Genomic DNA, 42,392 nt, shown 5'->3' with positions numbered 1-42,392 from the left:
CTCTGCTTTGAGTTATGTTTCCAAGGACACGGCAGATTTCACTGCATTTTAAGTTGCAAAGGCTTCTCATTAAAAGTACAGCCAGTGCCTTTGCTTCAACTATTTCTCTGCAGTGTTTTGTATGGAGTTTTATTTCTTTAATTCCAAGTTTTGATGCGATAAATTCTAATATTTCTTTGGTTTTAATGTTTCTTATTAAAATCTTTCTTTCGCTTCTGTATTCTGTTCCTTCATTTAAAAATTCTACTTCTTCTTTAAAAACTTTATCAGAGCATTTATATACTAATTTCATATAGCTTTCTCTAGCCTTTTTAGAATTTTTACTGAACATGCCCATAATAAAACCGTCATCAACTAGTTCATAGGGGTCGTGTCTAAGTCCTAGATATATTGAAAGACTTGAAAATTCATATTTCTCTGGGCAGTTTTCATAACCCTTTATTTCACATGGGTTGTTGTGAACATATGCCGATAAGGCATAGAGATATATCTCACTCTTTATCATTTTACTTTTAAATCTGTCTTGGAATAGATGTCCATGTCTTTTATGTCTGTGGTTAAAATATTGAGCGTAGGAGAAATTTATGCTGTGCATAATCCTTGATATATCTGCTCCGTTGGCGTCTATTATCAGATGTAAATGATTATCCATAAGGCAGTAGCCATAAACTCTGAATTCATAGGTTTTTTGATATTTTTTAACCAAAGCTAAATAATTAAGCTTATCCGTATCATCTTTAAATAAATCAACTTCACTGATACTCCTTGCCATTACATGAAAAATGGCGTCTTCCTTCTTTTGCCTTGCAATCCTTGGCATAAGAAAACATCTCCCTTCAAGGTTTACTTTGTAGTTAGTATTTCCTTTGAAGGAAGATGTTATTCATTGGTTCGAAACAACACTTATCTGTCCCATATAAACAAAATGACCCTTTGATACTTCAACTAATTTACCTTTTTCTTCTGAAAAGATACGGTCATCAATATTATGAGTCATAGAAAATAAGTTTTTATTTTTATCTGGCTCTGGCATAAGCATTGATGAAAACAGGGTCCTTGTGTAAGGATGAATTGGATTTTTATATAACTCCTTTGTTTCAGCTACTTCAACAATCTTTCCTCTGTACATAACAGCTGTTCTATTACATATATGCCTGACCATTGCCAAATCATGAGAAATAAATAAACATGTCAAGCCTGTTTCTTTTTGAAGTTTTTTAAACAAATTAACAATCTGTGCCTGTATAGAGGCATCTAGTGAAGCAATTGGTTCATCAGCTATAATAAACTTGGGATTCAGACTGAGAGCTCGTGCAATACCAACTCGCTGCCGCTGACCTCCTGAACACTCATATGGATATCTGTTAATCAAATTTTTATCCAGTCCCACCAGATCCATTAACTCATAAACTTTAGATAATCGCTGTTCTTTATTCATATAAAGTTTTTGAATTACAAACGGTTCTTCAATAATTTCCTTAATTTTCATGCGAGGATTCAATGAGGATGTTGAATCCTGAAATATAATCTGCATGTTCATTTTAATAAACTTTTCATCAGCTTTATAAACTTTCGAATCTGAAATACACTTTCCCTTAAAAAAAATTTCTCCAGCTGTAGGCTTATAAATATTAATTATACTTCTGCCTGTAGTTGATTTACCACTTCCAGATTCACCTATTAAACCAAATATTTCTCCCTTATATATATCAAAGGATATATCATCAACTGCTTTTATTACAGTATTTCTATCTAACTGAAAATATTTTTTTAAATTTTTAACTTCTAATATTTTTTCATTATTCATCTTATCACTCTACATTCTTTAAACTTAATAGGAGATTCTATTTTTGGAGCATCCTTGTGTAAAAGCCAGGTTGCTGCACTATGGGTTTCAGTAATTTTAAACATAGGCGGCTCTTTGTAATAATCTATCCTTAAAGCATATTTGTTTCTTGGTGCAAAAGCATCACCCTCTGGCGGGTTTATTAAATTTGGAGGCATTCCTGGAATATAACTCAAAAATTCATTATCACAATCTACATCTGGTAAAGATGACAGCAGACCCCATGTATAGGGATGTCGTGCATCGTAGAAAATTTCCTCAGTTGTCCCTGTCTCAACAAATTTTCCTGCATACATTACTACAATCCTCTGGGCTAAATTAGCTACTACCCCTAAATCATGTGTAATAAAAATAATTGATATCCCAAACTTTACTTGTAATTCTCGAATAAGGTCTAATATTTGTCTTTGTATAGAAACATCCAAGGCAGTAGTGGGCTCATCAGCAATTAACACTTTAGGTTTGCATGCAATAGCTATAGCAATTGCAATTCGCTGCCTCATACCACCTGAAAATTGAAATGGAAATTGATAAAATCTTTTTTCTGGATAATCAATTCCAACCGTCATCAATAACTCTATACTTCTCTTTTTAGCCTCCAGCTTACTCATTTTTTCGTGGGTCAATACTGCCTCCATTATCTGCTGTCCAACAGGAATAATCGGATTTAATACTGTCATAGGATCTTGAAATATCATTGATATTTCTTTTCCCCTTATCTTATTCATGGATTTTTCAGGTAATCTTGTAAGCTCTCTGCCTTCAAGGTAAATTTCTCCATTTTTTATAAATCCATTCTTTGGCAGTATTTGCAATAAACTTTTGCATAAAATTGATTTGCCACTTCCTGATTCACCAAGTATAGCTAAAACTTCCCCTTTCTTAAGAGAAAAAGAAACATTTCTCACTGCCTGTAATTCACCTTCTTTTGTATTTATGCTTACAAACAAATTTTTTACCTCTAATAAATTGCCCATAGTTACACCTGCCTGTTAAAAATTACAAAGGCATTAAAACATGCCTTTGTAATTTTTATTTACATTTTTACTCTATCGTCCAATCAGCTACATTCCAGAATATACCAACACCATGATGTCCTAGTACTGTTTCTTTTGTTATACCCTTTAGATTAGGCTTAGCAACGTATTCTGCATTGATATATACAATAAAGGTATATGGCATATCCTTAGTTAATTCTACTTGAAACTCGTTATAATATTTTTTTCTATCAGCCTTTACATCAGTTGATCTTGCTTTCTTTAACAACTCATCAACTTTAGAATTTGAATAATAGCTATAATTATTTCCTTTACCAGTTGCAAATACTTTATAAGTATGATCATCAGGATCAAATGGGCTTCCCCATCCTATCAGAAACGCATCCTGATTTTCCCAATCAATCTTAGATTGAACAGCAACCTTCATATCTACACCAATTTTTTTAAACTGTTGAGAACAAATATTTGCTATATCAACCCTTACCTGGTCTCCTTCTTTACAGTTTACAGTAAAGGATAATTTTTCACCATCTTTTTCATAAATTCCATCCTTTGAAAGTTTCCATCCTGCTTTTTCAAGGAGTTCTTTTGCTTTATCTGGATTATAATCAAATTTTTCTATATCAGGATTGTTATACTCTCCAGCCTGAAGTGGTGAATAAGCTACCATACCACGACCTAATACAACACTGTCAAGTATAGCTTTTCTATCAACAGCATAGCTTAAAGCATTGGGCAGTTCTCTATGCTTTTTAAAGAAAGGGTTATTAAAATTATACATTATACCTCTATAATCAGAAGTTTTCATATCATAACAAACAAAATCTTTATTATTTTCAAACTGTGGCATATCGCTTGGTGTAATCTGAGCCAAGTCTAACTCTCCAGACTTTAATTGCAATGCCCTTGCTTTTGTATCCTCCACAATTTTAAATACTATCTTATCAATTTTTGGTTCTCCCTCATAGAAGTCTTTATTTTTTACAAGGGTAATGCTTTGTCCCTTGTCCCAGCTCTCCATTTTAAAGGGACCAGTTCCTATTGGAAACTGATTAAATTTATCTGTTGCAATATCCTTCCCTTCTAAAAGATGCTTTGGCAAAATTCCTATTGTCAGATAATCCAGCATCGCTACATTTGGTGCCTGTAAAGTTATTTTTATAGTAGTTTTATCTACAACTTCAATTTTCGTAATATCCTCATAATTAGATGCAATTTCTGAAGCATTTTCAGGATTCATTATAGTGTCTAAAGTAAACTTAACATCTTCTGCGGAAAAAGCTTCTCCATCATGCCACTTAACATCATCTCTTAATTTAAAAGTATACGTGTTTGTAGCCTTATCATATTCCCAACTTTTTGCCAGACTTGGAACAACATTATTATCTTTGTCGTGTTTAGTAAGTCCAGTAAAAATCAAAGAGTTAATTTCTCCATGCTCATATAATGCTGGATTGATACTTGAATAATCTCCACTTCCGTAAACTAAAACCTTTTCCTTAGAATTTACATCCTTTTGTTTACCGCATCCAGACAGTAAACTAATACTCATAATTACTGCTAATCCTAAAATCAGCCACTTTTTTAATCTCATACTTATCCTCCTCATAAGGTTTATTAAATAATGCATTAATTTATTATAATTTTGCAATTATTTTTCAAAGCTAATGTTCTATAGATTACTGAATTCTTGATTATTTTTCTTTCTAATATAATTTCCTATATTAGTTATACATACCAATGTAGTAACTAAGAAAATTCCAGGAATAATAATAATCCACCAATAGTTTGAAAGCAGTGCCTTTTCTGATAAAGAGAGCATACTTCCCCAGGAAATAATTTCAATTGGAAGACCAATTCCTAAAAAACTTAAAGTTGACTCAATTCCTATTGCAGTTCCAACATTTGTTACTACCATAAACATTATTGATGAAATAAAATTGGGGAATAGATGTCTTCTCAAAATATATAAGAAATTTCCTCCAGCACACCTGGCTGCCCAAATATAATTATTATTTCTAATTTGTCTGACTTCACTTCGTACAATCTTTGAAATGTTCATCCAGCCGGTTATACCAATTACAATTGATATAGATATGGGATTGGGTTTTCCTATCATTGCCTGAATAAAAATTATAATCAATATAGATGGTATACTAAGGACAATTTCAGTAAATCTCATCATAACATCATCTATAAATTCAGATGCAATACCGCTTATGCTCCCATAGATAACTGCAATAGTAGTGGATATAGCTGTTGCCATTACACCAATAATCAGGGAAACTCTGCCTCCATACCAAATCATTATAAAAATATCTCTGCCTAAGGAATCAGTTCCAAAAATAAACATACTGTTAGGGGCAGTATTAATGTTAGCTAAATCCATATGAGCAGGCTCTTGTTTGGTTATAATTTCCGGGAAAGCACATCCAAGAACTATTACCAATAAAACTAATACAGATATATAAGGTATTTCCTTAAAGGTTTCTTTAAAACTTTTTTCTTTTTTTACTTCTATATTTTCTGTAATAAAGTTTTCCCCCACTATTTCAAAGTCCCTGGAGCTGTATTGTTGTTCCAATCCTTTTCACCTCTATCATGCTTCATTCTAGGATCTATCCTTTCATTAATAGCTTGCGCCGCCATATTAGCAATAACAACCAATATTCCTGTAATCAGACAAAGTACCATTAACATATTGTAATCATGATATTTAGCACTTTCAAAGCAAAGCGTACCAAGTCCAGGATAAGAAAAAACTTTTTCTACAACATAAGTCCCGCCTAATATGTGAGGAACTGAAAGTGCCATAATGGTAATGTAAGAGGGCATAATATTTCTCAAACAGTGCTTATAAATAATTCTCTTTTTATCCAGCCCTTTAACTTTACATAACAAAACATAGTCCTGCCTCATCTCTTCCACCATTTTGTTTCTAATCATATAAGCATAGTACCAAAGATGATTTAATATCAAAACGGTTAAAGGAAGTATTAGATGTTTTATTCTGCTGGCAATACTTTTTGACTGTCCTATGGCATATGCACCACTAGATGGAAGAAGGCCTAAATTTATACTGAAAATCAAAATCAGTAGCAGTGATACCCAAAATGCTGGTACACAGGTGGTTATCGTTCCAATTTTGCATATAGCCTTATCTATAAGCTTGTCTTCATTTTCTGCACAAAAAATCCCCAGCAGCAGGGCAAACAAAAATGTTAAAACAAAACTCAGTCCACCTAAGATAATAGTATTTATATATACATCTTTAATTACACTCAGTACATCCTGCTTATATTTATATGATATCCCAAATTTTCCATGAAAAGCATTGGATAACCAACTAAAATATTGTTCATATATTGGCCTGTTAAGCCCAAGTTTTTCTATTGCCTCTAGTTTTTGTGCAGTGCCCATTCTTTCAACACCTTCACCAAAATAAGATACAAGAGGATCACCTGGAGCCAGTCTAGCCATGTAAAAGACAATAATAGACAATAAAAATGTTACAAAAATCAACTGTATTACTTTTTTTGAAATACCAATTATTTTGTCCACCAATATACTATCCTCTCCTTAATTGCAAAAACATAAAAACCACGAAAATTAGGCCTCTTCTTCTGAAGAAAAAGATGCATAAACCTTCGTGGTTTGATTTAGTCTTTTCAGTTGTATTTTTTCAATAACATTTAATTTTTATTGTAAAAAAACTGTTTTCTTATTTTGCAAGGTTCGTCCCGCAATATTCAAATTGATTATAAATTAAATTAATATTTTTGTCAATATGACAAAAACTTAAAATTTAATTTATGTTAATCTTATTCCATTATCTAGTATTTCAATTTTCTTTTCCTTATAAAGCATACCGATTGCTTTTTTAAAAGATTTTTTGCTCATTTGAAGTTCACTTTCTATAATCTCCGGTGAACTCTTATCTGTTAATGCTAAAAATCCATGATTTTCTATAAGCTTATTTAAGATTATATCCTTTGAATCTAAAACCTTCTTAAAGCCAAAACTTCTTATTGTTACATCTATTTTTTTATCCTCTCTGATTTTTGAAATATATCCCTTTAATTTATCACCTGTCTTAATTGGCTTATATATGTCACTATTATATATTATACCTGCATATTTATTATTAATAATTACACCTGCACCTAATTCAACAACCTTATAGACCAAAAGATCTACCTCATCTCCTTCCTTTATTTCATCATCAGCCTGAGTTTCCAGATAATTATTTATTTTAGATGTTGCAATAATTCTGTCAGTAGCTTCATCAATTAAAACCCTGACTACATAGCTCTTTCCTTTTTCCATCTTCACTTTCTGCCTATTATGTGGAACCAATAAATCCTTATCTAAACCCCAGTCTAAAAATGCTCCTACTTTATTAACATCCTTTACAGTCAGATAAGCAAATTCCCCAACCTTTGCCTTTGGTGATAAAGTTGTTGCTATAAGTCTGTCCTCAGAGTCCCTGTAAACAAAAACCCTTACCACATCTCCTGCCTTTGTTCCTTCCTTAACATATTTTTTTGGCATAAGAATTTCTTCTTCATTAAATTTTAAATACACTCCAAAGTCCACTTCTTTTACAACTTCCAATTCATTAAAATCTCCTAATTTATGCATATGTACTCCTCTTTTCCAAAAATTTATATAGCAATTCTATCATTATTTATTATTATACTCAAGAATTACAGCTATATCACATATAATAATATCAGATTATTGACAAACCTAATTGTTAGTTAAAGTATGAAAAAGCCCCATGAAATCCTCCATGGGGTTAATTAATATATAACTTTTTTAACAGCCTCATATAATTATATGTTATATATGATATGGCTGACACTTTTTAATGCCTCTTTATCCAGTTAAGTAAGTCCTTCATAACTTCATCACGATTAACTTCATTTAGCATTTCATGTCTTCCATCCTTATAAAACTTATACTCAACATCCTCTATTCCTAATTTTTTATATTCTTCTATCAGCCACTTAATTGTCTTACACTTATTTCCTACAGGGTCTTTATCCCCTGCAAAAATATATATTGGTAGTTTTTTAGGAATTCTCGCCATATTCTGTTGTTGATGAATATACCTGAAACCCTTTAAAAAGTCATAAAAGAAGCTTGATGTAAAAACAGTTCCGCAGAATGGGTCTTTTATGTATTTTTCTACCTCCATTTCATCACTGCTTAACCAATCAAACTCAGTTTTTGTTGGCTTAAATGAATTATTATAACTTCCGAAGGATAATTTATTGAGCAGACTGCTTTGCCATTTCTCTCCCTTGTTTTTCATTTCTAACTTTGCTATCAAAACTCCAAGTTCCAGCAAAAAACCCTGTTTTCCTGCTGTGCCAGATAATATTACTCCTTTTATACTATCACCATATTTTGTAATGTAGCCTTGGGAAAGCATTGAACCCATACTATGTCCTAAAAGAAACACTGGCTTATCTGGGTTTTCTTTTTTTATTATATCGTTAAGCTGCTTCATATCCTCAATCATCCAGTTAAACCCATCTTTGCCGATATACCCAAGGTTCTCAACAGCCTTTGCTGTTTTGCCATGTCCTCTATGATCATTTGCATAAACCATATAACCTTCATTTGTTAGAAATTCTGCTAATCTTTCGTATCTTGCAGCTGTCTCCGCCATTCCGTGGGCAATTTGAACTACAGCTTTAATCTCCTGTCCTTCCTCTGGACTCCATTTATAAGTAAATATTTCTACGCCTTCCCCATCCTTAAAGGTAAAATCTTCTTTCTTCATACAACCCCTCCATTCCTGTTTAATTATATTATACCAGTAATAACATTAATTTCTATTAATAAAACAAATTAAATATTACATGTTTATTTAAAAAAAACAAAAGTGATACCAATAAAGTACCACTTTTGTATATTTATTATTAAAAATCATTTATTTAGTAATAACTGTCCCTGTTTTACCTGCAAGAGCTTCCCTTGCCTTTTCAAGGGAGGTTATTATCGCCTTTCTTCCTTCCTTTGACTCAGCAAACATCAATGCTGCTTTAACTTTAGGAAGCATTGAACCTGGAGCAAAGTGTCCTTCTTCAATGTATCTTTTCGCTTCCATAGAATTCAATGTTGCCAAGTTTAATTGATCTGGTTTATTGAAGTTTATTGCTACCTGTTCAACAGCTGTTAATATAACAAGCTCATCAGCATTTAACAGCTCAGCTATCTTTTCTGATGCCAAGTCCTTATCTATAACGGCAGCAACTCCCTCTAAACTTCCATCTTCCCTTTGAATTACAGGAATTCCGCCTCCACCAACTGTTATTACCACATGGCCAGCTTCAACAAGTGTTCTTACAATGCCTTCCTCTACAACAGCCTTTGGCATTGGGGATGCAACAACTCTTCTCCATCCTCTACCTGCATCTTCCTTCATTACATATCCTTTTTCAGCCATAAGCTTTTTAGCTTGTTCTTCAGTAAAGAAAGAACCAACAGGTTTTGTTGGGTTTTTAAACCCTGGGTCATCCTTGTCTACAATAACCTGAGTAACAACAGCAGCTATTTCCTTATTAATATCCCTTCTTCTCATTTCTTCCCTTATTACCTGCTGGAGATGATAACCAATATAACCCTGACTCATTGCTCCACATTCTGGGAATGGCATTACTGGTTTTGATTCATCAACTGCATTTGCTGCCTCATAGGTTGCAACTATCTGTCCTACCTGTGGACCATTTCCATGGGCTATTATAACTTCATGTCCATCTTCTATTAAATCCACAATTGCTTTTGCAGTTTCGTGACATGTTATCAGCTGTGCCTCTGCTGATGTATCCTTTGGATTAGCCTGAAGGGCATTACCTCCTAAAGCCACTACTATTCTTGCCATAAAATTCTCCCCCAAATTCTTTAAATTATAATGTTGCTACCATAACAGCCTTTATTGTATGCATTCTGTTTTCTGCTTCATCAAAAACTATTGAATGTCTGCTTCTGAAAACTTCATCTGTAACTTCTCTTACATCAAGACCTCTGTTGTGAGCTTCCTTTGCTACCTTAGTTTCTAAATCATGGAATGAAGGTAAGCAGTGCATGAATTTAACTTCTGGATTTCCAGTTGCCTTTAACGTATCCATTGTTACTCTGTAATCAGTAAGAAGCCTTACTCTTTCTTCCATTTGAGCCTCTTCTCCCATTGATACCCAAACATCAGTATAGATTACATCAGCACCCTTAACTGCTTCAATGCTATCTGAAACTTCAATTACTGCACCTGTTTCAGCTGCAACCTTCTTAACTGCTTCCATCTTATCCTCTGATGGCCATAATTCCTTTGGACCATATGCAACAAAATGCATTCCCATTTTTGCACATCCATACATCCAAGCATATGCCATATTATTTCTTGTATCTCCAACAAATACAACCTTAACCTTATTTAATGGCTTTGCAACATGTTCCTCAATTGTTAATAAATCTGCTAGTATCTGAGTTGGGTGATCAACGTCTGTTAATCCATTCCATACTGGAACACCTGAATATTTTGCAAGGTCTTCAACTACTTTTTGATCAAAGCCTCTATATTCAATACCATCATAATATCTTCCAAGAACCTTAGCACTATCCTCTAATGATTCCTTTTTGCCCATCTGTGAACTTCCTGAATCAAGGAAAGTTACATGAGCTCCTTCATCAAGAGCTGCAACCTCAAAGGCACATCTTGTTCTTGTTGAAGTCTTTTCAAATAGAAGAACAATGTTTTTTCCTGCTAAAACGTTATTTCTTATTCCTGCTCTTTTCTTTGCCTTTAAATCATGTGATAAATCAAGTAAATATCTGATTTCCTCTGGTGTAAAATCCATAAGTGTTAAAAAACTTCTTCCCTTTAAATTAACTGGCATTTTAATTCCCCCTCGTATTTATTTAGATATTTTAATTTATTATTTTAAAACCTCTCTCTCAAGAGGCATGCTCATACATCTTGGGCCTCCTCTTCCCCTTGAAAGCTCTGAACTAGGTATTGCTAATACCTTTATTCCCTTCTTTTCCAAGAGTTCATTTGAAACATAGTTCCTTTCGTAAGTTACAACAACCCCCGGTGCAATTGCCAGGGTATTAGAGCCATCATTCCATTGTTCTCTGCCCGCAATTATTGGGTCTCCTCCACCGCATTTAATTAATTCAACTGATGAAAGTTTCAGGGCATCCTTTAAAATTTCTTCTAATGGACTGGTATTATGTCTATAATTCAGATATCCCTTTTCACCCCTTGTTATTTCATAAACACTCAATGGCCCCTGTATTCCTGGATGAATAGTGAATTTATCATAATCAACCATGGTAAATACCGTATCTAAATGCATAAATGCTCTACACTTTGGTATTTCAAAAACTAAGATTTTTTCAAAGGATGTGCCGCCATCAAATAAATTTTTTGCCACTATCTCGATTGCTTCTGAGGAAGTTCTTTCACTACAACCTATTGCAACAACCTTATCTGATAAAACCAACTCATCTCCGCCTTCAAGGGAAAATGGCATTGTTCTATTGTACCAAAGGGGTACATCTGCTTTGTTAAATCTATTGTTATATTTGTGAATATACTTTAAAAAAAGAGTTTCTCTTCTTCTAGCCTCAGTTTTCATTCTGTTTAATGTAAGTCCATTTCCTATGGATGCACCTGGATCCCTTGTAAAATACAAATTTGGCATAGGATCAAGATAGAATGGGTAATCATCCATCATTAATTCTGAAAGTGATTTTCGGAGATTTAGCTGAATTTCTTCTTTTCTGATGCCTGAAATTATTGAGTCAATCATTTCTCTTGTAGACATGGATAATAAATACTGCGTAATAGCTTCTTTTAATGCTGGAGATGTAATTGAACTTTCTTCTAAAAACTCTGCTACAAATTCTAACTTTATATTTTCATCTGATATTGATTCTTCCATAAGTTCTTCTAAATAAAGTACTTCTACGCCGTTATTTCTTAATACTTCTGCAAATTTATCATGCTCTTGCTGAGCTATTTTAAGATAGGGTATATCATCAAACAAAAGTCTACCGAGATACTCAGGAACTAAATTTTCAACTTCCCTGCCTGGCCTATGTAGCATAACTTTCTTTAGTTTTCCAATCTCGGAGGTAACGTTAATAAATGAATCCATCTGGTTCCCCCCCCACATATAAATGCTGTAATATTTTGAAATTTCTATATATTCATTATACATTAAATGCATAAACCTTCAAAACTGTAAAATTATATTAAATATTGCCATTTATTTTTAATTAATTGAATTATATCCCTTATTTTTAGTTATCTTTCATTTTACTCATTTATTCTATAATCATCTAATTATATCCATTTTATTATTGTATATGCATTAATTTTTATACATAATCCTATGCATTAGTTATTCACAAACATGTTATTATTTTCTATTTTTGTCCTGAATCTTCTATATCAGCATATAAAAATACATGAGAATATAATTTTTTATTCACTAAAAAATAAAAAAACAGCTTTCTAATTTAAAATTTGTATTAAAATTAGATTTGCTGTCTTTTTATTTAAATTATATTTTAAATTTGTTGATTTTAGTTCCTAATTCCCTCATATTGTTGTTTATCTTTTCTATTGACACAACAACCTCTTCAACTGCTGCTGTCTGTTCCTCTGTGGAGGCACTTACTTCTTCTGTTGAAGCAGCTGATTCTTCTGCAATAACTGCTATCTTTTCCATCGTCTCCGCAACATCATTCTTAGCTGAATTTATATCCTGAAGGTTGATTTTTAGATTTTGCAATTCATTGGATAAATTAATAGTAGATTCACTAATTGCCCCAAATGAACCTATTACATCTTCAAGGGAAGCATTAGCTTCATCCAGCATTCTTTCCCCGATAAGCATATCCTCCTGTGTTCTTTTTATACTGTCTTTTATGCCATAAATTATCTTACTGATTTCAGATACAGATTCTGAGGATTCCTCTGCTAATTTTCTTACTTCATCTGCTACAACCGCAAATCCTCTTCCTGCCTCACCAGCCCTTGATGCTTCTATTGCCGCATTCAATGCAAGTAAATTTGTTTGTTTAGAAATACTTTCAATTGTCATTAATATTTGTCCTATCGTTTCTGATTTTTCAGTTAAACTTTTAATTCCATCCACAGCTTCATAAATTGCATCTGAGTTGTTTTTAAATTTTTCCTTTAAAGTATCGACTGATTTTATACCGATTTTAGATGCATTATCCATGTTATCCATATTTTTAGATACCATCTGTGAATTTGTCATTATGTTATTTATTTTTTCTGATAAAATGTTGGTCAAGGTATTTACCCTATCAGTTTCTCCTGCCTGCAGAGCTGCACCTGAAGCTAACTCCTGAACAGTTGTTGAAATCTCTTCACTTGCCGCTCCTACCTGTCTTGAAGAAGCCTCTATCTCCTCCAATGCTGATGCAATATTATTTGAAGCAGTAATTATTTCTCCAACAAGCCCTCCTATATTTTTTACCATACTATTTAATTTTCTTGAAATATCACCAATCTCATCAGATGAATTAACATCACAATTAACAGTTAAATCTCCACTCTCTACTTTTTCTATTGTCTCTAATATTTTTTTTACTCTATTTATTATTCTATTTATAAATAAAACAATAGAAAGTGAAATAATTACAATTAGTGATAGCACAAGGATAAAGATTTTAATTTTAGTTCTTAATACATCCTTTAGAACCTGTGTTTTTTCTGCCCCAACGAAAAACATTCCAATAATTTTTCCATCCTGATTTTTTATTGGAGTGTAATATGCCTGAAATTTAGTTCCGTTTACATCTGCAACTCCAGTATATTCTTTTCCATCAATAAGTACTTGTGAAACAACATTTTCTGCAGCTTTGGTATTAACTTTTCTTATTCCATTTTCATCCTTAACATTTGTAGATACTCTGACATCATTCAAAAATATTGTTGCTATAGCTCCTGTACTGTTTTGGATGTCATCTACAATTTCGGTATCACCGTTTATTAATTTATCACCTTTATATAATTTTTCACCTTCGCTTCTCCATTCTCCTGGATATTTGACATTGATAAGATTTATGCTTAGATTTGCATATGATTTTAACTTTTCAGCATAATCCCGATAAATGACATGGTTCAAAGAATAGTCTGTAATAAAAATCATGATAAGACCAAAAATCAAAAGACTTGGAAGTAAAATTAAAAGTAATCTGCTCTTCAGTGTAAATTTCCTTATTTTTTTTCCGTCAAAATTTCTTTCTGTCACAAACAGCCCCCCGATCCCATTAATAAAGATTTTTAAAATAAATTTAAATATAATTTAATTTATTATATATATTCAACACTTCTTATGAAAATCCTTCTGTTAATATCTTTTTTTACTTATTTTTTACATAAAAATGTAAAAATGCTGTTATTTTTTCTTTTAAGCTATAAGATTGATTTAATTTATTGTAATGGAAACCAGGTCAATTGTGATGTATAATATATTTACGATACAGAAAGGATGATGGTCAATGGAAGAAATTCTTAAACAGATATTAGGAGAAATTAAAACGGTTAACACTCGCCTTGATGGCTTTGAGTCTGAACTCAAAACCGTTAACTCCAGACTTGATGGCTTTGAGTCTGAACTGAAAACTGTTAATTCAAGACTTGATGGCTTTGAATCTGAGCTGAAAACTGTTAACTCCAGACTTGATGGCTTTGAATCTGAGCTGAAAACCGTTAATTCAAGACTTGATGGCTTTGAGTCTGAACTGAAAACTGTTAATTCAAGACTTGATGGCTTTGAATCTGAGCTGAAAACCGTTAATTCAAGACTTGATGGCTTTGAGTCTGAACTGAAAACTGTTAATTCAAGACTCGATGGCTTTGAGTCTCAATTCAAAACTGTTAACTCAAGACTTGACAATATTGATGTGGAAATTATTGGGCTTAAATCCCAAGTATCAGAAAACACGCTGATTCTCAAGGCTCTTGAACATAAATCAGATGTTCATAAAGCAGACATTGACAACCTTACTCATAACGTAGCTACATTATCCGGGGATGTTAAAACAATTAAATCTGCTGTTACAAAAGGTGAAGAAGCTTATAATTTTATGCAGGGAATTAAAAATTTATCTTTTAAAGGCTAAACAGGACTTTTCTTTTTGCCTAATAAAATTCTATAATTATATACTAAGCTTTAATACAAAAACTGGAATAAATGCCATTAATCAATCCTTTCAATTCCAATATGGTTAGATTAAAACAATCAGTTGTAAGAATGTTAATGTTTGCAGCAGCAGCCTTTCAATTCCAATATGGTTAGATTAAAACTGTGGCGACATGAAAATGTCGCCAGTGCATTTATTTTCTTTCAATTCCAATATGGTTAGATTAAAACAATTATCTCCATTTACAACCATAAAATTGTATTGATACTTTCAATTCCAATATGGTTAGATTAAAACTTGCTTCTCTTATTTCATTCTCACTAAACCATTCATCCTTTCAATTCCAATATGGTTAGATTAAAACCGAGAAAAATGAAAGAGGTTGTATTTTATTTTGTTAACTTTCAATTCCAATATGGTTAGATTAAAACGAATAATTCATTAATCGTTTTGTTCGTAACTTTATTCTTTCAATTCCAATATGGTTAGATTAAAACCAACAGCAGGAAATTCAAATACATCATCAGCTGATATCTTTCAATTCCAATATGGTTAGATTAAAACGCCAATTCGTATGATAGGTAGTGCAATAGAAAGTATCTTTCAATTCCAATATGGTTAGATTAAAACTATCAAAATTTCGGTTTTATTATGTCATTAGTTAACCTTTCAATTCCAATATGGTTAGATTAAAACTTCAGCTAATTCAATACATACCTGTTGAACCTCCTCCTTTCAATTCCAATATGGTTAGATTAAAACCCTTATCCACTTCTATGGACATTCTTCTTGATATACCTTTCAATTCCAATATGGTTAGATTAAAACTCGCCCCATTGACTAAAATATCATAGTCTTTATATATCTTTCAATTCCAATATGGTTAGATTAAAACGGAACAACATAAAGTCAACAACAGATAGTGTATTCAACTTTCAATTCCAATATGGTTAGATTAAAACTTCTTGTTTTTTTGATGAATAAGTTATAAAATTAACTTTCAATTCCAATATGGTTAGATTAAAACTTAGAAGATTTAGATGAGAAAGATTTAGTAGTTTTACTTTCAATTCCAATATGGTTAGATTAAAACTGCTCCAACTTCTATGTTTTCTACTTATATAACCATCCTTTCAATTCCAATATGGTTAGATTAAAACATTTCTGACATATGACGACACATAATTTGCAAATACCTTTCAATTCCAATATGGTTAGATTAAAACTAGTCTAATTCCTCAATCATAATACTGTCCTTAATCTTTCAATTCCAATATGGTTAGATTAAAACTCGATTATACATCTATAAGCTAATTTAACTACCTCCTTTCAATTCCAATATGGTTAGATTAAAACCTGTTAAAACTGTTCTTTTTTGACACCTTATTAGGTTCTTTCAATTCCAATATGGTTAGATTAAAACTGATTATTGTCAGTTTTACCCATACTGATATAATCAACTTTCAATTCCAATATGGTTAGATTAAAACGGGAAAAATTAAAAACACCACAACTGCATGACTTAGCTTTCAATTCCAATATGGTTAGATTAAAACTCTATTCTCTTCTTCTTCTTTTCTATTCTCTTCTATTCTTTCAATTCCAATATGGTTAGATTAAACTACGTTTATCTCTTGCATTATTACCAAATTTCCGTTCTTTCAATTCCAATATGGTTAGATTAAAACAAATTGAGTCATGGAATGATATAGTGCAAATAAGAAACTTTCAATTCCAATATGGTTAGATTAAAACTATAAAAGTTTCATACTCCCATATGCTCATATTTAGCTTTCAATTCCAATATGGTTAGATTAAAACATTAATTCTGTATACTTTGTAATAAGAAGAACTAACCTTTCAATTCCAATATGGTTAGATTAAAACTTACAACCAATCGTAACAGCTATCAATTCAAATCTCTTTCAATTCCAATATGGTTAGATTAAAACTAGCACTCCCAAATTTGAATTAATAGCAGTAATTATCTTTCAATTCCAATATGGTTAGATTAAAACAAAGAAATAGCTCAAAGCAGATGGGAAAGTTATAAAACTTTCAATTCCAATATGGTTAGATTAAAACCAAGAAATTCAATATATGTTAGTGGAAATACATTTATCTTTCAATTCCAATATGGTTAGATTAAAACAGGTTTTCTCTTCCCCTCTTCTTTCGGTTTATTTATACTTTCAATTCCAATATGGTTAGATTAAAACCAATCATCAAACTCAAGCAAGTCGTATTCTAAATACTTTCAATTCCAATATGGTTAGATTAAAACAAAATTGTTTTAGAGAGTATGGTTTAACTCTATATACCTTTTAATTCCAATATGGTTAGATTAAAACAGAAAAGAAAGGCAACTGGTATAGAACAAAAGATGGTCTTTCAATTCCAATATGGTTAGATTAAAACTTGTATTTTGATGATAATAAAGTTGTTGCATTAGACTTTCAATTCCAATATGGTTAGATTAAAACTTGTTAATAGAAAGGAGGTATTTATGGCGAAAAATTTCTTTCAATTCCAATATGGTTAGATTAAAACTGTTATTTTTTAGTAAGGGTAGCTTACTTGATGACAACTTTCAATTCCAATATGGTTAGATTAAAACCTGCACCCCCAAAGCCTTCTACATACATCTTATGTTCCTTTCAATTCCAATATGGTTAGATTAAAACAACCAGTTCGCCGTACTATAGAATTATTTGATTTTATCTTTCAATTCCAATATGGTTAGATTAAAACCCGTTGCGGAAGCCTTATTTTCCAATGGTTTCAAATATTCATTTTATGTATAACATTCACAAACCTTTAGTTATTAAAAAAGCTTAGGAGGTTCATAATTTTAATTGATTTTAATACCATTTTATACTTATTGTTTCTTATTTTCAAGTTTTTATAAACCCAAGTTATATTGGTAAAAAACAATAACTTGGGTTTATAATTGTAATTATACAAAATTATCTATAGGATTCTTTTCCCGTCCTATTATATTTTTAGATAACCATCTTTTTTCCCTTGAACTAAATATTATCACAGAATCTTCATATGGATTTATAATTTTATTTAATCCATTTTTTACTTTTAAAATTTGGGATTCAGTTAATTCTCCTTCTAGTACTGAATTTTGAATCCAATTCAAGTATGTTCTTAAAAATTTTAAAGTCTTAGCAACTCTTTTTTCACCTACATCATAAACAACTAAAACGTACATAACAATTACCACCACATCTTAAATCCTTCATATTTATCCATTTCAGTCAAATGCTTTATTAATCTATATAATTCAAGCCTTATTAAAGTTTTATAACTTACATCTTTATCTAATTTTTTGTGAGAAATTGTTGAACTCATTCTACTATCAAATTCTTTTAAAAAAATTTTTCTTCCATCATCGTTTAAATAGCAATAATTTAAATCTTTCAAAAAATGTTCTTCTCTAATCATATTTTCATTTATTAACTTAAATATTATTCTATCCACCACAATTGGCTTAAATATCTCTGCAATATCTAGTGATAAAGAAAATCTTCTCTCACCTGGTTGATGTAGATAGCTAATAGTTGGATTAAGCTGCGTATTATAAATCTCACCTAAAACCGCTGTATACATAAGTGAATTACCAAAAGAAATCATTGCATTCATTGGATTATCAGGAGGTCTTTTTACCCTTTCCTTAAACTCAAATTTATCCTGTGTTATTGTAGGAAAAGCATCATAATATATACTTCTAATATTCCCTTCAATACCCATAATTTCTGGAATATCATGTGCTATCAAAAGTTTATCTCTTAGTCTTTGGATCTTTTCTATATGTTTTTCAAGTTCGTCATGCTTAGATACATAATGCTTTAAATTTTTAATAATATTATAACTTGCTGAATAAAGTATTTCTCTGGCAATATATGCTCTTTTTTCATCATCAAGATAATGCTCTGCTTGCTTTATTATCATAAATCCTGAATTAAGCTTTTCTCTAGGATAAAATGTTCCTGAATAAAAACCATAATAATTAAAAACATGTGCCATTATCTTATTTTGAGCTAAAAAATTTAGTGCCTTTGTATTTATATCAATTTCACCATATAACATTAAATTTTCAACGTCGTTTACAGGAATAATTTTTCTATTTTCTTCTCCTTCAAAACATAATGTATTATCTTTCCTTTTAAGTCTACCGTTATTAAGTAAATAATAATCTCTTTTCACAATTTCACCACCTAACAAAAGCAAAGTTCGTAGTAACTGCACTTTTTACATTTTTTATTTTCTTCTACACAAGGAGGCATCTTTAATTTTTTAACATCTTGTATTTCAAGTATAATATCCCTTATCTTTTTCTCCATTTCCTCACTGTAAAGAATTGTTTGAGTTTTGTTACTTTGTGGAAAATGAATGATTCCTCTGTTGCATTCAATTCCTTTGTTTCTAAGATAGTAAATATAATAAAGTATCTGATACTTACTTGCTTCATCCTCAGCTTTACTCATCTTAATTTCATGTACTGTAAGATCTTTATCTATATAGTCTATCCTTATTGTTTCATCGATTAATAGTTCACTTCTTTTACTATCTAGACTTGTATCATGTACTTCTTTTCCTACTTCTACCCTTTCAGAATTATGCTCCATTGTTATTCCCCTTGTGTAAAACCATAATTTACGTTTGCAAACAAATAAATAATTTATCTCTACTCCTGTTGTTCTTAATTCTTTAGCTGGTATTTCCATAATTTCACCCCTTTCATATGTGATTATGGACAAGTTATGTTGTTTTTATTCAAAAAAATTAAAAAGGCAGTTTAATTTGCTGCCTTTAATTTAACAATCATATTTCAATTATAATGGTTGTTAACTATTCTATATTTCTTCTATATAAGGTAAAATTTTTATTTGCTTTAATTTGTTGATAATTAAAACAAAAATATTTTTGTATCTCTCATCGCCTTGCTTTCCGAATAATTACTAATATTTTCAAATTTTGCTTCATGTGAAAAATCATCCATTTTTATTAATATTTTTTTCTTATTATCATCTATTGATTCTTTTGTAAACAGATAACAATATCCATCTGGTAATTCATCAGTATATGAATTATAACAAGAATATTGAAAAAAGCTTCCTCTCTTACCAAAATAGTTTATCCTCATTAACAATAACTTTAAGAATTTCTCTTCGCTTTCATTATTAGTTTTAAAAGCTATTTTTACTGTGTCATTGTAATATATATACTCCCTAAATGCAACTGTAGGTTGAAAAGCTTTCCCATTTTCTTTTACTTTAGGTTCTTTTTGAATTTTTACAAAGCTATTATTTATACAAAAATATTGTGGTAAATTAAATAATATTTCTAAATCTCTAATTAATTCAAATTTTTCTAACGCCAAGTCTAATGAAAAAAATGTAATGCAAGCATTTATTAGAGCCATTTTTACTGAATAAGGTGAAGGAGAAATAAGAGTTTTAGCTGCTGGATTAGTGGCTTCACTTTTTCTTAAAGAAAATAATGATGTAGGTCTATATACTACTTCAAGCCACATGTTTACCCCCTCCTTTCATATCAATCATAACTTAACTTACTTCAATTTATATGGCTCATAATTATTTATAAGCTCAGCCATAATCTGTGTGAATTCTGACATATTATTAAATTGTTTAATCTCAATTATTTCTTTATTAATTAAATTTATGTTCTCGGCAACTTCTGTAATCTGTTCTATATAATTAGAATTTATCGGGCTTATTGTTGGTGCTGGTACAGTACTGGTTGAAATAGAAATAATACCTTTAAATGAAGTAATATGTGGATTTTGTGTATTTCTCAATGCACCTTCAGGTTTAACAAAAGTATATAATAAGGACTCCATAAAGGCCTTGTATCTATTTTTCCTTTCCTCATCACCGATAGGATATTCTCGAGTAATTTCATTATATCCTATTCTGTATATATCAAAATTGGATACTAAAGCATATATCCCAGAATTTGCAGGTCTATAAATTACATTTTGTCCCTGATTAGATGATTCATCACCAATCTGTTCTCCGGCATTGGGAACAAGTTTTACATGAAAATAAGTCTCAGTCTTTACTTTGTTGGGTAACCCAACTAGCCATCCAAACTCTGCACAGGATTTTCTAGGAAGGTTTTTATTATTATTTGTGATTAAAATCCCTTCCATGTCATCAATAATACATTTCTCAATAAGCATGTCTAATATTTCTTCATTTTTCTTATCTATTGTTATTTTCGTAAACTCATCATCTCCGCTTATTCTGTTAGCATTAAAAACCTTACATTTTTCACAAAGTGGAAGTCCTTTTTCTTTAGCAATATTATATAAATGTCTAGCTTGTATATGCTTCACCATATCTCCACTTACGGCATTAACAGTATATATTTTCCCATTTTCATCAACTATAGTCACTTGCCTTGTTAATGTTTGGTTTCCTTCACCACCTTCATTATTTAATGAATGAAGATTTAACCCTAACTCACCATTAATCGAAATTGAAGCTATTGTTTTTTGAACCATATAATTAACCTCCCCACATAAATCATTCATTTGATACATCCTCTATTTCACTATCTTCTTTACCGTCCTTTTTTCTGTCTAAGGAATAACCATATGCACACAACATTTTTCCGATAAGTGATGAATCTTCAAATTCATCAATCAATTTTACTATGTCTTCTAAATCTTGCTGCTTTATTGTTGTTCTGCGTATTCCTTTATTTTTCTCTGCATATCTAGCAGTTTCTTGATTATACGAAACAATAAATTCAGATAGATATGTAATTAATTCATCCTTATATGCTGATTTTCTTATTAGATTTTGAGCTAATCCATATTTTATATCAAAATTCTGTTTACCATGAGATTTAGCATATTGTTCTGATATGGTTGAAGCTCTTATTGCCTTAGCAATATTTTTAAAACCTTCATTTTCAAAAATATCACTAAATTTTTTATCATATTTCATTAGAAACACCTCCATATTCTTTTGAGTAAAAGGTTTAACAAAATAATTTTCCTTTGATATCTGCTGCATTAAAAATGATGAATAAGCTGAAACATAGTTAAAGAAATAGTTTATGTCAGCTGTTGTTAAAAACATTCTGTAATCCTGAAGCAGTGGTATAATACTTCCTGTCTCATCCTGTTTGTTTAAGGAAATTTTTATATTGTTTATTATATTTAAATGTTCATCAATAATACTTAACCAATCATCCGCATCCTTAGAAGATTCTAACTCGATAAAGCCAGGTAACTCTAAATATGAGATATTTACTGGCGAACTGGCATTACCCATATTTTTAAAATAAACTGAATAAAGACCTTTTACCTCGTCTTTTGGTCTATATTTTCTCCTGTAAGCACTTGCTTTTTCCACTACAGAGCTATGGTATTTTATTAATTGCTTTGTTATAAGTAGTATTGAATTAATATCTAGTTTTATTGATGTATATCCTTTTAGATTAGTTTTGAATTCATTAAATATTGCTTTTTTCTTTTCTATATCCCAGTTAAATTTATTAACATCAAAAACATATATTTTATTATCAGAATCCTTACTTGATACTTTTACTTGTTTCATTATCATGCTATTATAACTGCCTAGAATCTTCATACATTCATTTAACCAAAAACCATCCTTAGCTTTTGGTGTAATTCCATTCGCCTTACTGGAATGTGCTCCTTTGACCATTGAAGGATTATATAATTGTAAGCTGGCTGCCTCTTTTATATCTACTAGCACTTTATTCTTTTTATATTGATTTAATTTCTTTTTAATAATATCCCTGTTTTCATCAGGTGTTTTATATAGTTCCAAAATGCAATCCACTAATACTTTGAAATTTTCTTTATTTCTAAACAAATTTATGTATATATTTTTATACGTATCAATAGCCTTAAGAATACTTACACTCATTATTACATCCCAATCATTTCTAGGCTTATCTTCATATTCTTTTATCTTTTTATCAAATTGATTTAGAGTACTCTCTGTTTCTGGGTTTTCTTTTTTTCTTGCTTCATTTTTTTGCTGATTGATACTTTTAACAAATTCACTATATTTCTTATTTCTTATCTTTTCTTCTTCAATGTCAATATAGTTTGTTATTTCTTTTTCAATATTATCATTATCTAATATGTCTTTATCTTTTTGTTTCTCTTTTTTCTCTTTTGTTTTTAAATAAGGAAATATATCAAAATAAGTTATTTCTACTCGTTGTGGATTATTTACAGTAATTTCATAATACATTCCCTTATCCTCTATAAATACTTTACTTTCACTTGAATTTATTTTAGTTAATAATTCTGCTAGCCCATAAGTTTCTAATGTATTAGAGTAAGTTCCACTATCTTTCAGAACATAATATTTCTCATCTACCATTCTTTTTTATCACCTCTCTTTAAAATCAAATGATTTTTGGTCGCATATTCTGAGTATCCTTGAAGATATAAAATAAAGCAGTGCTTCAAAATTTGACTTAATTTTTGAAAATGAAATAACATCTTCATTTCTAAATTCACATTTATCAAAACTAAATAATATTTCATCACTAAAATCTATTTTTTTCACTATTGAAGGACAATACTTTTTCAAAAGTTTCTCTATTAACTCTCTACCATCTTTAATAATCTTATATTTTTCAGACGAAAAATTGTATATAGAATGATGTTTTACAATGGTATTTAAGATAACTTTTCCTATTTCTTCGCCTTCTTCAAAAATCTGCTCAACTAAGGCAAATCCAACAATTGCTCCTATTCCTGCATGATTAGGTAGCTGTATCTTTTTATCATACTCTGGATTAAAATCAGTATGTGCTAAAATTTCTCCAGTATTATATTTGTTATTTTTACTTTGATAACTTCTTACTGCTGCTTGCCATTTTTCATTTAGTTTCCCATAGTCATGTATTATGATTATAAATTTAATTATTTCATCAATATTAAAATCAACTTTATATTTTTGTTCTATCTTTTTTGATATATAGCTTATTTCATCTTTAAAATATTCCTCGTATACCTTAATCATGAGTTCAATATGTTCAATATAAGTATCTTTAGTTATAATAAAATTCTTTTTATTATCATTTTTCACTAACTTATAGGATTGTTTTTCTCCTATTCCCTGAAAATTCAGTCCTATTTCTTCGTCATAAAAGACATATTTAGAATTAAGTATTAGTATATTCTCATTTTTTAATCTTATATCATTTACCCCTACAGATATATAACTATACTTACCCCAAAAATCATCATCAAAATTTGATTCTACAATAACTTTAATAATCCAATCATCATCATATTCTTTCTCAATATCTTTAAGCTTAGAAAGTAATGAATAGCGATTAATTGAAATCATCTCATATATATATGGATCACTTATTTCATTAGTATTAGATGATATTAGAACATTTACTGAATCTATCTGCCTGATTAATCTACTTGCATAGCTTCTTTCTGGCTTTAACCAGCAGCTGATTATTTCTTCAAATCTATTTATTTGATTTTCATTAATAGAGTTAAATTCTTTTAGTTCCTTTTTCATCAATATATCATTTATTAATTCCTGACTCTTAAAATAATCCAAATTTTGTCTTTCTCCTAATCTCATCAAATTGTTATATGTATCCATGCACAATTCAAAATCATAGGGTAAATATGAATTATTTTTCTCTTCACCATTATTTTTAATATTTTTAACATCATATACAAAGATTAATCCCTTTTCTATTACTCCATTTTCTCCACCATAACGCACACATCTACCTATCCTTTGAAGAAAAGAGTTAATTGGTGAAATTTCTGTATGCATAACTTCACAACTGATATCAATTCCAACTTCAATAACCTGAGTTGCAACTAGAATTGCATTTTCATTACTATTTTTACTAAAATATTTTTTTATAAGCTCTTCTTTTTCTCTCCTATCCTGTGAAAAAAATTGTGAATGAATACATGTTAATTGAGTATTTTTCAACAACTGATTTTTTTCCTTTTCCTTTTTAAGATTCAAATATACTTCTTTACAACTATCAACTGTATTACAAATAATTATTGACTTTTTTTTATGCTCTTTAACTATATTCTCTATATTTATTGCTTCTTTTTTAACTATAACATTCCTGATTTTATTCACTTGACTTCCAATATTAGTTATCTCTTCTGGGCTAATAAAAATTTTTTCAGCATTTAATTTCTTACTATAGTTATCAAGTAGCTCATCTGAAAGTGTTGCTGTCATTAAACAAAATGGAGTTATATCACTTATTTTGTTTAGTATATTGTATAGTGTAGATAATGCCCGTCCTACTTCTAATAAATGAAATTCATCAAAAACTAAATACGAAGTGAAAATCACTCCTGGATTTATATTACCTTGATTTATAGATAAGGAAAGTGGTATTGATAATAAAGAACTAAGACTTTGATCAATTGTAGTAAATATTATATCTCCTTCAAGCAAATAAGGATCTTGATTATTCTCTCCTGTTTGTATAGTAACCTTTGGCTTTCTTTTGAAAATGCTATCTATTCTGTTTATTTTTTCATTTACTTCACTATATAAACTATTAGCTAATACTCTTAATGGCAAACTATATATTAATTTTCGTGGGAAATTAATCCCTTTATAGCATGAGTATAAATATGGCATTATGCTCGCCCATGTCTTTCCAGATCCTGTTGGGGCCTGCATAATGACATTTTTATTATTTAATAATTTCTCTGCAATACTAATTTGAAATTTATATGGATAAAACCCTGTAATAATTTTAAAAAAATCTTTATATTCCTGTAAATTTAACCCACAATCTGTAGTTTTAAGATCCATCTTTATATGCACCTCTATTTAAGCAATTATTTAATTTATTATATTTAATATGTATTTATTATCTCCACCATACCACACCCCATGCTATTTTTACTTCCATACCCTGCATCATATCCCATTAAAATTAACTCCTCGCTTCCACTAACTTCAAAAGTTGCCATATAGCCTTTGATAAAACTGTTCTTAATATTGATTCTCTTCCCTCTTTTATACTTATCTTTATCTAACATATTGATATCTAAATTCAAATTTTTAGGAAGACTTTTATATAATGCAAAATATTTCTTTATAAGATTGTTTTTTAAATTCTCTTTAAATTTTTCATTATCTATTGATAAAAATATCTGTTTAAATTCACCATTGATAATTTCACCTGAATTTACCACAATAGGTGAAAGACTTTTAAAAATTGTTCTTTCTTTTAACTTTATCTGTTCTAGAACTTCTACATTTTCTACCAAAAACTCAACTCCACCAATATTAATTTTTTCTTCATTCAAAAGTGCTTGGGCAAAATATAATATAAATTCATTTATAGGCGAACTTACATACCAATTTACACAATCTAAAAATGTAACATAAGTACCATCTATCTTATACCTCTCACAAAACAATTGTGAAAAAGTAAAAAGTTTAAATTTTTTCCCTGATGCTTCAAACCCTTCTTCATGAAGCATTTTTGCAAAATTTTTGTTACCTTTATTTAAAAAACTATAACACAGTGATGATAAATAATAGTTATAGTTAATATTCATCGCTTTATTCTTTATTGGTTTTATCGTAATTCTCAATCTCATAATACCCACCTTTGTAATATTTCTGTAATATTATATATTAGACATTCATTAACAAAATCCTTCATAATTTTAACTAAAATGTAAATTTTATCATAACTTTCATTTTAGCTACTCATAATTCAGATTAATACCCCTAATCATATATTTTTATACAGCAATTTACATTTATTATTAATTTTAGTTATAAAAAATCTCAGTTATTTATGTCAATAATAAATAACTGAGATTTTTTAAATCACTCCCTAGTACTTGCAACTTCTAGCAAATTAGTGTCTTCCTGAGTATCTTTGTTCATATTCTTAAATGCAACGGACATCATTAATTTTATTCTGTTCAGCTGGTTAACCTGACTTGCTCCTGGGTCATAGTCAACTGCTGAGATATTAGCCTTTGAATATCTACGTTTAAGTTCCTTAATCATGCCCTTTCCACAGACATGATTAGGCAGACATGCAAAGGGCTGTAAACATAAAATATTTGGAACACCGCTTTCAATAAGTTCAAGCATTTCTGCTGTTAAGAACCATCCCTCTCCAGTCTGATTACCTATAGATAATATATCTGAAGCCATTTCTGCCAGATGCTCAATTGATTTTGGTGCTTCAAATCTTTTACTTGATGCAAGGGCCTTTTTCATCTCTTTTCTGTAAAACTCAATTACCTTTATAGCCAGTTTTCCAAATATCTGTGACCTTTTGCTTCCTGATAAGTGAGTATATTTAAAATCTGCATCATATGCACTATACAATAAAAAGTCTGTTAAATCAGGAACAACTGCCTCTGCTCCCTCTTCCTCAATAATTTTTACAACATCATTATTTGCCATAGGATGAAATTTAACCAGTATTTCACCAACAACTCCAACCCTCGGCTTTTTAATATCTTTTATCTCGATGTTGTCAAAATCAGAAACTATTTGCCATATATTTCTGTTAAATTCATTTAACTTTCCATTTCTTATAGATTCTTTACACTTTTGTACCCATTTTTCATGAAGCATATTTGTTGAACCCGGTATCTTTTCATATGGTCTTACCCTGTAGACAACTCTCATAAATAGATCCCCATAAATTAAAGCCATTAACGCCCTGTTTAACAGTGGCATGGTTACTTTAAAACCTGGATTTTTCTCAAGTCCAACAGCATTTAATGATATTACTGGTATCTTTTCAAATCCAGCATCCTTTAAAGCTTTTCTTAAGAAACCTATATAATTTGTTGCCCTGCATCCTCCCCCAGTCTGGGAAATCATTACCGAAACATTATTTAAATCATACTTTCCTGATTTTAAAGCAGCAATTATTTGTCCAATAACAATAATGGATGGATAGCAGGCGTCATTATTTACATACTTCAGTCCTTCTTCTATACAGCTTCTGTCAGTAGAACCAAGTACCTCGAAATTGTATCCTGAAACGCTGAAGGCTTCCTGCAATAATTCAAAATGTATAGGAGACATCTGTGGTGCAAGGATTGTATGTGCTTTTTTCATTTCCTTTGTAAAAATTATTCTCTCACTATTTTCCCCTGTTTTCCTTGGCTTAAATCCTAAATTATCCCTTTCCTCAAGGGCAGCCTTTAATGAACGGAGACGAATTTTTACAGCTCCTAGATTATTCCCTTCATCTATCTTTAAAACAGTATATATTTTTTCATATGCTGCCAATATCTCATTTACCTGATCAGTTGTTACAGCATCAAGGCCGCAACCAAAGGAATTTAGTTGTATCAGCTCAAGATTATGCTGCTTAGCCACAAAGGATGCTGCTGCATAAAGTCTTGAATGGTAAACCCACTGATCCACAACCCTTAAAGGCCTTTCAACCTCACCGAGATGTGCCACAGAATCCTCAGTTAGCACAGCCATATCTAAAGAGGTTATTAAATCAGGAATACCATGATTAATCTCTGGATCAACATGGTAGGGGCGTCCTGCAAGAACAATTCCTCTTTTTCCTGTCCTTTCAAGGTAATCTAAAACCTCCTCACCCTTTTTTCTTATATCATCCCTGTATTTCTCCTGTTCAGCCCAAGCCTTTTCAGCTGCAGACACAATCTCACTTTGTGGAATATTAAAAACCTGAAATTCTTCAACCAGTCTCTTTATTAATCTCTTTTTATCATCTATTGGTAAAAAGGGATTTAAAAATTTAATATTTCGTTCCTTCAACTCATCTACATTGTTCTTAATAACCTCCGGATAAGAAGTTACAATAGGACAGTTGTAGTGATTATTAGCCTCTTCCTGTTCTTTCCTTTCAAAAGGAATACATGGATAAAATATAAAATCAACCTTCTTATTAATCAAATTCATTATATGTCCATGAACAATCTTTGCAGGATAGCAAGCAGTATCTGAAGGAATAGTGTCTATACCCATTTCATAAATTCTCTTTGTTGATCTATCTGAGATTTCAACTCTAAATCCTAATTCATTAAAGAAAGTAAACCAAAGGGGATAATTCTCGTAAATATTAAGAACCCTTGGGATACCAACAATACCCCTCTTGGCATCCTCTTTTCTTAAAGGTTTATATAAAAATGCTCTTTTATATTTAAAATCAAAAAGATTCGGCACGTCCTTAGTTTTTAAATCTATTCCTAAAGCCCTCTCACATCTGTTTCCAGAAATAAATTTTCTTTCTCCATCAAAATTGGTAACGGTTAAAAGACAGTTGTTTCCGCACAAACCACATCTTCTGATATCCTGATTAAATTCAAATTCATCTAATTTTTCAATGTTTATAATGCTGCTCTTTTTTGCTTTGTCACATTTATCCCTTGCTATCAGTGCTGCTCCAAATGCTCCCATTAATCCTGCTATATCTGGTCTTACAGCTTCTCTGCCAGAGATAATCTCAAAACTTCTTAAAACTGCATCATTATTAAATGTCCCGCCTTGAACTATTATTTTTTCTCCAAGTTCCTTTGGATCCTTTATTTTAATTACCTTATATAAGGCGTTCTTTATAACCGAATAGGAAAGCCCTGCAGATATATCCCCAACAGTTGCACCTTCCTTCTGTGCCTGTTTAACCTTAGAATTCATAAACACTGTACATCTTGAACCCAAATCAACAGGCTGTTTTGCAAATAACGCCTCCCTTGCAAAATCTTCAACTCCAAAATTCAGTGATTTTGCAAAGGTTTCAATAAAAGAACCACAACCTGAAGAACATGCTTCATTTAAAAGTATGTTATCAATTACACCATTTTTTATTCTCAGGCATTTCATATCCTGACCGCCAATATCCAGTATAAAATCAACACCCTTTAGGAAAAACTCAGCTGCTTTGTAATGAGCAACAGTTTCAATTTCTCCAATATCTATAAAAAGACCTGCCTTTAATAATTCTTCTCCATAACCTGTTACTGCTGAGTTTTTAATTACTGCATCCTTAGGCAGTTTACTGTATAAATCCTTCAATATTTTTATAGTTGATTTTAAAGGACTTCCCCCATTACTTCCATAATATGAGTATAGAAGTTGTCCATCTTCATCTATTAAAACCGCCTTTGTTGTTGTAGAACCTGCATCTATTCCAAGATAACAATCACCACTATATGTCGATAAATCTCTGCGTTTTACTGAATTTTTCCCATGTCTTTCTTTAAAACTTATATACTCATCTTCACTCTCAAATAATGGCCCTAAAAGCTCCACTTCATCTGAAACTTCATTTTTACTATTTATCAATTTATTTTCTAAAACCTCAAATTTAGTTTCTTTCCCTGATACTGAAGAAATAGCTGCACCTATTGCAACGAATAACTGAGAATTCTCAGGAAAAATAACCTCGTCTTCCCTTAAATTTAAAGTCTCAATAAATCTTTGTCTTAACTCTGATAGGAAATATAATGGACCACCTAAAAAAGCCACTTTACCTTTTATTGGTTTACCACAGGCAAGTCCTCCAATAGTCTGATTAACAACAGCCTGAAAAACAGATGCTGCTATATCTTCCTTTCTTGCTCCTTGATTTAGCAAAGGCTGAATGTCTGTCTTTGCAAAAACTCCGCATCTTGATGCAATAGGATAAATAACCTCATGTTTCTTTGCTAGTTCATTTAAACCCATTGCATCTGTCTGAAGAAGTACAGCCATCTGATCAATAAATGCTCCAGTTCCTCCTGCACAGGTACCATTCATTCTTTGATCGATAGTCCCATCAAAATAAGTTATTTTTGCATCTTCACCACCAAGTTCAATTGCAACATCAGTTTCCTTTGCCAAAGTTTCTATGGTTTTTGTACATGCCACTACCTCCTGAATAAATGGTACTCCAAGCCACTTTGACACTGATAAACCACCTGAACCTGTGACCATCATCGTTATGTTTTCATAGGGAAAATTTTCCTTTGCTTCACAGAGCATCCGACTTAAAGTATTCTTTATGTCCGAATAGTGTCTTTGGTATCTGCTATATTTAATATTATAGTTACTGTCTATAACAACAAGTTTTATAGTTGTTGAGCCAACGTCTAATCCACAGTATATTTTTTTGTGCATATAAAGACCTACTTTCTTAATAATGTAGTTTTATACTTTAAGCTTATTCCAATAGATTAATTTTAGTACAAGTCTGTTTATGTAACAACTTTTCAAAATAAAGGAAACAACAACATTAAAGCTTATTTTATATTTTTATCCTAAATTATATCCATTTATCTTATTTACGCTTTATTTAAATTAACTTTCCTTCAATTCTTGTATAAAAAATTTTAAAAACACCGAGGAACAAACTTCATCGGTGTTTTTTGTAAGGTTTATTTCTTTTTTGATTTTCCTTTAGATGAGGTAAAAATATCCTCCATAGTTATCTTATACTTTTTTCTTCTACTGTTCTGTCTTGATGAAAAGGGTTTTTTGCCTCTGCTGCTATCCAATTCATAACTTGCTTCTTCAAACTTAAATTCATCTTCAATAACCCTTTTTTCAAGTTTTTTGTTTATTCCCTTCTCAATTAAATCTAAATATTTCTTATCCTTTGGAGTACACAAAGTTATTGCTTTTCCTGTCTCACCTGCACGTCCTGTTCTTCCAATTCTATGGATATATGTCTCAACATCATGTGGAATATCATAACTGAAAACATGTGAAACACCTTCTATATCCAGTCCCCTTGCAGCAATATCAGTTGCAACAAGATATTGTATTTTTGCTTCTCTGAATTTTTTCATAACCTGTGAGCGTTTATTCTGAGAAAGATCTCCATGAATCTCATCAGTGAGATATCCCCTTGAAATCATCTTTTCATTTAACTCTTGTGCTGTTGTTTTTGTTCCACAGAATATTATGGCAAGGTATGGATTATACTCCTCTAATAAATCAAAAAAAGCCTTTTCTTTGTTTCGCTCTGAAGTTTCAACAATAGTCTGTTCAATCTCTTCCAATGTAACTGTTTTAGTTTTTATCCTTATTTCTTCTGGTTTTCTCATATATTTTGAGCATATTGAGCGAATTCCCTTTGGGATTGTTGCAGAAAAAAGCATTGTCTGCTTTAGCTTAGGTGTCGCTTGTATAATAATTTCCACTTCCTCCATAAATCCCATTTGAAGTATAGTATCAGCTTCATCTATTACAAGGGTATTTAAGCCTCCAAAATTAAGGGTTCTTCTCTTTAGATGATCTAATATTCTTCCTGGGGTTCCAACTACTATATGTACATTACCATCAAGTTTTTTAAGCTGTCTGTCAACATCCTGACCACCAAAAACAGAAAGCACCTTTGCGTCATTTACAGTTGATAGTTTTTTTGCTTCTTCTGCTATCTGCATTGCCAATTCCCTTGTAGGAGATATAATCAATGCCTGAACATAAGGAAGTTTTGGGTTTATTTTCTGAATTATAGGAAGCAAAAATGCAAGGGTTTTTCCTGTTCCTGTCTGTGCCTCTCCAATTACATCCTTTCCCTTTAAAATAAGGGGAATAGTCTGCTCCTGAATTGGCATAGGTTTAGTTATTCCATTTTTCTTCAATATGTCTGTTAAATTTTCCTTTATACCTAACTGTAAAAAGTTATCTGCCATTATTTAACCGCCCTTCTTTTCAGTATATATTGCTTAATATTATTATCTCTTATAATCTATGTTTAAATCACTTCTTTAAATTATGTCATCACAACTTTTAAAGTGTATACCAAAATTTACTTAAAATCAATATAAATTTTCATGTAAAAAGCAGCTGAATAGCTGCTTTAAACTTAAATTTATTCTATACACAATCACCAGATATAACATAGACCTATAGTTTCAGGCCCAAGATGAGAACCAATTACTGGTCCTACCTCATATATTGTAACTTCAGCATCTTTAAATTTTTCCTCTAAAATAGCCTTAACCCTGTTTGCTTCTTCCATGTTTAATACCTGACCAATGCTTATTTTCTTTACATCATCTGGTATCTTTGAAATCATCATTTCAATGGCCTTATTTTTTCCCCTTACCTTTTCAACAGGAATCAACAGCCCATCTACAAGTCCAATTATGGGTTTTATGTTTAAAAGAGTACCAACAAGAGCCTTTGCCCCTGAAAGCCTTCCTCCTCTTTTCATATATTCAAGACTTCCAACTGTTAAGTGAATTCCCATCCTTGTTTTTTGATCTTCAATTGCCTTAATTATTTCTTCCCTTGTTTTTCCTTCCTTTGCAAGGTCAACAGCAATTTCAGCTAAAAATCTATGCACTGCAACTGCACTCTCAGAATCAATCACTGTAATTTTATCTGGTGCCACCATTTCTGCTGCCAGTTTAGCACAATTATATGTTCCGCTAAGTTTAGATGAAAAGGTTAAAGTTATAACTTCCTCTCCATTATCAACTGCATCCTGAAATACTTTAACAAATGCTCCAACTGGAGGTTGAGAAGTTACGGGGAAATCTGTAGAGTTTTTCAGCTTGTTATAAAATTCCTCAAACTCACCGGGAAATCCTTCATCTTTAGTTACTCCGCCAAATTCTACCTTCAATTGAACTACATCTATATTATTTTCTGATACATATTCTTTTGTAAAATACGCTGTACTATCCACAACGACTCTTATCTTAGCCACATTATCCCCCCTTAATTAAAGTATATTTCTTATCAATTGGTATTATTATCTGGTACAAAATTCATCTTCACTTATTGCTGTTAGACATTTTTATTGCCTTCTCTGTGCAGCTCTCCATTGCTGATATTATTGTACCTCTGAAATTATTCTTTTCTAAAGTATATATAGCTTCTATAGTAGTCCCTCCAGGTGAGCAGACACTATCCTTTAATTCCCCTGGATGTTTTCCTGTTTCTAAAACCATCTTGGCTGCACCTAATACTGCCTGTGCTGCTAGCTTGTACGCTTTTTCCCTAGGTATTCCCCTAAGTACTCCTCCATCAGCTAGTGCTTCAATAAACATATATACATATGCTGGTGAAGAACCACTTATAGAAGGTATTGCGTCCATAAGCCTTTCTTCAATTATTTCTGTTTTTCCGAAGCTTTCAAATATCTTTACTATGGTAGCAAGTTCTTCACTTGAAACAATGTAATTTCCACAGATAGCACTCATTGCTTCTCCAACAAGTGCTGGAGTATTTGGCATTGTTCTAACTATTTTAATATCCCTTTCAAAATAACTCTCCATAGTTTCTATTGTTATTCCTGCAGCAATGGAAACAATAATAACATCTTTTTTAACACTATTTTTTATCTGGCAAATTATTTCCTTATATTTATTGGGTTTTACAGCTAGAAAAAGTATATCTGAAAAATCCGCTACCTCCAGATTATTGTTTGTTGTTCTGACTTCATACTTATCTCTGACAAAGTCTAAAGATTTATTACTAGGATTACTAGCCATTATATTTTCAGGTGAAACAAGCTTTGAATTAACTATACCTCCTATTATTGCCTTTGCCATATTGCCGCAGCCTATAAATCCTATGTTTTTATCCATTTAATATCCTCCCATCGCTTCACCAAAAAAGGAGCATTCCATGCTCCATAAAATATGCAAAAAATTTGTTTACAAATATTATATATTAATTAGGTAGATAATTAAAGTCATTAATTACTTTAAAGCAGATGTAATAGTTTCCTTTATTTTATCTGGTAATTCATTTAATTCTTCCTTTGATAGCCCACTTGTATAAACAGGAGGATGAATAATCAGTTCAACCTCGGCTGGTTTTATTTTATTTTTGTTAGCTTCAAATATCTTGTATGTACCCTTTATTGTAAATGGTACTATTGTGGTTCCTGCCTTGGTTGCCAGTTTTAAGCTTCCAGGCTTAAACTCACCTATTTTATCCCCTTTGCTTCTGGTTCCCTCTGGGAAAATTACCATGGACTGACCTTCTTTTATATATTCTACACCCTGACTTATTGCCTTTAATGATTGCCTTGGGTCTTTTCTATCTATAAATACACATCTCATATATTTCATCCAGTCCCTTACTATAGGAAGCTTCATTATTTCGATTTTTGCAATATAAGCTATTGGTTTATCTATATAGCCTAGAAGCAGAGGAATATCAAAATTGCCCTGATGATTTCCAATAAATACAACCGTTTCATCCTTTGGTATATTTTCATATCCTGTTACCCTAACCTTAGAGCCAGTACAGTCAATCATTTTTTTCCCAAAATTATGGGCAACCCTATGAACTAATTCATATTTTTCATGAATTTTATTTTCTTTCTCGTATTTTTTAACCCTGATTAATGAAGGTATAGTTCCAATCAGAAGGAACAATAAATAAATGGCAACACTTATAGTCCTTATCATAATTCACCTCAAAACAATGATTTGAAAATATTATACTACATAAACGTTGTTGGTAGAAGTTTTTTTAAACAATAACAATAATTTCATTAGGTACTTTCAATCCTTGCTTAAATATAATTTATGCAAGGAATTTTAATTATATCATTATATTAATCCTGCTTTAAAAGGAATTAACGCGGATATCCTGTATTTTCTCCGCGTTAATAAGTATTTTTATCAGAATTGAAGCAATGGAGTTATTATACCAATAATTCCACCTAAAAGAGCACCAAGCCATGTTATTGCCCTTAATTCCTTGCTTGCTATGTCAAGTATTAATTTTTCAGCAAACTCAACATCAAAACTATTTATTCTATCCTCAACTATCTTTGGGATGTCTAAAAGCTCAATGATATCCGTTGATTTTTTATTTATTAAACTAAAAACGTTGTCCCTTAATACATTAACTAATCGATTTCCTATTGGTGTTTCCAATTTTTCAAAAACTATTGCTGATGGCTTGTTCAACAATACGTTAATACCCTTTTCAGTCAGATTTTTTATCTCTATGCCAGTTTTTTCTGAATTAATTACTTCTATAACTTTTCTATCAATAATTTCAGAAACAGCTCCCTTTATAACTACATCCTTTTCCCTGATTTTATCTTCTATTGAGTTAATTAACATTACTCGCATACTCTTATCATTTAAATAATTAACTATGAAATTTTTAATTTCACTTACAACCTGTGATTTCGTTTCGTATGGTATTGAAGAAACAACATCACAAATTTTTTTATTTAATAATTTGTCCATTGAATTTATAAGCATAACTGAAATATTTTTCTGATTTTCCTCTTTAGCTAAGTAATTCTCTGCAAAAACAAGAATCTTGCTGGCTATCATCTCAGGATTCATAAACATCGAAATCATTTTGCCAAAGTTAAGTTCAATAAGATTTATTACTGCATTTTTAAACTTTAGCTGGCTTTCTTCCTGATTCATTATATCTTTTATTGCCTCAGTTATCTCACCACTATGATTATATATGTATACCTTTGCAGTGTTTATAACTACAGATGGTATTACTTCGTTTATGTTTCTTTCATCTAATTCCAAATCCTTTACTTTATCAAGTATAACCATTTCAATTTTTTCACTCAGGTTACCTGATGATGTCGTTTCACCTATAAAATCTGATATTTTATCTTTTAAATGACTTAACTTATCACCTTTTAAAAATTCATCATATGAATTCTCAAAGCTTCCCTTTAGATTTTCTGACAGCAATCTTTGGAATTCTTCTTTTTTTAATAAATTATAGATATAATCTGATGTTTTATCATTAACTAAAGCCCTTATTTTTTCGTAGTCATCCCCTGAAACCTTTTTAAGCTGTTCTTCAATGGTAAGGTTGCTTTCCTTTATACTTGCAATTTTTTCATGTATCCATACCCTTATATGTTTGTTTACGCCTTCACTTTGTAGTGCCTCAGCAAGCATATCTGAAGATAATAAATGGGTTCCTACTGTTTCACCAACACTCCTTGCTATCCTGAATCTCTCCTTTGGTATAAGCCCAGGAGTAAATGGAATTTTAATACCAAATATCCTCTTTTCCTCATAAGGTCTAAAAAGCATTTTAATAGCCAGCCAATTTGTTATATATCCAATTACTGCACCAATAACTACAGGAACTAAAAACTTCATTCTATTCACCCCTCTTTTATTCCTACTTATATAATTATACGACCAATTCCCTTTTTTTCAACAAAAAACTTGTGCAGCATTTTCCTGCTGCACAAGTTTTTTGTTTTTATTCTTGGATTGCGTCGAAAGGACAAGTATTTTTCAAGCAATTGTAACACAACACACATTTATTTTCATCTATGACCGCTTTCCCATTCTCAATTCTTATAGCCTTAAACATACATGCCTTTAAACAGATTTTGCATCCCCTGCAGTTTTCATTAATCCTGACCATATTTCTTCCCCCTTCGAAATTCTTAAAACAATTATACATCAAAGAGGGACAGTCAACAATTGTCTGCTTATTACCTTTAAAAAACAAGCCGATTAATTTTCCTGTTTGTCTTCTATTAAAACTGCTGTTCCTGAAGCAGTTACCATTAACATGCTTCCATGTTGACCTAAAACTTCATAATCAAGATCTACCCCAATAACTGCATTTGCTCCCATTTTCCATGCCCTTTTTTCCATTTCTTCAAGTGCTCTATCCCGAGCCCGTATCAGTTCCTCTTCATAGGTTCCTGATCTTCCACCGAAGAAATCGGATATCCCTGCAAGAAAATCCTTTACAAAATTAACACCTGCTATGATTTCACCACACACAATTCCTTTGTATTCAACTATTCTCTTTCCCTCAATATAAGGAGTTGTGGTAATTATCACAATATCCCTCCCAAAAAATCACCTTAACATATATATATTTATTAAGATAATCTTTCATTCGTAACTGGAGGTTAATTCTCGTATGCCTTTGTTTTTATGTTTTTAGCTAATGAAATCTCTCCCCTGTTCTGAAGTTTCATATATACATAAAAAGGTATTCCTACAAGCATTAATATAAAACCATACATTACAACCTCTGCACCTGTGCCATAGATTGCATAAATTGAATATGCAAATCCCAAGAGGGATATAAATGAATTTTTTATAAAGTTTCCTAAATTAAATCTATCATCATGTTTTACCAACAGAATAATTTCAGCTGCTGTTGTGAAAGTATATGCTGGAAGTACTGCAAGAGTTGCCAGTAAAAGCATAAAGTTAAAAGCTGATGTTAAACTTCCAACGTAATTCATAACAAGTAATATGTTAGCAGCAACTCCACTGATAATCAGTGAAGCATGGGGCGTATTGTATTTTGGATGAAGTTTTGCAAATATCTCTGGGAAAAGCTTGTCTTCACCAGCTGCAAATGCTCCTCTTGCTGCTGTTAAAATCCAGCCTGAAGTAGCACCAAGTGTAGATATTATAGCTCCAAGGGCAATTATTGTTCCCCCCCAGTGGGAGCCTGTTAAATTGTTTATTATATCAGCAAGAGGTGCAGTTGAGTTAGCAAGGTCTCCCTGAGACATACCACCCATTGCAAGTACACTTATTAATATATATATAATTGCTGTTATTAACGTTCCATAGATTGTACTTAACTTTATGTTTCTTTCTGGATTTTTAATCTCCCCAGCTGGAACAGTTGCACTTTCTAAGCCTATGAATGCCCAAAGAGTTATAGCTATTGCTGCTGGCAGGGTATCCATTCCTGAAACCTTATCACTTGCAACAGTGTTTAAATAATCTGGATTAAAATTCCACGCTGCTATTCCTGCAAATATTATAAGTGGTAGAATCTTAAGAACTGTTGTTATGATACTAACGATACCAGCTTCTTTAGCACCCTTGATATTTATAAAGGTAAAGAACCATAGTATTCCAGATGAAACTATAAAGGCCAATAATCTGTTGTTTCCTAGTTCAGGAATGAAGTAATTTAAATAACTCATAAAGCCAGTAATTATTGCTGCATTTCCTGCCCATGCACCAACCCAGTAAGTCCAAGCAATTAAAAATGCTGGAAACTCGCCAAAAGCTTCCTTTGTATATACAATTGGCCCTCCAGTTTTGGGATAAGCTGCACCTAATTTTGCAAAGCTTAATGCAAGTAACATTGAGCCTACTGCAGTAATTATCCATGCTAATATCGTTGTTTTTGGATTTGAAACTGAAGCAAGTCCCTGTGGTGCCATAAATATTCCTGAACCAATCATATTTCCAACAACTATTGCAGTCGCTGCAAATAATCCTATTTCCCTTTTTAAGCCATGTGAGATGTTATCTTTCTCCATTTCTTTTTTTTCCATTGTAAATTGCCCCTTTCAATACTAATTCTAATTTTTATTCTGTTGTTTAGTAATTGTTAATGTCTCTAATGAAAATTAACCTTTTCAAAAAACAACAAGGACAATTATACATTTAATTTTATATATATGCAATACTTTTTTGCTATTACTAATATTTCCTCTGATTTCTCGATTATTTCTATATATTTACTTAAATAGAATATTATAAATATACATCCACTGCATAAGATGACATTTATTTTCCATATAGAAATCTAAAATATTAAAAGCCAGCATAATGCCGGCTTAGATTGTTAAAACACATTATTTTATATATGCTTTTACTATCTCTCCAAAATATAAAACATGGTAATTGCCCTGTGGATAAGCTTTATCCTTTATTTCCTGACATACATTTTTCTCATCCATTGGCTGTTTGTAAACTATCTTACACTCTAAATGCAGGTCACATTGGTCTAAAACAGGAGTATTTACAACATCCCCAGCCTTGATTTTAAGGTCACATTCCTTTATTTTATCTAAATCTCTACCTGATTTTGTTCCACAAAAACCTAACTCCTCCTTCAATTGACCATTTAATGGAAAACTTACAGTAAATTCCCCAGCTTTTTCAATAAGCTCATATGTATATCTTGAGTATCTCACCATAGCTGTAAATATTGGTTTATACCACATAAAACCTAAGGAACCCCATGCAATAGTCATGGTGTTAACTTTATCTCCATCCTTAACCGTTAAAAAAGCTCCCTTCTGCAATTGTTCTAATAATTCCTTTGACATTTCAGAAAACTTAATCTCTCTGTACATTTTCACTCCTCCTTAAATTATGTTCGATTGTATTCATTTACTATATAAAATTCATTAATTCACCTGTAAGTCTATATCCCCTGTTATACATATCTGAACAAAAATCCCTTTCAAATCTTACGGTATCATAAGGATTTACCTTAATGTCTGGACAGATAATTAATATTTCCTCTTTATCATAGTGGTTAAAAATATATTCTGGTGGTACATAGTTATCCTTTAATCCAACAATTATTAATTTATCAACCCTGTTATCAATAAAGGGTGAAAGAAGATTATTATTTAAAATGCCTCCATCTAAGTTATATCCATCATAAACCCCATTTGAAACATCTTCTTTAAAAAACTGAAAAAGCTTTTGAGAATCAAAATCCCTTATCAAATCTTTATTTTCACCTTTATCTTCACTTCTAAATGGTAAAAGTGAGCTATATCTAACTGCATTAATGGCATCTTCCTCACTCAGGTTATTGATTTCTACTATCCTTTCAGCTAATTTTCTATCCTCTATACTAACATAATTGACAAAAAACTTTTCCATATTTTCATTTTTACCCTCAAGGCTCATCAATTCATTTATAATTTTTGAATTGTCTATGGTTTTCCCTAGTTCACCCAGGTATTTTTCTCCATCCATTTCCATCCAGAATCTTTCTAACTCATAATAGGCGTCTTTATAAAGAAAATACCCATTAACTGCTCCAATGGACGTTCCTGTTATAATTTCAGGATATTTTTCCATTTCTTTTAATTTTTTTATAACTCCGCCTTGAAATGCCCCTTTAGCACCTCCACCAACTAAACACAACCCTAGCTTCATTTAATCCCCTCCATAATATTACACTCAAATTAAAAAATTATTTACAAAGATATTATACACCTAAAGATGCTAAAACAACATTTTCGATAACTATTTTTTTAAATTGTGTTAAAATTTAATTGTGTGGAATAATAAGGATATATTCTTAGGGGAGTGATTATATGTTTACAAATTGGCTTATAAACAAACTGATTCCTAAATCTAAAAAAAATTCTCGTGAAGCCTACGGATTGCTAGGTGGAATAGTGGGAATCGTAGTTAATATAATTTTATTTGTTGTAAAATTCTTTATTGGCACAATAACAAACAGCGTTGCTATAACTGCAGATGCCTTTAACAACCTTTCAGATATGGGTTCAGCAGTTGTTACCATTATAGGTTTTAAAATTGCTGATAAACCTGCAGATAAGGAACATCCCTTTGGTCATGGCAGGGGTGAATATATTGCAGGTTTAGTTGTATCCTTTGCTGTCCTCCTTGTTGGTTTTCAATTTCTGAAAGAATCCTATGACAGAATAAAAAATCCTTCACCTTTAGTGTTTGATTATATTTCTTTCATTGTACTTATTATCTCAGTATTTACAAAGGTCTGGCTGGGTATGTTTAACAAAGTCCTGAGCAGAAAAATTTCCTCTGGAACTTTAAATGCTACATCCTTTGATAGTTTCAGCGATGTTATAATTACTTCAACTGTAGCTTTATCTTTAGTTGCCTCTAAGTATACCACCTTTCCAATCGATGGTTACTCAGGAATAATTGTTTCATTATTTATTTTGTTTGCAGGATATAACCTAGTTAAAGATACCATAAGCCCTCTTCTTGGAGAAGCTCCAGATCCAGAGCTTGTAAAATCAATTATTTCAGAAGTTTTATCCTATAAACCTATAATGGGCACCCATGATTTAATAGTTCATAGCTATGGAGCTGGTAAACATATAGCAACCATTCATGCAGAAATTCCTTCTGATGTTCCAATTATGGCTGCCCACGAAATAATTGATAAAGCTGAAAATGAAATCTCTAAAAAACTTGGTATACACCTTGTTATACACATGGATCCAGTAAATCTTAATGATGTTGAAATAAATGAAACAAAGGAAAAAATTGATGAGATATTATCCAAAATACCCAGCATTAAATCCTATCATGACTTCAGGATAATTGGCGAAAATAAGCATAAAAACATTGTTTTTGATGCTGTTGTAGACAATAGCTTTAATGTAGGATATGCTGAAGAGATAACAGAGCAGGTAAATGAAAAAATAAAGGAAATTTATCCCCAATACAATGTAATCATCAATTTTGATAAGGATTATACCCAGCATGAATAAACAAAATTTTTGTTTTATTTGAAATGTGTTTATATATTTGATAGAATATACAAAAGTAAGGAAATAAAAGTATTTTAGCTTATTACTTCCTATTCTTTTGTAGATTACCCAAGGAGGTTTTA

At 31.1% G+C, this 42,392-nt stretch carries 33 protein-coding genes, 1 pseudogene and 1 CRISPR repeat array (1 of these 35 only partly in view); of the genes and pseudogenes, 3 read left to right on the top strand and 31 right to left on the bottom strand.

From position 1 onward, the window contains the following. The 12 genes from Q428_RS02900 to Q428_RS02845 form a co-directional block, all read right to left on the bottom strand. A partial coding sequence (locus tag Q428_RS02900) for a transposase (RefSeq protein ID WP_035378005.1) occupies nt 1–820 on the bottom strand: 820 nt, incomplete at its 3' end. A 63-nt stretch (nt 821–883) separates the two neighbouring features. Continuing rightward, nucleotides 884–1,807, bottom strand: a complete 924-nt coding sequence (locus Q428_RS02895; RefSeq protein ID WP_035378004.1) for an ATP-binding cassette domain-containing protein — start codon at nt 1,805–1,807, stop codon at nt 884–886. Then, complete coding sequence (locus Q428_RS02890; protein ID WP_035378002.1) at nt 1,804–2,823, bottom strand: ABC transporter ATP-binding protein; 1,020 nt, start codon at nt 2,821–2,823, stop codon at nt 1,804–1,806. Before Q428_RS02890 ends, Q428_RS02895 begins: the two co-directional genes overlap by 4 nt. Before the next feature lie 67 nt (nt 2,824–2,890). Beyond that, nucleotides 2,891–4,438 (bottom strand): ABC transporter substrate-binding protein, encoded by a 1,548-nt coding sequence (locus Q428_RS02885; RefSeq protein ID WP_035378001.1) that lies wholly within the window; start codon nt 4,436–4,438, stop codon nt 2,891–2,893. A 78-nt stretch (nt 4,439–4,516) separates the two neighbouring features. Continuing rightward, a complete protein-coding gene (locus Q428_RS02880; protein ID WP_035377997.1) occupies nt 4,517–5,428 on the bottom strand; it encodes an ABC transporter permease in 912 nt (303 codons plus the stop codon). Continuing rightward, nucleotides 5,392–6,405: an ABC transporter permease gene (locus tag Q428_RS02875; RefSeq protein WP_341348996.1), complete on the bottom strand. Its 1,014-nt coding sequence runs from the start codon at nt 6,403–6,405 to the stop codon at nt 5,392–5,394. Before Q428_RS02875 ends, Q428_RS02880 begins: the two co-directional genes overlap by 37 nt. Before the next feature lie 249 nt (nt 6,406–6,654). Further along, nucleotides 6,655–7,485, bottom strand: coding sequence for a CvfB family protein (locus Q428_RS02870; RefSeq protein WP_035377993.1), 831 nt, complete (start codon nt 7,483–7,485; stop codon nt 6,655–6,657). 226 nt (nt 7,486–7,711) lie between these two features. Next, nucleotides 7,712–8,635, bottom strand: coding sequence for an alpha/beta hydrolase (locus tag Q428_RS02865; protein WP_035377992.1), 924 nt, complete (start codon nt 8,633–8,635; stop codon nt 7,712–7,714). Nucleotides 8,636–8,785: 150 nt separating this feature from the next. Beyond that, nucleotides 8,786–9,736 carry a carbamate kinase gene (gene arcC / locus Q428_RS02860; RefSeq protein WP_035377990.1) on the bottom strand — a complete coding sequence of 317 codons (951 nt, stop codon included), beginning with the start codon at nt 9,734–9,736 and terminating at the stop codon, nt 8,786–8,788. 25 nt (nt 9,737–9,761) lie between these two features. After that, on the bottom strand, nt 9,762–10,748 hold the full coding sequence (argF, locus tag Q428_RS02855; RefSeq protein WP_035377988.1) for an ornithine carbamoyltransferase: 987 nt from the start codon (nt 10,746–10,748) through the stop codon (nt 9,762–9,764). Between the two features lie 39 nt (nt 10,749–10,787). After that, complete coding sequence (gene arcA / locus Q428_RS02850; protein WP_035377985.1) at nt 10,788–12,014, bottom strand: arginine deiminase; 1,227 nt, start codon at nt 12,012–12,014, stop codon at nt 10,788–10,790. A 408-nt stretch (nt 12,015–12,422) separates the two neighbouring features. After that, complete coding sequence (locus Q428_RS02845; RefSeq protein WP_035377982.1) at nt 12,423–14,144, bottom strand: methyl-accepting chemotaxis protein; 1,722 nt, start codon at nt 14,142–14,144, stop codon at nt 12,423–12,425. 250 nt (nt 14,145–14,394) lie between these two features. Between Q428_RS02845 and Q428_RS14365 the strand changes: the two genes are divergently transcribed. Next, complete coding sequence (locus Q428_RS14365) at nt 14,395–15,018, top strand: coiled-coil domain-containing protein (RefSeq protein WP_051514854.1); 624 nt, start codon at nt 14,395–14,397, stop codon at nt 15,016–15,018. A gap of 87 nt (nt 15,019–15,105) precedes the next feature. Further along, a CRISPR array of direct repeats spans nt 15,106–17,790; the repeat unit is 30 nt; unit sequence CTTTCAATTCCAATATGGTTAGATTAAAAC. A 205-nt stretch (nt 17,791–17,995) separates the two neighbouring features. On the opposite strand, the gene cas2 is transcribed toward Q428_RS14365, so the two are convergent. From cas2 to Q428_RS02745, 19 genes are all read right to left on the bottom strand, one after another. After that, complete coding sequence (gene cas2, locus Q428_RS02835; RefSeq protein ID WP_035377980.1) at nt 17,996–18,259, bottom strand: CRISPR-associated endonuclease Cas2; 264 nt, start codon at nt 18,257–18,259, stop codon at nt 17,996–17,998. 5 nt (nt 18,260–18,264) lie between these two features. Next, complete coding sequence (gene cas1b / locus Q428_RS02830) at nt 18,265–19,254, bottom strand: type I-B CRISPR-associated endonuclease Cas1b (protein WP_035377978.1); 990 nt, start codon at nt 19,252–19,254, stop codon at nt 18,265–18,267. Nucleotides 19,255–19,265: 11 nt separating this feature from the next. Continuing rightward, entirely contained in the window at nt 19,266–19,775 is a 510-nt protein-coding gene (gene cas4, locus Q428_RS02825) for a CRISPR-associated protein Cas4 (RefSeq protein ID WP_035377977.1), read from the bottom strand. Between the two features lie 182 nt (nt 19,776–19,957). Continuing rightward, entirely contained in the window at nt 19,958–20,584 is a 627-nt protein-coding gene (locus Q428_RS02820; protein ID WP_035377976.1) for a hypothetical protein, read from the bottom strand. Nucleotides 20,585–20,620: 36 nt separating this feature from the next. Then, entirely contained in the window at nt 20,621–21,577 is a 957-nt protein-coding gene (locus Q428_RS02815) for a DevR family CRISPR-associated autoregulator (protein WP_035378021.1), read from the bottom strand. A gap of 22 nt (nt 21,578–21,599) precedes the next feature. Further along, nucleotides 21,600–23,441, bottom strand: coding sequence for a hypothetical protein (locus tag Q428_RS02810; protein ID WP_035377974.1), 1,842 nt, complete (start codon nt 23,439–23,441; stop codon nt 21,600–21,602). Nucleotides 23,442–23,450: 9 nt separating this feature from the next. Continuing rightward, on the bottom strand, nt 23,451–25,889 hold the full coding sequence (locus Q428_RS02805; RefSeq protein WP_035377970.1) for a CRISPR-associated helicase/endonuclease Cas3: 2,439 nt from the start codon (nt 25,887–25,889) through the stop codon (nt 23,451–23,453). A gap of 44 nt (nt 25,890–25,933) precedes the next feature. Next, the gene (gene cas6, locus Q428_RS02800; protein WP_035377969.1) at nt 25,934–26,686 is read right to left on the bottom strand and encodes a CRISPR-associated endoribonuclease Cas6; all 753 of its coding nucleotides are present in this window, start codon (nt 26,684–26,686) and stop codon (nt 25,934–25,936) included. A 235-nt stretch (nt 26,687–26,921) separates the two neighbouring features. Next, on the bottom strand, nt 26,922–31,196 hold the full coding sequence (locus tag Q428_RS02795) for a 2-hydroxyacyl-CoA dehydratase (protein WP_035377968.1): 4,275 nt from the start codon (nt 31,194–31,196) through the stop codon (nt 26,922–26,924). Between the two features lie 257 nt (nt 31,197–31,453). Further along, nucleotides 31,454–32,716 carry a DEAD/DEAH box helicase gene (locus Q428_RS02790; protein ID WP_051514853.1) on the bottom strand — a complete coding sequence of 421 codons (1,263 nt, stop codon included), beginning with the start codon at nt 32,714–32,716 and terminating at the stop codon, nt 31,454–31,456. A 194-nt stretch (nt 32,717–32,910) separates the two neighbouring features. After that, complete coding sequence (locus Q428_RS02785) at nt 32,911–33,738, bottom strand: DegV family protein (protein WP_035377966.1); 828 nt, start codon at nt 33,736–33,738, stop codon at nt 32,911–32,913. Between the two features lie 67 nt (nt 33,739–33,805). Continuing rightward, nucleotides 33,806–34,621, bottom strand: coding sequence for a pyrroline-5-carboxylate reductase (gene proC, locus Q428_RS02780; protein ID WP_035377965.1), 816 nt, complete (start codon nt 34,619–34,621; stop codon nt 33,806–33,808). A gap of 114 nt (nt 34,622–34,735) precedes the next feature. Beyond that, the gene (locus Q428_RS02775; protein ID WP_035377964.1) at nt 34,736–35,452 is read right to left on the bottom strand and encodes a lysophospholipid acyltransferase family protein; all 717 of its coding nucleotides are present in this window, start codon (nt 35,450–35,452) and stop codon (nt 34,736–34,738) included. Between the two features lie 216 nt (nt 35,453–35,668). Further along, complete coding sequence (locus Q428_RS02770) at nt 35,669–37,141, bottom strand: DUF445 family protein (RefSeq protein ID WP_035377963.1); 1,473 nt, start codon at nt 37,139–37,141, stop codon at nt 35,669–35,671. Between the two features lie 106 nt (nt 37,142–37,247). Next, the gene (locus Q428_RS14775; protein WP_161633580.1) at nt 37,248–37,415 is read right to left on the bottom strand and encodes a 4Fe-4S dicluster domain-containing protein; all 168 of its coding nucleotides are present in this window, start codon (nt 37,413–37,415) and stop codon (nt 37,248–37,250) included. 92 nt (nt 37,416–37,507) lie between these two features. Next, a complete protein-coding gene (locus Q428_RS02760) occupies nt 37,508–37,843 on the bottom strand; it encodes a putative heavy metal-binding protein (protein ID WP_035377962.1) in 336 nt (111 codons plus the stop codon). Between the two features lie 71 nt (nt 37,844–37,914). After that, nucleotides 37,915–39,312, bottom strand: coding sequence for an amino acid permease (locus Q428_RS02755; RefSeq protein WP_035377961.1), 1,398 nt, complete (start codon nt 39,310–39,312; stop codon nt 37,915–37,917). Nucleotides 39,313–39,615: 303 nt separating this feature from the next. Next, the gene (locus tag Q428_RS02750) at nt 39,616–40,119 is read right to left on the bottom strand and encodes a flavin reductase family protein (protein ID WP_035377960.1); all 504 of its coding nucleotides are present in this window, start codon (nt 40,117–40,119) and stop codon (nt 39,616–39,618) included. A 40-nt stretch (nt 40,120–40,159) separates the two neighbouring features. Further along, nucleotides 40,160–40,939 (bottom strand): patatin-like phospholipase family protein, encoded by a 780-nt coding sequence (locus Q428_RS02745; protein WP_035377959.1) that lies wholly within the window; start codon nt 40,937–40,939, stop codon nt 40,160–40,162. 161 nt (nt 40,940–41,100) lie between these two features. Here Q428_RS02745 and Q428_RS02740 point away from each other — a divergent pair, with 161 nt between their 5' ends. Together Q428_RS02740 and tyrS are read left to right on the top strand one after the other, a co-directional pair. Continuing rightward, nucleotides 41,101–42,270, top strand: a complete 1,170-nt coding sequence (locus tag Q428_RS02740) for a cation diffusion facilitator family transporter (protein ID WP_035377954.1) — start codon at nt 41,101–41,103, stop codon at nt 42,268–42,270. 103 nt (nt 42,271–42,373) lie between these two features. After that, nucleotides 42,374–42,392: pseudogene (tyrS, locus tag Q428_RS02735) on the top strand (tyrosine--tRNA ligase) (it continues 1,219 nt past the right edge of the window).

The organism is Fervidicella metallireducens AeB (genome assembly GCF_000601455.1).
In the GTDB taxonomy this organism is placed as follows: domain Bacteria; phylum Bacillota; class Clostridia; order Clostridiales; family Caloramatoraceae; genus Fervidicella; species Fervidicella metallireducens.
The sequence above is the reverse complement of the archived record's forward strand: the minus strand, read 5'-3'. Positions and strand labels throughout refer to the sequence as shown.

What these genes read in the sequence shown, in the direction of transcription:
- Q428_RS02895 (WP_035378004.1), bottom strand. Translation starts at nt 1,807, where the DNA reads ATGAATAATGAAAAAATATTAGAAGTTAAAAATTTAAAAAAATATTTT.
- Q428_RS02890 (WP_035378002.1), bottom strand. Translation starts at nt 2,823, where the DNA reads ATGGGCAATTTATTAGAGGTAAAAAATTTGTTTGTAAGCATAAATACA.
- Q428_RS02885 (WP_035378001.1), bottom strand. Translation starts at nt 4,438, where the DNA reads ATGAGATTAAAAAAGTGGCTGATTTTAGGATTAGCAGTAATTATGAGT.
- Q428_RS02870 (WP_035377993.1), bottom strand. Translation starts at nt 7,485, where the DNA reads ATGCATAAATTAGGAGATTTTAATGAATTGGAAGTTGTAAAAGAAGTG.
- Q428_RS02865 (WP_035377992.1), bottom strand. Translation starts at nt 8,635, where the DNA reads ATGAAGAAAGAAGATTTTACCTTTAAGGATGGGGAAGGCGTAGAAATA.
- arcC (WP_035377990.1), bottom strand. Translation starts at nt 9,736, where the DNA reads ATGGCAAGAATAGTAGTGGCTTTAGGAGGTAATGCCCTTCAGGCTAAT.
- argF (WP_035377988.1), bottom strand. Translation starts at nt 10,748, where the DNA reads ATGCCAGTTAATTTAAAGGGAAGAAGTTTTTTAACACTTATGGATTTT.
- arcA (WP_035377985.1), bottom strand. Translation starts at nt 12,014, where the DNA reads ATGGATTCATTTATTAACGTTACCTCCGAGATTGGAAAACTAAAGAAA.
- Q428_RS14365 (WP_051514854.1), top strand. Translation starts at nt 14,395, where the DNA reads ATGGAAGAAATTCTTAAACAGATATTAGGAGAAATTAAAACGGTTAAC.
- cas2 (WP_035377980.1), bottom strand. Translation starts at nt 18,259, where the DNA reads ATGTACGTTTTAGTTGTTTATGATGTAGGTGAAAAAAGAGTTGCTAAG.
- cas4 (WP_035377977.1), bottom strand. Translation starts at nt 19,775, where the DNA reads ATGGAAATACCAGCTAAAGAATTAAGAACAACAGGAGTAGAGATAAAT.
- Q428_RS02820 (WP_035377976.1), bottom strand. Translation starts at nt 20,584, where the DNA reads ATGTGGCTTGAAGTAGTATATAGACCTACATCATTATTTTCTTTAAGA.
- Q428_RS02815 (WP_035378021.1), bottom strand. Translation starts at nt 21,577, where the DNA reads ATGGTTCAAAAAACAATAGCTTCAATTTCGATTAATGGTGAGTTAGGG.
- Q428_RS02810 (WP_035377974.1), bottom strand. Translation starts at nt 23,441, where the DNA reads ATGGTAGATGAGAAATATTATGTTCTGAAAGATAGTGGAACTTACTCT.
- Q428_RS02805 (WP_035377970.1), bottom strand. Translation starts at nt 25,889, where the DNA reads ATGGATCTTAAAACTACAGATTGTGGGTTAAATTTACAGGAATATAAA.
- cas6 (WP_035377969.1), bottom strand. Translation starts at nt 26,686, where the DNA reads ATGAGATTGAGAATTACGATAAAACCAATAAAGAATAAAGCGATGAAT.
- Q428_RS02795 (WP_035377968.1), bottom strand. Translation starts at nt 31,196, where the DNA reads ATGCACAAAAAAATATACTGTGGATTAGACGTTGGCTCAACAACTATA.
- Q428_RS02790 (WP_051514853.1), bottom strand. Translation starts at nt 32,716, where the DNA reads ATGGCAGATAACTTTTTACAGTTAGGTATAAAGGAAAATTTAACAGAC.
- proC (WP_035377965.1), bottom strand. Translation starts at nt 34,621, where the DNA reads ATGGATAAAAACATAGGATTTATAGGCTGCGGCAATATGGCAAAGGCA.
- Q428_RS02775 (WP_035377964.1), bottom strand. Translation starts at nt 35,452, where the DNA reads ATGATAAGGACTATAAGTGTTGCCATTTATTTATTGTTCCTTCTGATT.
- Q428_RS02770 (WP_035377963.1), bottom strand. Translation starts at nt 37,141, where the DNA reads ATGAAGTTTTTAGTTCCTGTAGTTATTGGTGCAGTAATTGGATATATA.
- Q428_RS14775 (WP_161633580.1), bottom strand. Translation starts at nt 37,415, where the DNA reads ATGGTCAGGATTAATGAAAACTGCAGGGGATGCAAAATCTGTTTAAAG.
- Q428_RS02755 (WP_035377961.1), bottom strand. Translation starts at nt 39,312, where the DNA reads ATGGAAAAAAAAGAAATGGAGAAAGATAACATCTCACATGGCTTAAAA.
- Q428_RS02750 (WP_035377960.1), bottom strand. Translation starts at nt 40,119, where the DNA reads ATGTACAGAGAGATTAAGTTTTCTGAAATGTCAAAGGAATTATTAGAA.
- Q428_RS02745 (WP_035377959.1), bottom strand. Translation starts at nt 40,939, where the DNA reads ATGAAGCTAGGGTTGTGTTTAGTTGGTGGAGGTGCTAAAGGGGCATTT.
- Q428_RS02740 (WP_035377954.1), top strand. Translation starts at nt 41,101, where the DNA reads ATGTTTACAAATTGGCTTATAAACAAACTGATTCCTAAATCTAAAAAA.